The organism is Kingella sp. (in: b-proteobacteria) (assembly GCF_030527935.1).
Classification (GTDB): Bacteria; Pseudomonadota; Gammaproteobacteria; order Burkholderiales; family Neisseriaceae; genus Kingella_B.
On the sequence record NZ_JAUMZV010000005.1, the window covers coordinates 1 to 52,549 of the forward strand.

A 52,549-nucleotide genomic window follows, 5' to 3' on the forward strand; every position below is an offset into this window, starting at 1 on the left:
TCATAGGGGAAATTCTAACTTAATGTGAATTTCCTGAGTTATCTAGGACAGCCCCTAAAATTTTCAGGCTGCCTTTTACGCCCCAAAGGCAGCCTGAAAATCACTATAATCCCAACCCTTACCCCACAACCAAAAGGAAAACAGCATGACCACCCCCGCTAATCTCCCCGCATGGCAAGCCCTGCAACAAGACTACGAACAAACCAAAACCATCCAAATGCGCGACCAGTTTGCCCAAGACCCCGCGCGCGCCGACCGCTATTGGCTGGAAGTGGGCGGCTTGGCGGTGGATTTTTCCAAAAACCGCATCAACGACACCATCATCGCCCATCTGGTTGCCCTAGCCGAGCAAGCGGGGCTGCCCGAGCGCATGAAACAAATGTACAGCGGCGCAAAAATCAACGAAACCGAACACCGCGCCGTGCTACACGTCGCCCTGCGCAACCGCAGCAACACGCCGATTAAGGTGGACGGCAAAGACGTGATGCCCGAAGTGAACCACGTTTTGCGCCACATGGGCGACTTTGCCCGCGCCGTGCGCAGCGGCGAATGGCTGGGCTACACCAACCAAGTCATCACCGATGTAGTCAATATCGGCATCGGCGGCTCGGATTTAGGGCCTTTGATGATGTGCACCGCGCTGAAAAACTTTGGGCATCCGCGCCTGAATATGCACTTCGTTTCCAATGTGGACGGCACGCAAATGCGCGATGTGCTGGAAGTGGTGCACCCCGAAACCACGCTGTTCATCATCGCATCCAAAACGTTTACCACCCAAGAAACCATCACCAACGCCCACACCGCCCGCGAATGGTTCTTGCAAGAAGGCAGCGAAAAAGACATCGCCAAACACTTCGTTGCCATTTCCACCAACCAACACGCCGTCGCCGAATTTGGCATAGACACCGAGCATATGTTTGAATTTTGGGATTGGGTGGGCGGACGATACAGCCTGTGGTCAGCCATTGGCTTGCCCATCATGCTGTATTTGGGCGAAGAAAACTTTATTGAAATGCTCGCAGGCGCGCACCTGATGGACCAACACTTCATCAACGCCCCGCTCTCGCGCAACCTGCCCGCGCTGATGGGCTTGCTGGGCATTTGGTACATCAACTTCTACGGCGGTGGCAGCCATGTGATTGCGCCTTACGACCAACACCTGCACCGCCTGCCCAAATATGTGCAACAGCTAGACATGGAATCCAACGGCAAACAAGTGCAAATGGACGGCACGCCCGTCGCCACCGACACAGGTCCAATCATCTGGGGCGAAACAGGCATCAACGGGCAACACGCCTTTTTTCAACTGCTGCACCAAGGCACGCACATCACGCCCATTGACCTGATTGCCAGCCTAGAAAAACGCAGCAACCTACCGGGCCATCACGAAATCTTGTTAAGCAACGTGTTTGCCCAAGCCGAAGCCTTTATGCGCGGCAAAACGCCCGACGAAGCCCGCGCCGAGCTGCAAGCGCAAGGCTTGCCTGCTGATGAAATTGAAGCCCTTGTGCCACACAAAACATTCAGCGGCAACCGCCCCACCAACGTTATCCTGCTGGATAAAATCACCCCGCGCAACATGGGCAGCCTTATCGCTATGTATGAACACAAAGTCTTCACCCAAGGCGTGATTTGGGGCATCAACAGCTTTGACCAATGGGGCGTGGAGCTGGGCAAGCAATTAGCCAAAACCATTCTCGCCGAGCTCACAGGCGAAATCGCCCCGCAACAACACGATTCATCCACCAGCAAACTGGTGCGCCGCTATCGCCAAGCCAACTGCGAAACAGACGGCACTTGCGCGTTGTTTGAATAATGGGGTAGGGCGGTTGGGGGGATGAATAGGCAGCCTGAAACGGGGAATAGCGTTTCAGGCTGCCTTTGTATGGTTGGGCGGATGATGGTGTGTTGCGTAGTTTTCAGGCTGCCTTAAACGATGTGTTAAGGCAGCCTGAAAACAGTTTCAAACAAATTTAGCCCGTAAGCTGTTTGCTAATCAATTTTTTCAACGGCGGCAAATTATTGCTCACGCGCAACACCGCCCCGCGCAGCAACTTCGCGGGCGCGCTGTCGTTGGTAAAGAACGACACCATTGCATTCGTGCCGTGATACAGCGGGCGCGTGTGCAACTGATGCTTCACGTTATACATCTCTAACACATCCTTGGACGCAATATCCTTGCCCTTGGCATCCGCCTGCAACACCAATTTCGCCAAAATTTCCGTGCTTTCCAAGCCCAAATTCCAGCCATGCGCGGTAACAGGGTGCATCCCCACCGCCGCATCGCCCACCAACGCGCAGCGCGTGCCCACAAACGTGCTCGCGTGCGCCCCCACCAGCGGATAATGGTGCACCGTGCCCGCAATTTCCATCTCGCCCAAGCGGCCATTCAACATTTTTTGCGCTTCCGCCGTCAAATCTTCGGGCGACAAATCCAGCAATTCATGCGCCTTGGTGTTGGTAATCGTAATCACGCAGTTGGTCAAATGCTCTTCCAGCGGCAGCAACGCCAGCGTGCGCCCGTAAAAGAAACACTCGCTCGCCGTGTGCTGATTAGAAATCGTGTGCTTGGTGCGGAACACAATCACCGTGCGCCCAAAATCGTGCATATCCGCCGCAATGCCCAGCTGCCGCCGCGTTTGCGAAAAGCGACTGTCCGCCGCAATCAACAGCCGCGCCGTAATCGTATCGCCATTTTCCAGCTCAACCAGCGCACGGTTCTCGTTCGTCTCCACGCTTTTCACGCCCACGCCACAACGCAGTTCCACATTGGCACACTCCGCCACTTCTTCATACGCCGCGCGGCGAATATTGTGATTAGAAATTAAATTGCCCAAGCGGTCGGTCTCGCCGCCCCGCGCCTTGCTCGGCTGCGGAAAATGCAAAGTGTAATCGCTCGTGCCATTAAACACCTTCGCATCGCGCAAACGATAAATCTCATTTTCAGGAATCCGCTGCCACATCCCCAACCGCTGCATAATCTCGCGCGACAAATGCGTCAGCGCAATCTCCCGCCCGTCATACGGCGGATTTTGCAACGTCTCCAACGGTGCTTTCTCAATAATCGTTACCCGCAAACGGCTGTCTTTCAACTGCCGCGCAAACGCCAAACCAGCAGGGCCACCGCCCACAATCAAAATATCGGTATCCATGATGTTTCCTTAATATCAGAGAGAAGGGAATAGAGCAGGACAGGCTTATCCGCCCAGTAAAAGGCAGCCTGAAAACCTAGCCACCCAGTTTCAGGCTGCTTTTTACACTCACATTGAGCAGCAAGCAGCTCAAAGAAAACCTATTGTACTATTTAAAATAAACAATCGCTAACGAAACGCACACACAAATTGAAAACAGCCCTAATGCAGCCTGAAAAACCCATTGTCGTAACCAAAACCACCACCATCCAGCCAAACATTGTAACCAAAAAAAGCCCCAGCGCACGGCAAGGTAACCTGAAAACCAAATTTACGCTTGAAAAATATGAAGTTTTAATTGGAAAGCGCAAACAAATATGATATAGTACGCGACTTGGCATTCGTGCCAAGTAAATTTTTGTCCATTTAAGATTGCTCAATCGCAAGCAATCCCTTTGTTAAACAAGGAAATAATCATGGCTTTAGGTCTGGTTGGATGCAAAGTAGGCATGACCCGCGTGTTTACAGAACAAGGCGCATCTGTTCCTGTAACTGTGTTGGAAATGACTGCTAACCGCGTTACCCAAGTGAAATCCAAAGAAACGGATGGCTATACGGCCGTTCAGGTTACCTTTGGTGAGAAAAAAGCAAACCGTGTAAACAAAGCAGAAGCTGGGCACTTTGCAAAAGCAGGTGTTGAAGCAGGTTGCGGCTTGCACGAGTTTGTTGTTTCTGAAGAAAAAGCAGCCGAATTGAAAGCTGGCGATGTTATTACCGTATCCCTGTTTGAAGTAGGTCAATTGGTTGATGTAACAGGCACATCCAAAGGTAAAGGCTTCTCAGGTACGATTAAACGCCACAATTTCGGCGCACAACGCACTTCGCACGGTAACTCACGTTCGCACCGTGTTCCGGGTTCTATCGGTATGGCACAAGACCCTGGTCGCGTGTTCCCTGGTAAACGCATGGCTGGTCAGTATGGTAATACCAAATCAACTGTTCAGCATTTGGAAATTGTACGCGTTGATGCAGAACGCAATCTGCTGTTGGTTAAAGGTGCCGTTCCGGGTGCAGTAAACAGCAATGTTGTGGTTCGCCATAGCGTTAAGAAAGCAGGTGCGTAATGGAATTAAAATTGATTGATGCGAAGGGTCAAGTTTCAGGCAGCGTTGCTGCATCTGATGCTTTGTTTGCCCGCGAATACAATGAAGCATTGGTTCATCAGTTGGTAACAGCATTCTTAGCGAATGCTCGCTCTGGCAATCGCGCACAAAAAACACGCGCCGAAGTGAACCACTCCACCAAAAAACCATGGCGGCAAAAAGGTACAGGTCGTGCTCGTTCTGGTATGACTTCATCTCCATTGTGGCGTAAAGGTGGTCGTGCATTCCCTAACAAACCTGACGAAAACTTCACTCAAAAAGTAAACCGCAAAATGTATCGCGCTGGTATGGCGACTATTTTGTCGCAACTGGTTCGTGATGAGCGTTTATTTGTGATTGAGAGTTTGTCTGCTGCAACGCCTAAAACCAAAGAATTTGCTGAACAAGTAAAAAACTTGGGTATGGAGCAAGTGCTGTTTGTTACCAAGCAGCTAGACGAGAACGTATATTTGTCTTCACGCAATTTGCCTAATGTATTGGTGCTAGAAGCAACACAAATTGACCCATACAGCTTGTTGCGCTACAAAAAAGTAGTGATAACAAAAGAAGCAGTTGCACAGTTAGAGGAGCAATGGGTATGAATCAACAACGTTTGATGAAAGTAATTTTGGCTCCCGTTGTAACTGAAAAAAGCAACTTGGTTGCCGAAAAACGCGACCAAATGGTATTCAAAGTGTTAAAAGATGCAACCAAAACCGAAATTAAAGCAGCTGTTGAATTGCTGTTTAATGTAAAAGTTGCTTCTGTAACAACCACGACCACAAAAGGCAAAGTAAAACGCTTTGGTCGTACATTGGGTCGCCGCAGCGATGTAAAAAAAGCCTATATCAGCTTAGTGGCTGGTCAAGAGCTAGACTTAGAAGCCGCAGCCGCTGCTGCAGATAAGGAATAAGCATGGCTATCGTAAAAATGAAACCAACTTCTGCTGGTCGTCGCGGCATGGTTCGCGTGGTAGCAGAAAGTTTATACAAGGGTGCAGCTTATGCTCCTTTGCTAGAAAAACAAAGTTCTACTGCGGGTCGTAATAACAATGGTCATATCACTACTCGCCACAAAGGCGGTGGTCATAAGCACCATTACCGTGTTGTTGATTTTAAACGCAACAAAGATGGTATTCCTGCAAAAGTAGAACGCATTGAGTATGACCCTAACCGTACTGCACATATTGCATTGTTGTGCTACGCTGATGGTGAGCGTCGTTATATTATTGCTCCGCGTGGTGTTCAAGCTGGTGCAGTATTGGTATCGGGTTCGGAAGCAGCAATTAAAGCAGGTAATGCCTTGCCTATCCGCAATATCCCAGTAGGTACAACGATTCATTGTATTGAAATGAAACCAGGTAAAGGTGCGCAAATTGCACGTTCTGCGGGTGCTTCTGCGGTATTGTTAGCAAAAGAAGGTATTTACGCCCAAGTTCGTTTGCGTTCCGGTGAGGTTCGTCGCATTCATGTAGATTGCCGCGCTACTATCGGTGAAGTGGGTAACGAAGAACAAAGCCTGAAAAAAATCGGTAAAGCTGGTGCAAACCGTTGGCGTGGTATTCGCCCAACTGTACGCGGTGTAGTGATGAACCCAGTAGATCACCCACATGGTGGTGGTGAAGGTCGCACAGGCGAAGCTCGTGAACCTGTTAGCCCATGGGGTACACCTGCCAAAGGTTATCGTACTCGTAACAACAAACGTACAGACAACATGATTGTTCGTCGTCGTTATTCAAATAAAGGTTAATTGACATGGCTCGTTCATTAAAAAAAGGTCCATACGTTGACCTGCATTTATTGAAAAAAGTGGATACAGCTCGTGCCACTAACGACAAACGCCCAATTAAAACATGGTCTCGTCGTTCAACTATTTTACCTGATTTTATTGGTCTAACTATTGCTGTTCATAATGGTCGCACGCATGTACCTGTGTTCATCAGCGATAATATGGTTGGCCATAAATTAGGTGAGTTCTCATTGACTCGTACCTTTAAAGGTCATTTGGCTGATAAAAAAGCTAAGAAATAAGAAGGTGAAATATGAGAGTATCTGCACAACACAATAATGCCCGTATTTCTGCTCAAAAAGCTCGCTTAGTAGCAGACATGATTCGTGGCAAAGACGTTGCCCAAGCTCTGAATATCTTGGCATTTAGCCCTAAAAAAGGTGCTGAGTTGATTAAGAAAGTTTTGGAGTCTGCTATTGCCAATGCTGAGCATAATAATGATGCTGACATTGATGAATTGAAAGTAGTTACAATTTTTGTAGATAAAGGTCCTAGCCTAAAACGCTTTCAAGCTCGTGCAAAAGGTCGTGGCAACCGTATTGAAAAACAAACTTGTCATATCAATGTGACAGTAGGCAACTAAGGAACAACAATGGGACAAAAGATTCATCCAGTTGGCTTCCGTTTAGCCGTAAATAAAGACTGGTCTTCAAAGTGGTTTGCTAAAAGTACCGATTTTGCAACTGTTTTGAAACAAGATATTGATGTACGCGAATATTTAAGCAAACGTTTAGCTAATGCATCAGTTGGTCGCGTTGTAATCGAACGCCCTGCTAAGTCTGCTCGTATTACCATTCATTCAGCTCGTCCGGGTGTGGTAATTGGTCAAAAAGGTGCAGATATTGAAATCTTGAAAAAAGATTTGGAGAAACTGTTGGGTGTTGCGGTTCACGTTAATATTGAAGAAATTCGCAGACCTGAATTGGATGCACAAATTATTGCTGATGGCATTGCGCAACAGTTAGAAAAACGTGTTCAATTTCGTCGTGCGATGAAACGTGCCATGCAAAATGCAATGCGTGCTGGTGCCAAAGGCATCAAAATTATGACATCTGGTCGTTTGAATGGTGCTGATATTGCGCGTAGCGAATGGTATCGCGAAGGTCGTGTGCCATTGCATACGCTGCGTGCTGATGTAGATTATGCAACCAGTGAAGCTTTAACAACTTATGGCATTATTGGTTTAAAAGTATGGGTTTACAAAGGCGAAATGGGTCAGGCTCAAATGCAGCCTGAACGCGAAAATCGCCGCAGTAACAGAAAGGGTGGTAGAAATGCTACAACCAACTAGACTGAAATATCGCAAGCAACACAAAGGTCGTAATACAGGTATTGCTACTCGTGGCAATACGGTAAGTTTTGGCGATTTTGGCTTAAAAGCAGTTGGGCGTGGTCGTTTAACTGCTCGCCAAATTGAAGCAGCACGTCGCGCTATGACACGTCATATCAAACGTGGTGGGCGTATTTGGATTCGTGTATTTCCTGATAAACCGATTACTGAAAAACCAATTCAAGTTCGTATGGGTGGCGGTAAAGGTAATGTGGAGTATTATATTACTGAGATTCAACCTGGGAAAGTATTGTACGAAATGGATGGTGTGAATGAGACTTTGGCTCGTGAAGCATTCGCTTTGGCTGCTGCTAAATTGCCAATTTCAACCACGTTTGTAGCGAGACAGGTGGGTAAATAATGAAAACCAATGAATTAAAAGAAAAATCAGTAGAACAACTAAATGAGACTTTGGTTGATTTATTGAAACAGCAGTTCGGTTTACGTATGCAACATGCTACTGGTCAGCTGGGTCAAACTAGTGAAATAAAACGAATGCGTCGTGATATTGCTCGTGTAAAAACCATTATCTCTGAAAAAGGTGTCCAATCATGAGTGCTGAAAAAAATATTCGTACTTTGCAGGGCAAAGTAGTAAGTGATAAGATGGATAAAACTGTAACGGTGTTGATTGAGCGCAAAGTGAAGCATCCGTTGTATGGTAAAATTATTCGTCGTTCTACCAAAATCCACGCTCATGATGAGCAAAACCAATATGGAATTGGTGATGTTGTAGTGATTCAAGAGTCTCGTCCATTATCTAAAACCAAATCTTGGGTGGTTAAAGAGCTGGTTGAAAAAGCACGTACCGTATGATATGAAAATGAGACTTAATTAAGTGAAATTTGCTAAAAATAGCAAATTTCACTTTTATTGATATGGGGGATATATTTAATTTTTAAGAATAAAATATTTACCTTAAAGTTACTGCATAAATTAGGATAATTCGAAGATTTTGTTTTTGATTCGCTAATGGGCGAGCAAAATAATTATTGTACCATGGTGTGCTTGCGAAAATCAAAAAACGTGGTATAATTGTATCTTTCTTATTGTCCTTTCTGGATATTCCTCTTTGAGGGCCAAAACTGATTTGCTTAAAATTTAATAGCAGTTAAATTTTATTTTGTGTTTCTTTATTTAGGGTGCAGCAAATTAAGTTGGATTTTTAAAGGTTATTTAACATGATTCAAATGCAAACTATTCTAGATGTTGCTGATAATTCTGGTGCGCGTCGAGTAATGTGTATTAAGGTGGTTGGTGGTTCTAAGCGTCGCTATGCTAACGTTGGCGACATTATTAAAGTGGCAGTGAGGGATGCTACTCCTCGGGGGCGTGTAAAAAAAGGCGATGTTTATAATGCTGTTGTGGTTCGTACGGCGAAGGGTATTCGTCGTTCTGATGGTGCGTTAATTAAATTTGATAATAATGCGGCTGTGCTGCTGAATAATAAACTTGAGCCTATGAGTACTCGGATATTTGGTCCTGTAACGCGCGAGTTGCGCACAGAGCGCTTTATGAAAATTGTTTCGTTGGCGCCCGAGGTGTTGTGATAATTTGAGGGTTTGTAATGAATAAGATTATTAAAAATGATCAAGTTGTTATTATTGCTGGTAAAGATAATGGCAAGCAAGGACGAGTAATTCGTGTATTGGGTAACAAGGTAGTTGTTGAAGGTGTTAATGTTGTTAAACGTCATCAAAAACCCAATCTTATGCGTAATATTGAGGGTGGTGTTGTTGTTAAAGAAATGCCGATTTCAATTTCAAATGTTGCTATCTTAAATCCGGATACGAAAAAAGCGGATCGCGTGGGTGTTAAAGTAGTCGTTGTTAATAATCAGGTAAGACGCGTCCGTGTATTTAAGTCTAGTGGTGTAGAGATTCCTGCTATAATTATGGAGCGTAATTAATATGGCGCGTTTACAAGAGTTTTATAGAAATATAGTTGTACCAGAGTTGGTAAAGCAATTTGGTTATAAATCAATCATGGAAGTTCCGCGTATTGAAAAAATAACTCTGAATATGGGTGTGGGTGAGGCAGTTGCTGATAAAAAAGTAATGGAGCATGCGGTTGGTGATTTGCAAAAGATCTCTGGACAAAAACCAGTAGTAACTGTTGCGCGTAAATCTATCGCTGGTTTTAAAATTAGAGATAACTATCCAATAGGTTGTAAAGTTACTTTGCGTCGTGAAAGGATGTTTGAGTTTTTAGATCGATTGGTTAGCATTGCATTGCCTCGTGTTCGTGATTTTCGTGGTGTGAATGGCAAATCATTCGATGGAAGCGGAAATTATAATATGGGCATTCGGGAACAAATTATTTTCCCGGAGATTGAGTACGATAAAATTGATGCGTTGCGTGGATTGAATATTACAGTCACAACTACAGCAAAAACCGATGAAGAGGCTAAAGCCTTGCTATCATTATTTAGATTTCCATTTAAAGGTTAATTATGGCTAAGAAAGCACTTGTTAATCGTGAAATAAAGCGTGTTGCGCTAGCTAAAAAATATGCTGCAAAACGTGCTGCTATTTTTAAAATTATTAATAATGCGAACGTAACAAATGAAGAGCGCTTTGAAGCTCGGTTAAAGCTTCAATCAATTCCTCGTAATGCTGCTCCTGTTCGGCAGCGTCGACGTTGTGCTATTACTGGTCGCCCTCGTGGAGTGTTCCGAAAGTTTGGTTTGGGGCGTATCAAAATTCGGGAAATTGCTATGCGTGGTGCAATTCCTGGTGTTATTAAAGCCTCTTGGTAATGGAAGTATAAAATATGAGTATGCATGATCCTATTTCTGATATGTTAACCCGCATCCGTAATGCTCAGCGCTCAAGTAAAGTTTCTGTAAGCATGCCTTCTTCAAGATTAAAATGTGCTATTGCGAGCGTATTAAAAGAAGAGGGGTATATTGATGATTTTTCTATATCTACTACTGGGAAGCCTGAATTATCTATTGTTTTAAAATATTATTTGGGTAATCCCGTTATTGAGCAAATTAAACGTATTTCGCGCCCAGGTCTTCGTATTTATAAAGGAGTGAACGACATTCCTTTTGTAATGAATGGATTGGGGATAGCTATTATTAGTACTTCGCAAGGTATCATGACGGATCGTAAGGCACGCAGTTTGGGTGTTGGTGGCGAATTGTTGTGTACTGTTGCTTAAAGTTAGGAGGAGATTTAAAAATGTCTCGAGTGGCAAAAAATCCCATAGCAATCCCTGCTGGGGTTGAAGTAAACTTTGAAAGTGATGTGCTAGTTGTTAAAGGCAAAAATGGCGCGCTATCTCTCAATTTAATTGATGATGTTAGAATCGAGTTGGATAATGGGCAGCTAACTTTTGTACCTAGTAATAATAGTAAGCAAGCAAATGCAATGTCTGGTACTATGCGTGCATTGGTTGCTAATAGTGTTAAAGGAGTATCGGAAGGTTTTGAGAAGAAATTGCAATTGGTTGGTGTAGGATATCGAGCTCAAGCTCAAGGGAAAATACTAAATTTATCTTTAGGTTTTTCTCATCCTGTTACGCATGAAATGCCAGAAGGTGTTTCAGTATCAACCCCATCTCAAACTGAAATTATATTAACTGGTGCAGATAAGCAAATTGTTGGGCAGGTTGCTGCAGATATACGTGCGTATCGGCTACCAGAACCCTATAAAGGTAAAGGGGTACGCTATTCTAACGAAATTGTAGTTATGAAAGAAGCTAAGAAAAAATAATAAATTGAGGTCATTGGTATGAATAAAAAAAATGCAAGATTACGCCGTGCTAGTAAAACACGTGCAAAAATTTCAGACTTAAAAATGATGCGATTATGTGTATTTCGTACTAATAATCACATCTATGCACAAATTATTGATGCAAATGGAGCTAATGTATTGGCATCCGCATCTACCGTAGATAAAGAGATTCGGTCTCATATCAAGTTTGGTGGCAATGTTGAGTCTGCTTCTGTTGTAGGTAAATATATTGCAGAAAGGGCTAAATTAGTAGGCATTGAAGAGGTTGCTTTTGATCGGTCTGGCTTTCAATATCATGGTCGAATAAAGGCATTAGCAGAATCTGCTCGTAATAATGGCTTGAAATTCTAGAAATTTAGGGATTAAAACAATGGCAAAACATGAAACAGAAGAACGTAATGACGGCCTAATTGAAAAAATGGTTGCTGTGAATCGTGTAACAAAAGTTGTTAAGGGTGGTCGTATTATGGCGTTTTCAGCTTTGACCGTAGTAGGAAATGGAGATGGGCAAATTGGGATGGGGAAGGGCAAATCTCGCGAAGTACCAGTTGCTGTTCAGAAAGCAATGGATCAAGCGAGACGTAATATGATTAAAATTCCATTAAAAAATGGAACGATATATCATGAAGTGCTTGGTCAACATGGCGCAACAAAAGTTTTTATTCAGCCTGCAAAAGAGGGCAGTGGAATTAAAGCTGGGGGACCGATGAGATTGGTGTTTGAAGCTATGGGGATTCATAATATCTCTGCCAAAGTACATGGTTCAACTAATCCATATAATATTGTTCGTGCTACTTTAAATGGACTGGCACAGCTGTATACACCATCTGAGATTGCTGCTAAACGTGGTTTATCAGTAGAAGAAATTTTAGGGATTAAATAATGGTAGAGAAAAGAGTTATTAAGGTTACTTTAGCGAAGAGTTTAATTGGAACTATTAATGCGCACAAAGCATGTGTACGTGGTTTGGGTTTGCGTCGCGTGGGACACACAGTAACGATTCTAGATACGCCCGAAAATAAAGGGATGATTAATAAAGTTAGCTATTTATTAAATGTGGAGTTGTAAAATATGTTTTTAAATACAATTCAAGGTGTTTCAAGTAACCATGCGAAACGTCGAGTAGGTCGTGGTATTGGTAGTGGATTAGGTAAGACTTGCGGGCGAGGGCATAAAGGGCAAAAAAGTCGTGCAGGTGGATACCACAAAGTTGGTTTCGAAGGTGGGCAGATGCCATTACAACGGCGTTTGCCTAAAAGAGGTTTTAATTCATTAACTGCTAAATCTAATGTACAAATTACATTAAGCGAGTTAGATTCCATAAAAGCTGATGTTATTGATTTAATCGTTTTGAAACAATTAGGATTAGTATCAGAAAATGTTAAGTCAATTAAGGTGATTTTTTCTGGAAATATAAAAAAACCAATTATATTAAAGGGTTTTCGAGTGACCCAGGGGGCAAAAAAAGAAATTGAAGCGGCTGGTGGGAAGGTTGAATAGGGTTTTATAAAAGTGGCAGCAAAACTATTTCTTTCTAAACAATCAACACTATGGTTTAACCAAGAATTTAGAAGTAGGGTGCTATTCTTGTTGGGAGCGTTGGTTGTATTTCGTATTGGCTCACATATACCAGTACCTGGTGTAGATGCTAATGCCTTAGCTCGAGTTTATCAGCAAGGGGCAAGTGGTAATATATTAAATATGTTTAATATATTTTCTGGTGGCGCATTGGAGCGATTTAGTATTTTTGCTATCGGCATTATGCCTTATATATCTTCATCAATTATTATGCAATTGGCAAGTGAAATAATTCCCACGCTTAAAAGTATGAAAAAAGAAGGTAATACGGGGCGCAAATTTATTACCAAATATACAAGATTAGGAACAGTTTTATTAGCTGCTATGCAGAGTATTGGTGTAGCGACCTTTGTGCTGGGGCAAAAAGTAGTTGTAATTAACCCATTTGAATTTTATATTTCCACAATAACTTGTTTAGTTGGCGGGACAATGTTTTTAATGTGGTTGGGTGAGCAAATTACAGAAAGAGGAATAGGGAATGGTATTTCACTACTTATAACGGCGGGGATTATTTCTGGAATACCATCAGCAATAGCCTTGCTTAATAATTTAGCTCAAGAACGCCCGCTATTTGCTATATCACTTTTGTTTGTAGTCGTGTTGCTAGTTTTGGGAATTGTTTTTATTGAGGGTGCACTTAGAAAAGTACCCATCCAATATGCGAAGCAACAGAATGCAGGTGGTTATTTTTTGAATGGTAGTGCAGCACATCTTCCATTTAAGTTAAATATGGCAGGTGTTATACCACCTATTTTTGCATCTAGTATCATTATGCTTCCATCAATGCTATTAAATTGGATAGGCTCTGAGAATATTAAAATTAGTGGTATTTTATCTGCGTTGCAACATGGACATATAGCATATATGATAATATTTGCTGCTGCTATCATATTTTTTTGTTATTTTTATACGGCACTTGCGTTTAGTCCACGCGAAATAGCAGAAAATTTGAAAAAAAGTGGTGCTTTTGTCCCAGGTGTTAGGCCAGGAGAGCAAACATCAAAATATTTAGAGAATGTTGTCCTGAGATTAACTTTTTTTGGTGCACTATATATTGCTTTTGTTTGTCTGTTGCCTGAAATCTTAACTTCTTTTGTAGGAGTGCCATTTTATTTGGGAGGTACTTCACTATTAATTTTAATAGTTGTTGTAATGGATTTTAATACTCAGGTCGCATCATATCGAGTTACTCAGCGATATGAGGGTCTTGTTCCGAGTAAGAGTGGATTGAGGTAGTATGGCGAAAGAAGATGTAATACAAATGCAGGGAGAGGTCATTGAAACTTTGCCTAATGCAACTTTTAGAGTAAAACTGGAAAGTGGTCATGAAGTAATCGGTCATATATCTGGGAAAATGAGAATGCACTATATTCGGATATTACCAGGTGATAAAGTTACTGTTGAAATGACTCCATACGATTTAACACGAGCTAGAATCGTTTTTAGATCTAAGTAAATATTTGAAATAAGGATAGAGTGATGCGTGTGCAACCATCTGTAAAACCAATTTGTCGAAATTGTAAGGTGATACGGCGTAATCGAGTGGTACGTGTAATTTGCACGGATCCACGACATAAACAACGTCAGGGTTAGTCTTGCAACAATATGCTAATTTTCTTAATTAAATAATAAGGAACAAATTATGGCTCGTATAGCAGGGGTTAATATCCCAAATAATGCTCATATCATAATTGGTCTTCAGGCTATTTATGGTATTGGAGCAACCCGTGCCAAAATGATTTGTGAAGCTGCTGGTGTTTTAGGTAGTCACAAAGTTAAAGATTTGGACGAAAAGCAATTAGAAGCACTCCGTGAAGAAGTTGCCAAATATGAAGTTGAAGGTGATTTGCGTCGCGAAGTAACAATGAACATTAAACGGCTTATTGATATGGGTTGTTATCGAGGTTTCCGTCACCGTCGTGGACTTCCTTGTCGTGGACAGCGTACACGTACAAATGCCCGTACTCGTAAAGGGCCTCGTAAAGCAATTGCAGGTAAAAAATAAGGGAAATAAATAATGGCTAAAGCAAACACAGCTTCGCGTGTACGAAAAAAGGTACGTAAAACCGTAAGTGAAGGTATTGTTCATGTTCATGCATCATTTAACAATACGATTATCACAATTACAGATCGTCAAGGAAATGCGTTATCTTGGGCTACCTCTGGCGGTGCAGGTTTTAAAGGCTCACGTAAAAGTACACCATTCGCTGCTCAGGTAGCAGCAGAATCTGCTGGTAAAGTTGCCCAAGAGTATGGTGTAAAAAATTTAGAAGTTCGCATAAAGGGTCCTGGTCCTGGACGTGAATCTTCTGTTCGTGCGCTTAATGCTCTTGGTTTTAAAATTACCAGTATCACAGATGTTACTCCGTTACCTCATAACGGATGTCGTCCATCAAAAAAACGTCGTATTTAATGGAGTAATTTAAGCATGGCACGTTATATTGGTCCTAAATGTAAATTATCTCGTCGTGAGGGCACTGATTTATATTTAAAAAGTGCGCGTCGCTCTTTGGATTCTAAATGCAAAATGGAATCTGCACCTGGGCAGCATGGTGCAAAAAAACCTCGTCTTTCAGGCTACGGTCTTCAATTACGCGAAAAGCAAAAAATCCGTCGCATCTATGGTGTATTGGAACGTCAATTTAGACGTTATTTTGCAGAAGCTGATAGACGAAAAGGTTCAACAGGCGAATTGTTGTTACAACTATTAGAATCTCGATTGGATAATGTGGTTTATCGTATGGGATTCGCTTCAACACGCGCGGAAGCTCGTCAACTTGTTTCTCATAAGGCTTTGATGGTAAATGGGCAGGTTGTAAATATCCCTTCTTTTCAAGTAAAAGCTGGTGATGTGGTTTCTATTCGAGAAAAGGCGAAGAAACAAGTTCGTATTCAAGAAGCAATGAACTTAGCCACTCAAATTGGTTTGCCAAGTTGGATTTCTGTTGATGCAACAAAATTAGAAGGTACTTTTAAAAATGTACCTGATCGTGCTGAATTGTACAGTGATATTAATGAACAGCTTGTGGTAGAGTTCTACTCTAAATAAAACTTGCACAGTAAGGGGTAATTAAATGCAAAATAGCACTTCCGAAATTTTGAGACCTCGCCAAATTGATGTTGATGCTTTATCGCCAACACACGCAAAAGTTTCTATGCAGCCATTTGAGCGTGGTTTCGGACATACTTTGGGTAATGCTTTGCGCCGTATCTTACTGTCATCAATGAATGGTTTTGCGCCAACTGAAGTAACAATTGCAGGTGTTTTACACGAATACTCTACCTTAGATGGTGTTCAAGAAGATGTTGTTGATATTTTATTGAATATCAAAGGTGTTGTATTTAAGCTTCATGGTGGTAGCACAGAGGCTGTTATTACATTAAAAAAAGAAGGTTTAGGTGTAGTAACAGCTGCTGATTTTGAATTGCCTCACGACGTTGAAATTATCAATCCAGAGCAAATTATTTGTCATTTGGCTGCAAATGGGAATATTGATATGGAGGTTAAGGTAGAGCAGGGTCGTGGTTATCAATCAGTTGCTGGTAGAAAAGCCATCAAAGAGCAAACTAAAATTGGCTCTATTCAATTGGATTCAAGTTTTTCACCTATTAGCCGTGTTAGTTTTGAAGTTGAGGCGGCTCGTGTTGAGCAGAGGACAGATTTAGATAGTTTGGTCTTGGATATTGAAACAAATGGTTCAATTGAGCCTGAAGAGGCAGTTCGTGCTGCCGCGCGAATTTTGATTGATCAAATGTCAATATTTGCTGATTTGGAAGGCACGCCCATCGAAGTTGAAGAAGAGAAAGCACCGCCAATTGACCCTGTTCTGTTGCGTCCTGTGGATGATTTGGAATTAACCGTTCGTTCAGCAAATTGCTTGAAGGCAGAAGATATTTATTATATCGGTGATTTGATTCAACGTACTGAAACTGAGTTGTTGAAAACGCCTAATTTGGGTCGTAAATCCTTGAATGAGATTAAGGAAGTTTTGGCATCCAAAGGTTTAACTTTGGGTTCTAAACTGGAATCTTGGCCTCCTGTTGGATTAGAAAAACCCTAGGCTTTAAAGTTTAAAGGATAATGATATGCGCCATCGTAATGGTAATCGCAAATTAAATCGTACCAGTAGCCACCGCGCAGCCATGCTGCGTAATATGGCAAACTCTTTATTAACGCATGAAACGATTGTAACAACTTTGCCCAAAGCAAAAGAGTTGCGCCGTGTGGTTGAGCCTTTGATTACTTTGGGCAAAAAACCATCGTTAGCTAATCGTCGTTTGGCGTTTGACCGCACACGCGACCGTGATGTTGTGGTTAAACTATTTGGCGATTTGGGCACACGTTTTGCTTCTCGCAATGGCGGCTATGTTCGTATTTTGAAATATGGCTTCCGCAATGGCGACAATGCACCTTTGGCATTGGTTGAGCTAGTGGATAAAGCTGCTGAGTAAGATAGAAATAAATTATTATTATTTAAGTAAAGCCGAGCTATTTTTAGTTCGGCTTTTTCTCAAACCAAAGCATTTTTATTAGGAATGGATATGGTTAATTTGTATCAAATATTAGGTTTGTCTTATTCAGCAACCAGTGATGAGATTCAGGCTGCTCTTGAAAGAAAGCAATCCAATCTTGATGCTAAAACGGTAAAAGCGGTTACTGAGTGGTTGTTGGTGGAGAGTGTGCGGACACGCTATGATGCGAAGTTGCGCCAAGAGCAGCCTGAATTTTTTCAGGCTGCAATGGTTGAAGGAACAACGCCCGCAACGACCGTAAGCCTGCAAAAAAATGAAACGCAGGAAACGCGACAACCGCAAACGGCAGAAGAATATTACGTCCCCGAGCTATGGAATCCTACCGCTGCCGTAATTTGGGCGATATTGTTCTCTCCTGTATTCGGTGCTTGGCTGCATGCGATTAACTGGCGAGAATTGGGCGAAGAAAAATTAGCCAAACAGAATATGTATTTTGTTTGGGGCGTAGTAGCATTAGATTTAGCTGTCTTTTTTGTCTTGATGTTTACTGATATTCAACTTCCGCGCTTTGGGCCTGCTGCGGCAATTTGGGCAGCATGGTTTGCTGTACTAGGTAAAAAGCAAATTGATTTTGTTCGCAATGAAGTGAACAATGATTATGACAAGAAAAAATGGGGCAAACCCATCGGGCTGGCCATCTTGGCTGTGCTTGCTTATGGCGCGATGATTCTTGGTTTGACTTATTTGCTGGTTATCGCGGGTATGATTCAACTGCCCACTGAATAAAAAAAACGGTGTGATGATTCACACCGTTTTGCGTTTTCAGGCTGCCTTAAATCAATCATGCACGCGCAGCAGTTCCACTTCAAAAACCAAGGTAGCGTGTGGTGGAATCACGCCGCCTGCGCCATGTGCGCCGTAGCCCATTTCTGGCGGGATGGTCAGTTTGCGTTTGCCGCCTTCTTTCATGCCATCAAAGCCTTCATCCCAGCCTTTGATGACTTGCCCCATGCCTAGCGTAATGGTTAAAGGCTGGTGGCGGTCTAGGCTGGAATCAAATTTTGTGCCATCGGTGAGCCAGCCCGTGTAATGCACGGTAATTTTTTTGCCTTTCTGCGCTGATTTGCCTTCGCCCATTTGTAAGTCTTCAATGATTAAACTCATGCTTTGCCTTTCTGATTGCGTTGAAAAGCCGCAAGCCTATCACAAAACTGCTTTTCAGGCTGCCTACATTTGTTTACAATCAAAAAACGATTATTTCACAACAAGATAACCTTTTTCAGGCTGTCTATTCCGCTCCGCAAAGACAGCCTGAAAACCCCAAAGGAAACCATGATGATGAACTGGCAACAACTCATGTCGTCCACCCGTTTTCAGATTGACGAACACGGCAATATCTCCGCCGCGCCGCCCAAAGCGCACACGCCTTACCGCACGCCCTTTCACACCGACTACGACCGCGTGGTTTTTTCCAACGCTTTTCGCCGCTTGGGGCGCAAAACCCAAGTGCATCCGCTAGCCAAAAATGACCACACCCACAACCGCTTAACCCACAGCGTTGAAGTCGCCAGCGTGGGGCGCAGCTTGGGTAACCTTGTGGGCGAACAATTACGCGCCGAGCAAAAATTGCCCGCCCCGCTCTCGCCCAACGACCTTGCCACCACCGTGCAAACCGCCTGCCTTGCCCACGACATCGGCAATCCCCCATTTGGGCACACGGGCGAAGATGCCCTGCGCGATTGGTTTAGGCAGCCTGAAAACGCGGTTTACACCGCCCCGCTTACCCACGCGCAACGCCGCGACATCCAAACCTACGAAGGCAACGCCCACAGCCTGCGCCAAACCGCCAGCATTGAAATGTACCGCAATCGCGGCGGAATGCGCCTTACCGCCGCCAGCTACGGCGCGTTGCTCAAATACCCGTGGACAAGCAGCAGCCCGCAAGGGCAACGCAAATTCAATATTTATCAAACCGAATTGCCGCTTATCACCCACATCGCCCGCGAGCTGGAGCTGCCTGAAATTGCCGCCAACCATTGGGCGCGCCATCCCTTGTCCTACCTGATGGAAGCCGCCGACGACATCTGTTACGCGCTGATGGATTTGGAAGATGCCGTGAGCCTAGATTTGCTGAACCACAACGAAATCGCCGAAATTCTCGCCCCGCTCGTTGCACCCGAAGCCACGCAACACGCTACCAGCCCGCGCGAACGCACCGCCATGATGCGCGGCATTGGCATCGGCGCGGCGATTGGCGGCATCGCGCAAACGTTTATCGCCCATCACACCGCCTTGCTTAACGGCGATTTTCAAGGCAAAGATTTGATTGAACAAAGCCCCGCCGCCGTGCGCGAAGCATTGCAAAACGCCAAAATACTCGCCCGCGAGCGCATTTTCCGCCACCGCGTGAAAGTGGAGCTGGCGGCGTTTTCCTGCATTGCGTCCATGCTGGATTTGCTGGTGCCCGCCGCGTACGCGCTGATTATCTCGGGCCACTGCAAAAAGCAGCACAAACTGGCATTGAGCCTGCTGGAAAACGACCCGATTACCGAGCGCGACAGCTTGTATTTGGCATATATGAAAATTTTGGATTTTATCGGCGGCATGACCGATAACTACGCCGCCACCATCGCGCAAGAAATATCAGGTATCAGCATGGTGTAATAATCCTCAATGAAAACAAACCATTGCTGGCTTTGTGTTAAATTGTGCTTTACAAAACGCGGCTGCGCCTGTATTATCGCGCTTTCTTGATTTGCAAGCGCAATTAAATTGAATGTGCAAATACGCACCCGTAGCTCAGTTGGATAGAGTATCTGGCTACGAACCAGAGGGTCGGGCGTTCGAATCGCTCCGGGTGCGCCAAGAAACACTATTTTTTTAGACGCGCCCATCGTCTAGCGGTTAGGACATCGCCCTTTCACGGCGGTAACGGGGGTTCGATTCCCCCTGGGCGTGCCAAGTTTTTAAAGCCTGCTTCGTTTGAAGCAGGCTTTTGTTTTGCGTGTGATTTGTGTGAATTGGGGAGGCTAGGTTAGATAAACCGCTTAAATTTTGATAACATTTTCAGGCTGCCCATTGTCCCATAAGTTGTATCCATAATAGGCAGCCTGAAAAACATTGCTCCAAAGGACAATCATGCCATCTCGTTTTGATTTTCTCACGCCGCTCACCCATCTGCCCGCCGAAGCGCAAAAATCCGCGCAAGAAGCCGAAAGCCATGCCCGCAACGGGCATTACGATGCCGCGCTCAATGCCGTTCGCCGCGCACTGGAATACATGGTGGCGGTTTATTGGCAAAAAATGCAGCTTCCCGCCATCCAAAAGGGCGCGGAAGTCGCCAATCCTTTTTACAACAGCCGTGCCACAGGCAGCAGCAATCCTAATGCGTGGCAAACGCTGAAGCTGGATAGCTTGTTCTCGCAAATTTATATTTTGGAAAAAGAGAACGTGTGGCAGCGCGAACAAGCCGAACGCGCCCATTTTATCCGCAAAAATGGCAACAAAGGCTCGCACAGCGGCGAAGCCCCGCCACCGCCAGCGAGGTAAACGAGGCGTTGCAAGATTTGGAAAAAATCGCGCAGCAATGGGCGGCGGATTTTCCCCGTGCCGACAGCCCGTTTCGCCCAGCGCAAGCCTTTGGCAGCGCGATGGTTGCACCCAGCAGCACCGCTTCGCGCCATCGCCCAAAAGGTCAGTCGCGCAACGTAACAATGGGCGTGGTGGCGGCGGTGGTGGGGTTGATTGTGTTTCGCGGTTTGTCTGCGCTGCTCAGTTCCAATTCGTCTGGTAAAAGCGAAATCGCGCCGCCCGCCGCATCCGCCCCAATGCAGCCTGAAAACGTTTTGCGCTATGCCAATGGCGACATCTTCGAGGGCAACATCATAAACGGCAAAGCCAACGACCCCAATGGAAAAATCACCCGCGCCAACGGCATGGTTTGCATCGGCAACGTGATTGCCGACAAGCTCAACGGCATCGCCACTTGCACCGCGCCCAACGGCGACACCTACCAAGGCGATTATCAAGACGATTTGCGCCACGGCAAAGGCAGCCAAACCTTGAATGGCAACCGCTACGAGGGCGCGTTTGAACACGACCTGATGCAAGGCGAGGGCGTGCTGACCGCGCAAACAGGCAATCGCTATCAAGGCGCGTTCCGCAACAACGCGATGGCGGGCAACGGCAAAATCATCTTTGCCGACCAAAGCGAGTGCGTCGGCACGTTTGACGCGCAAACCGCCCATTGCGATTTTGCCAACGGCAACCATTATGCAGGCGCATACAACCCCGCCACGCTGTATTTGGAGGGCAAAGGCGTGCTCACCGACAGCGAGGGCAATGTGTTGTTTGACGGCGCGTTTGTGGAAAACCAGCCGCAGGGCAAGGTGTTGGATGCTGCCCAAGCGCAAGCCGAAGCGTTGCAAAAACGCGCCGAGCAAGGCGATGTCGCTGCGCAAACCGCGCTGGGCGTGGAAGAAGCCGAGCAGGGCAATTATGGCAACGCGTTCAAATGGCTCGCCCGTGCTGCCGCAGCCAACCACGCCGAAGCGCAATACTATCTTGCCATCATGTATGAGCGCGGGCTGGGCATGGACAAAAATGTGGACGAGGCGCACCGCTGGTATCAACGCGCTGCCGACAATGGCTTTGTCAAAGCGCAAAAACGCATCGCCGATATTAAACAAGCGGATGAGGCGCTGGCTAATCCAAGCGACAACGGCGGCGGCAAGGGCAAAGGTGGCAGCGATGATGCCATCAATGCGCTGTTTGATTGAGTGGTGATGTGGGATGGGGTGGGATTTTGCGAATGGTGTGACGGGTAGAGCGGGGGATTTTGTTTTTTCAGGCTGCCTATGGAGCATCGGCGGCTCGCCGACATGGTTAGCCTGTTAAAGCCCTGTTTAACGTGATATTGGGCGATGAGCTGTTGCCGTGCTATTTTTTGTTTTCAGGCTGTCTTGGGTGTGTGCATTTGAGGCAGCCTGAAACTTGGTGCTACGCCTGTTGGCAAGCAAAGCAATATGTTGGCGAGCCATCGATGCTCCATAATAGGCAGCCTGAAAATGAAATCTGTGGCGAAGTCAAAACGAGATTGGAAAACAGGCATATAGGACAAAAAAACTGCTAAAAATCCCCACAAGCCTTATAGGGTAAGGCTTGCGGGGGGAGCAGTAAATTTGTCCATTATGCCTGTTTTACTTAAAAAACTGCCCGCAGCACGCTTTAAACTTTTTCCCGCTGCCGCAAATGCACGGCGATTTCATGCTGGGGAGCGCGACTGTTGGGTCTATAAAATACCATGCGCCGTTAATCTGCACGAAAGCCGATTGTTCGTGATGCGCGTGCGTTGCGCCGTGTTGGGCAAGCTGGGCGGTGAACGAGACTACTTGCGCGTGGTGCTTGCCGATGCGCGGGGTGTGTTGATGCACGGTGAGCCCGAGAAATTGCGTTTCGTGCACCCATTGGGCGAGTTCGTTGCGGTTGAGCTGCGGCTGCTGGGCGGGTACGGTGGTGCGGATAATTAATCCACTTGCTGCAAGGCGTAGGCGGTGTAGCGTGAGCGCATCAGCTGTTCGGCGGTTTCAGGCTGCCTTTCGCCTGTGTGAAAGGGTTGGCAGCAATCGGCGTAAGGCTGGTTGGATTGGCAGGGGCAAAGCATGGTGATCTCCCAAGAAAAAAGGATTTTGCGGTTTCAGACAGCCTGAAACCTTTGCAAAACCTAAACTGCAACAAGAAATAGTCAATTCTCCGTCATTCCCGCGTAGGTGGGAATCTTGGTTTAACTTAGTCAATGGTTTGTTTTTAAACGGGTTTTTAATATCAAATAAGATTCCCGCCTACGCGGGAATGACGGCATTTCTTATTTTTCAGGCTGCCTTAGGGGTTTTGCAAAGGTTTCAAATTGCCAACCGCGTGCGTGGCAAAGCCAAACACCCTACGCGCTGTGTTAAATGGAATTGGGTTGCTTGCCCGCTAACGTGCTATCAGTTTGGTTAAACAAAATAGGCAGCCTGAAAACGAGAAATAGCGTTTTCAGGCTGCCTTTGGCTGTTTTGGCTTTAATCGCTACATCTACACGCGCGAACGGTTGGCGGTTGCCAGCAAGTCCAACAGTTTTTCGGTGTCGTCCCAGCCGATGCAGGCATCGGTGATGCTTTGTCCGTAAACGATGGGGTCGTTTTGTCGCCCTTCAACCAGATGGCTTTCCACCATCACGCCCATGATGTTTTGCTCGCCGTTTTGGATTTGCGTGGCGATGTCTTGGGCAACTTCCATTTGGCGTTTGAAGTCTTTGCGGCTGTTGGCGTGGCTGCAATCCACCATTAGCTTGGGCGTTAAGCCTGCTTGGGTTAGCTGTTCTGCCGCGCTTTTAACGTGTTCGCTGCTGTAATTGGGCCCGCCGTTGCCGCCACGCAGGATAACATGGCAATCGGCGTTGCCTGTGGTGTGCACGATGGCGGAATGCCCTGTTTTGGTTACGGATAGGAAGTGGTGCGGGCGGGCGGCTGCGCCAAGGGCATCAATGGCGATTTTCAGGCTGCCATCGGTGCCGTTTTTGAAGCCCACGGGGCAGGATAGGCCGCTGGCAAGCTCGCGGTGCACTTGGCTTTCGGTGGTGCGCGCGCCGATGGCGCCCCATGAAATCAAGTCGGCGTAGTATTGCGGGGTAATCATGTCCAAAAACTCGGCGGACGCGGGCATGCCGATGTTGCCCAGTTCTAACAGCAATTTACGCGCTTGGCGCAAGCCGAAGTTGATGTCGTGCGTGCCGTTTAGGTGCGGGTCGTTAATCAGTCCTTTCCAGCCCACGGTGGTGCGCGGTTTTTCAAAATAGGCGCGCATTACAATCAGCAATTCTTTGGCGTATTTTTGCCGCAGCGGCAGCAGGCGTTGCGCGTATTCCAGCGCGGCTTTGGGGTCGTGGATGGAGCAAGGTCCAATGATAACCAGCAGGCGGTTGTCGCCGCCGTGCAGCAGTTGGGCGATTTCTTGGCGCGTTTGCGCCACCAGCTCGGCGGCTTGTTCGCTGATGGGCAGTTCGTATAAATGCGCGATGGGCGGCAAAAGCTCGTCGATTTGTTTCACGCGCAGGTCGTCTGTTTGGTGTAGTGGCATGATGTTCTGGGTTGGGATTTGTAAAGCGCGTAGGATAGCTTTGTTTACATTTTTTGACAAGAAAAGGGTATAGAACGTTTAGAACTTAATTTTATTCCTTTCCGTTTTTTGCCGATGGTTTTGGTTAAAATTGCTTATATTTTATTATTTTTGGTATTTTGTTGCTTGAAATGGCTTTCAGACTGCCTATTTGCCAACGCAATAGGCAGCCTGAAAATTATTGCGTTGCCAAGCGATTAAACTGCTTCAAAAGCCCAAGCCATCCCGTCCATATTAAGAACCTGTATTCACTATTTCCATAGGCATCTTTTATGACATAAAAGATGCCTATGGAAATAGTGAATACAGGTTCTTAATGCAAGGGCACGGCTTGCAAGCAAGCCGTAGGGGCGCGGGTGGCGGTTTCAGGCTGCCGAAGATTGCGCCCGCGTTTGGGCAGGCTGAAATGTTGGTGAAGTCTAAAACACAACAAAAAATAGTAACTTCCGTCATTCCCGCCTGCGCGGGAATGGCGGCATTTCTTACTTTCAGGCTGCTGTTAGGATTTTGCAAAGGTTTCAGATTGTGGCGATTGCGTGTTTGTCGGGCATCAATGCCCGACCTACGGGGATGGCAAAACGCGGGCGCGGATGTTGGGCAGCCTGAAACGTTTACGCGCGTTCCCTACGGCTTGCTTGCAAGCCGTGCACTGGCTGGAATAATGGCTGCCTGAAATTTTTGCAATATGACGGCGTGGGTAATTTTCAGGCTGCCTACTCGCAGCGAATAAGGCAGCCTGAAAACGGGGTAAACGGCGCAAGCGCGTCAATTAAACCGCACGACGCAGCTTTCGTCCACGGCGACGCGGCAATCGTCTGCGCTCACGGGGTGGTCGTGGAAAAAGGTGATGGTGCCCCATTGCGGGTGGGTGGCTTCTATGCGGTAGCCGATGGGCAGCCTGAAACTGTGTTGCAGCGTGCAGGATGTGCCGCCGCTGGGCGCGAGTCGGATGGCTTCGGGCGGGATGTAGTGCGCGGGGGAGACGTTTAGACAGCCGAGTAGCCGCGCGGCTTGGGCGTTGGCGGGGCGGCGCAGGATGGCTTCGGGGCTGTCGTGTTGCAGCAGTTCGCCGCCTGCGAGCAGGGCGATGTTGTCTGCCATAAAGCAGGCTTCGGCGGGGTCGTGCGTTACCAGCACGGCGGGGATTTGGCGGCGGCGCACCAGCTCGCGCGTTTGGCTTTGCAACTGGCTGCGCAGCGTGGTGTCTAGGCTGGAAAAGGGTTCGTCCAGCAGCAGCACTTTGGGTGTGCCTGCTAGGGCGCGGGCCAGGGCGACGCGCTGTTTTTCGCCGCCTGATAACGCGCTGATGTGGCGTTCTGCCATGTTGCCCATGCCGACTTCGTTGAGCAGCTCTTGCGCTTGCTCGCGGGCGGCGGCTTTGTTTACCCCGCGCATTCGCAGCCCAAAGGCGGCGTTTTGCCATACGTTGAGATGCGGCAGCAGGGCGAAATCTTGGAACATCATGGCAACGTGGCGGTGTTCGGGTGGGATGGTGTTTTGCGCTGCGCCGTTGATATAGACTTCGCCGCTGTCGGGCGGCACCAGCCCTGCGATGATGTTGAGCAGGGTGGATTTGCCGCTGCCGCTTGCGCCGAGTATGGCGGTGATGCTGCCTGCGCTGACGCTGAAACTGATGTTGCGGGCGGTGGTTTTTTGTTGGAAGGATTTGTTGATTTGGGTTAGGGTGAGCATTTTCAGGCTGTTTTGGGTGGATGTTAAAAGGGCGTTTCAGGCTGCCTATGTTGCGCATAATAAGGCAGCCTGAAAAGCGTGGCAGCTACACTAAAACAACTGCTGCCGTATGCGGTTGATATGGAAACCGTGACCGCTGCGGTTTTTGCATAACACGCCGTCTTGGCGGCTGGTGCATTGCCAGCCTTTGCCGTAAACGGTTTTGCCATACGCCAGCTTGGGGCTATTTTCTATAGAATCAGTATCGCCGCGACAATCCACGACGGTGCGCCCTGTGGGTTCAAGCGAGAAGCTGCCACCCCAGTCCAATGGGCATTCTTCTTCGCTGGGGTGTTTTTGCGGTGGCTGGATGTTTTCTCGGTAGTCACTGATTTCGCAGGTAACACCCCACCAGCCGTCGTTGCCGTATTCAAGGCGCGAATCGCCTAGGCAAAAAATATTGTCGCTGGGGCTGGTGAAATAAATGCTTTTGTTGGCAGAGGCAACGGCAGGCAGGGCGAGCAGTGCGGTAAGCAAGAGTAAACGCATGGTTTTATCCTTTGGGGTTGGGTTGAATGGTTTTTAGCTACGCTGAACTTTGTTTCAGACTGCCTATTGATGCACAGATAGGCAGTCTGAAAACAAACTACGGGCAAGGATTGCTGATTTCGGCGTGCACCGCGTCAATCGCGTCCAACACGTCGGGCGACAGGGTTACGGCTGCGCTGGCGATGTTTTCGGCAAGCTGTTCCAGCGTGGTCGCGCCGATGATGTTGCTGGCAACAAACGGGCGGTCGTTCACAAACGCCAGCGACAGCGTGGTCAGGCTCAACCCCGCTTCATCGGCGATGTGCGCGTAGCGTTCCACCGCCGCGAAGCCTTGCGGTTTGCTGTACCGCTTAAAGCGTTCAAACAACGCCAAGCGGCTGCCTGCGGGCATCGCGCCGTGGCGGTATTTGCCTGTTAGCACGCCAAACGCCAGTGGCGAATACGCCAACAGCGGCAGGTTTTCGCGCAGCGAGACTTCGCTTAACCCGACTTCGTAGCTGCGGTTGAGCAGGCTGTATGGGTTTTGGATGGTGGCGACGCGGGCGGTTTCAGGCTGCCTTTCGTGCGCGGCAAGGTAGCGCATCGCGCCCCACGGCGTTTCGTTGGATAAACCATAAGCGCGGATTTTGCCTTGTTTCACCAGCTCACTGAGCGCGTCGATGATTTCTTCAAACGGCGTAAACGTTTCGCTTTCGGGCAGTTTATCAATGCCCAATTTGCCGAAATAATTGGCTTGGCGTTCGGGCCAATGCAGTTGGTACAAATCCAAATAATCGGTGTTGAGCCGCTTTAAGCTCGCTTCGCAGGCTGCAAAGATTTGCGCGCGGGAAAAATCGTTGCCGTTGCGGATATAGGGTTCCAGCCCGTTGGCGTTGTTGCCCGTTGGGCCGGCGATTTTGCTGGCGAGCGCAAAATCATCGCGCTTGCTCCGCGCCGCTATCCACGCGCCGATGATTTGCTCGGTGCGGGTGTAGGTTTCTTTGCACGGCGGCACGGGATACATTTCGGCGGTGTCAATAAAGTTCACGCCGTGGGCAAGAGCGTAATCCAACTGGGCATGGGCTTGGGCAGCGGTGTTTTGCTCGCCCCAAGTCATCGTGCCAAGGCAGATTTTGCTCACTTGGATGCCGCTTGCGCCTAAGGGTTTTTGTTGCATGGGGGTGTCCTTTCTTGTGTGGAGTGGGGAGAATAGGGTTTCAGGATGCCTTAGGATGGTAACGATTAGGCAGCCTGAAACGTCTGTTGCTTCGTTTTCAGGCTGCCTTTGGGGGATAAACAAGGCAGCCTGAAAATAGGTTTTACAGCATCGCTTGCACCGCTGCATACACGCTCAATACAGCAATCATGCTGTCCACGCGGTCAAACACGCCGCCATGCCCAGGCAACAGATTGCTGCTGTCTTTGATGCCTGCCGCGCGTTTGAGCCAGCTTTCCAGCAAGTCGCCGCCAATGCTCACCAGCGTGAGCAGGATGGCAACCAGCATGGTGGTGAACCATGAAGCGTCAAAGCCCAGCCAGCCTGCGCTGCGGGCAAACGTCATATAAATGCACACGGCAAGCACGCCGCCTGCCGCGCCTTCCCAGCTTTTTTTGGGGCTTAACACGGGGGCGAGCTGGTGTTTGCCAAAGGCGCGCCCAACAAAATAAGCCGCCGAATCCGCCAGCCATACCAGCACCATAATCGCCAGCAGTTGCCCCGCTTCTTGCGGGCTGGGGCGCAGGGCGGTGAGCGCAAACCAAAACGGCAGCATCAGCAGCCAGCCGATTGCCATGCCTCGCGCGTTGGCGTGGATTTTCCATTTTTGGTTGAGCCACGCGGGCATCGCCAGTAGCCAAAAGGCGAATACGATTGCCCATACAAATGGCGGCAACTGCCAGCCGCCCGCGTGGGCAGTCAGCATAAAAAACGCCGTGCCCGCCAAATAAGGCGTTTGCTGCGCGGGGCTAAACCCTGCTAGGCGGCTGTATTCCCACAGCGCGAGCAGAGCAATCAGCGCGGCGAATATTGCCCACAGCGTGCTGCCTGCAAAAAACAGCATGGCGAGCATCAGCGGCAGGAGAACAAGGGCGGTGAGAATGCGTTGTTTGAGCATGGTGGTGGCTTTCTTGTGGATAGTGGTTGTGGCAGCGCGAGATGGCTTTCAGGCTGCCATTGTAAACATTTATTGTGGTTTAGGCAGCCTGAAAACGAGCGAAGCGCGTTTCAGCGAAACTAAAACGGGTATCTAGTAAAGTTTTCAGGCTGCCTAAATTATTGTTGGTGTATTGAATATTGCTTGCCATCTTGGGCAGTTATTAAGAAATCTTTAATAACTGAATTTGCGTCTAACTCTTTGTCTGCCAGTATGTTTTTGATGTGTGTGGCGATGTTGGGAATGCTGGTGGCAAAAAGTTCGGCAAGCTGGCTTTGGGTGGGCCATGCTTGTTGGTCGGATACGAGCAGCGAGACGTGGCTTTTGCCGTCTTCGGTGTTGTAGATGATGATGTTATCCATGATTTTGGTTTTTCAGGCTGCCTAACGGCTATTTTTCAACGCGGGCGCAACGGCAAAGGCAGCCTGAAACGCTTGCCCCGCGCTCCTACGGCTTGCTTGCAAGCCGTGCACTGGCAAATAGTTGATTAAAATTGCAATGATACGGCGTTGCCAACGCCCTTATGTACCATTTCACGGCGGGCGTTGTCGCCTTGTCTCATTTTTATTTTAATCAACTATAAAATCTATGGGCGTTGCTGCTCGCTGGGCAGTTGCTCGGAAGTGCGTCCGAAGCGGCGTTCGCGTTGGGTAAACGATGCGAAGGCTTTTTGCATTTCGGCTTGGTTGAAGTCGGGCCACAGCACGGGGGTGAAATAAAATTCGGCGTATGCCATTTGCCAGAGCATAAAGTTGCTGATGCGGGTTTCGCCGCCTGTGCGGATGAATAAATCGGGCTCGGGGGCTTCGGCGAGCATCAGGCGGCTGGCTAAATCGGCTTCGCTGATGTGGGTTTTGCCTTCGGCAATCAGGGCGTTGGCGGCTTGCAGGATGTCCCAGCGTCCGCCGTAGTCGGCGGCGATGGTGAGCGTTAGGCCTGTGTTGTGGGCGGTTAGGGCTTCGGCTTCAACTATGCTTTGTTGGATTTCGGCGGAGAAGCGGCTGCGGTCGCCGATGACTTTAAGGCGCACGCCTTTTTCGTTCATTTGGATGACTTTTTTTTGCAGGGCGATGAGAAATAGCCCCATGAGAAACGAGACTTCATCGGCCGGTCTGCGCCAGTTTTCGGTGGAAAAGGCGAATACGGTGAGATAGCGCACGCCTGTGTCGTTGCAGATGTGGCAGATGTTTTCCAGCACGTCTAGCCCTTTTTTGTGTCCCATCACGCGCGGGAGCAGGCGTTTTTTTGCCCAGCGTCCGTTGCCGTCCATGATGATGGCAACATGGCGGGGGACTTGGCTGTGCTCGGGGATGCTTTGGGTGCTGCTGATGTGGCTCATGGGGTTGCCTTGTTGGGGAGATGGGAATGGGGGGATTATAGGGGATGATTGTAAAGATTGTATGAAGATTGTGTGAAGGATTTGTGGGGGGCGTATAAGAACCTGTATTCACTATTTTCATAGGCAGATTTGATGGCATAAAAGCGTGGATACAAGGCAAAAAGCACAGCAAGGTTGTACACCTTGCGAGCATTTTTAACGTGGTAGCCGCGTTTTTAGGGCATGAAAGATGCCTATGAAAATAGTGAATGCAGGTTCTAAATAGGCAGCCTGAAAAGCGGTTTAACTCGTTTTCAGGCTGCCTATTTTGGTTGGGCTGAGTTTACTGGTTAGCGGCTTGGTCGGTTTGCGGCTGGCGGCGTGCCATGCGTTCGGCGAAGCGTTGTTTCTGCTGTTTTTGCATGGCTATATATTTTTGCTGCTGCGCGGGGGTGAGCACTTGGAAGGTGGCGTGGCGGGCTTTGAGCATTTGCAGTTCGTGTTCGGCGTGTTGGCGTTCTAGCTCGGCGCGTTCTTGTTGGCGTTCGGCAATCAGCTTGCGGGCAGCTTGTTCGTCAAAATTTTTGCCGCCGATAAGCTGTTGCTCTTGGGCTTGGCGTTGCGCTATTTTTTGTTGGAACTCGGCGCGGCGGGCGGCATGGTTTTCAGGCTGCTGCGGGCGGTATTGCGCCATGATGCTGCGGATTTTGCTTTTTTGCGCGTCGCTTAAATCCAGCTCGTCAAAGCCGCGTGGCAAGCCGTCGCGTTGGAATTTATTGCCCATTGGGTTGGGATGGCGATGGTTTTTGGAGTGGTCGCCGTGGGGTGGCGGGGGCATATCGTTGGCAGCTTGTTGTTTAACCGCTTCGCCTGCGGCAACGGCAACGCCTGCGCTTAGCAATAGGGCGGCGGTGGAAGCGAGTAGTGTGGAGCGTTTCATGATTTTTCCTTGTGAATAAATGGTTGATTGAATTGCAAAGATGCGGTGAGACGCGCAGGGCGGATGATACGCGGGAGCAGTGTTAAGTTGGGTGGACGCGATGTTAAATTGGTTTAGGCAGCCTGAAACGGTGTTGGGCGCATTTCAGGCTGCCTATGGCTTTTTATTGCTTACTGCGTTTTGTTTACCCCGCTGCGCAACACAAAATCGCGCGTTTTTGCCAAAAAACATTTTATTCTGCCAATTTTGCCAACATCGTTAGCGTTATCGTTTTGCTTGTGCGATTTCAGGCTGCCTTGGGCGAAAGGCGGTCGGCAAACGGCTATAATGATTGCTGGTTTACTTGTTTTAACATTGCTTAATGAAAGGAAAAAGCATGAATGTTTTGGTGATTAACGGTGTGAATTTGAACCTGCTGGGCACGCGCGAGCCGCATATCTACGGTGCGGAAACGCTGGCGGATGTGTCTGCCGATTTGGACAAAACCGCCGCCGAGCTGGGCGTGAGTGTGCGCCATTTTCAAAGCAACCACGAAGGCGCGATTGTTGACACCATCCAAGCGGCGCGCGGCAACACCGACTGGATTATCATCAACGCGGGCGCGTTCACCCACACCAGCGTGGCGATTCGTGATGCGCTGGCGGGTGTGGGCATTCCGTTTGTGGAAGTGCATATTTCTAATGTGCACGCGCGCGAAACGTTCCGCCATCATTCGTATTTGTCGGATAAGGCGGTGGGCGTGATTGTGGGGCTGGGCACGTTTGGCTATCAGGCGGCGTTGCAGTTTGTGGCGCGTAAGGGGAAGGCAGCCTGAAACGGTTTTCAGGCTGCCTACTGTGCTTAATTAAGCAAAATAACCCCAAGGAAATCCCATGATAAACGGCTTAACCCAAATCATCGCCCACATCGGCTACCCTACGCACACTTTCAAATCGCCGATGATTTACAACCCCTATTTCCAATCGCGCAGCATCAACGCCGTGGTCGTGCCGTTTGCCTGCCAAGCGGATAACTACGCCGATTTCTTGCGCGCCGTGTTCCGCAACGAAAACACGCTGGGCGCGTTGATTACCATGCCGCACAAAGTAACCACCATCGCCTTGTTAGACGAAATCTCGCCCGCCGCGCAGATTGCGGGTGCGTGCAATGCCGTGCGCCACCGCGCGGATGGCAAATTGCAAGGCGATATGTTTGACGGCGAAGGCTTTGTGCGCGGCATGGTGCGCAAAGGCTTTGCGCCGCAGGGCAAATCGGCTTTGCTGGCGGGCGCAGGCGGCGTGGGCAGCGCGATAGCAGCGAGCTTGGCGGCGGCGGGCGTGGCGCGATTGGCGTTGTTTGACCCCAACACCGCGCAGGCAGAAGCCTTGGCGGCGCGGTTGCGCCAGCATTACCCCGATTTGGTGGTAGAAACGGGCAGCAACGACCCGCAAGGCTTTGGTTTGGTGGCGAATGCGTCGCCTTTGGGAATGTATGACGACGATGCGCTGCCGTTGGACGTGGCGCGGATTGCCCCCGATGCGTTTGTGGGCGAAGTGGTGTTGAGCCGCCCGATTACGCCGTTTTTGGCGGCAGCGCAGGCGCGGGGCTGTATCATCCAAGTGGCCACCGATATGCTGTTTGAGCAAATTCCCGCCTATTTGGAATACTTTGGCTTGGAGACGACCACGCCCGAAGTGTTGCGGCAAGTGGCGCAGTTGTAATGCTGCGCAGAACGACCCTAGCAAGATAGATTTCAGGCTGCCTTGGCATCAATAGGCAGCCTGAAACGCCCCATCGCCCAGCTATTTTTGTTTTGCCAGCGCACGGCTTGCAAGCAAGCCGCAGGGAGCGAGGGGTAAGCGTTTCAGGCTGCCTATTATTGCGCCCGCGTTCAATCATTGCATCCATATTGGTTTTCCCAAACTGCGTTTCAGGCTGCCTTGCGCCGTAAACATAGGCAGCCTGAAACCTTTGCCAAACCCGCAAGCAATGGAGTGTCGGCAGCTCGCCGATGTTGCCAATCAAGCTTTGTTGAAAACCCCATTTGGCGACGGGCCGTTGCCGCTCCATTTTAGAACCTGTATTCACTATTTGCATAGGCATCTTTTATGCCCTAAAAACGCGGCTACCGCGTTAAAAATGCTCGCAAGGTGTCCAACCTTGCTGCGCTTTTTGCCTTGTATCCGCGCTTTTATGTCATCAAATCTGCCTATGCAAATAGTGAATACTGAATACAGGTTCTTAATTTTCAGGCTGCCAAATAACCCCCAATCCTATCGCATAGACCAAAACAGTCTTACCCGCCCGCCCAAATTTGATACATTCCCCCACTTTACAAACACTAACAAAAACAGGTTTTCCATGAGCCAGCCCCAAGAAATCAACATCCGCCAGCTGCTAGACCGCAGCCCCATCAGCTTTTATCAAAAACTCATCATCGCCCTATGCTTCTTTGTGGTGGTAGCAGACGGCTTTGACGTTGCCATCATGGGCTTTGTCGCCCCCTATATCAAAGCCGATTGGCAGCTTTCCAACAACGCGCTCGCCCCCGTACTCAGCGCGGCATTAGCAGGCTTGGCAGTGGGCGCAATGATTACCGGCCCGCTCGCCGACAAATTTGGGCGGCGCAAAGTGCTGCTGGGCAACGTGCTGTGCTTCGGGCTTGCCACGCTGTTTGTTGCCCATGCCAACAGCATCTGGCAAATGGTGCTGTTCCGCTTTATCGCAGGCTGCGCCATGGGCGGCATCATGCCCAACGCCGCCACGCTGGTAACCGAGTTTTCCCCATCGCGCAAACGCGCCTTTTTGATTACCGTGGTGTTCGCAGGCTTCACCGTGGGCGCGGCAGGCGGCGGCTTCTTGGCAGCATGGCTTATCCCGCATTACGGCTGGCACAGCGTGTTTTATGTAGGTGGGATTACCCCGTTGATTTTAAGCGTGATTATGTTTTTCAGGCTGCCTGAAAGCATCGGTTTTCTGATTCACAAACGCGGCGACAAAGCACAAATCCGCGCCCTTGTGGAACGCTGCGTGCCCAACAGCACCACCGAACACAGCGTATTTGTGTTGCCCAACACCAAGCTCCCCAGCGCAACCGAAGCCGCGCAAAGCAACGAAACCCCCGTGCAAACCGTGCTCAACGCCCACTACCGCGCAGGCAGCTTTTTGCTGTGGTCCGCCTATTTTTCGCACCTATTCTTGGTGTACCTACTCGGAAGCTGGATGCCCACCATGATTAAAGAAAGCGGCATGACTGCCGAACAAGCCAGCATCATCTCCGCCATGTTTCAGCTTGGCGGGCCGCTCGGCTCGGTTGCCGTTGGCTGGCTGATGGATAGATTTAACGCCGACAAAACCATGTCGCTGTGGTACGCATCGGGCGCATTGGTATTGATTGGGCTTAGCGGCGTGATGGGCAGCTACGCGCTGATGTGCCTGCTGGCGTTCTTGCTCGGCGTGTCGCTCAACGGCGGCGGCACAGGCATGAACGCGCTATCCAGTATGTTCTTCCCGCTCAAAGCCCGCGCCACAGGCAACGGCTGGATGCACGGCATCGGGCGCATCGGCGCATTCGTTTCCGCCTTTGTGGGCGCATGGTTTTTAAACTGGGGCTGGGATTTCAAAACCGTCGCCATCGTGCTGACCATTCCCGCGCTGCTGGTGGGCATTGCCTTGTGGACAAAAGGCGCGGTTTATCGCCAACGCAGTTAGTTGCGCATCCGCTGGGTGGTGGTTGTACAGCCAAAGGCAGCCTGAAAACAAACATGACGCAAAGTTCACTTTTAACCCTTAACTTGGAGACAACACCATGAACAAAATCATCGCAATCGCACTATTTCAAGCAACGCCATGGCAGCCAAAATCATTGACCGTCCTGTGCCACCACAACCCAGCCATCAAGAAATCCCTGCCTTGCAAGCAGTAAACACCGACTACGTTTCTTACCGCAACGACGACCGCGTGAAATTTATCTACGTTGGCGAGCAAATTCGCGCCACCAACACCGAACCCGAACGCATGGGCAGCGACCGATAATTTTCAGGCAGCCTGAAACACAAAACAGCGTGGGCAACCAAAACAGCGTGGGCAACCCTTTCTTCCCTTGGGTTGCCCACGCTGTTTTATATCCGTCCCATTTGCGCAAAACCACCACCATCCCGCAAGGCGCGCAACGGTTTCAGGCTGCCTGTCGCAATCTGCTATACTCGCCCCCTTTTCCCTAAGGCAGCCTGAAAATGTATCTTTGGCTCAAATTGTTCCACATCTTCTTCATCATCGCATGGTTCGCAGGGCTTTTTTATCTCCCCCGCATCTACGTCAATCTCACGCTCGCCCAAACTGCCGAAGAATACAACCGCCTGCTCATCATGGCGCAAAAACTCTACGCATTTATGACCCCGTGGGGCATCGGCGCACTCATCCTTGGCGTGCTGATGCTCATCCAACTCCCCGCCGCAGGCTGGGCATACGGCAAACTCACCATCGGCATCCTGCTCACCGCCTACCACATCGCCTGCCGTCAGCTGCTTCTCGCCTTCGCGCAACACCGCAACACGCACAGCCACAAATGGTATCGCCTATTCAACGAACTGCCCGTTTTCGCCCTACTCGCCGCGCTATACCTTGTATTATTCAAACCCTTTTAATCCATAAGGCAGCCTGAAAATATACTTTCCCGTTTTCAGGCTGCCTATCCACAAAGGCAATCCCCATGACCACCCCCAACCTAGAAATAGAACGCCGCTTCCTGCTCGCCAACGACACATGGCGACAACACGCCACCGCCCCGCAACGCCTACACCAAGGCTATCTCACCGTCGCCAAAGAATGCAGCATCCGCGTGCGCATCATCGGCGATAACGCATGGCTCACCATCAAAGGCTACATCAGCGACACCACCCGCAGCGAATACGAATACCCCATCCCGCTCGCCGAAGCCCAACAAATGCTCGCCACGCTCTGTCCATTCAAAGTAGAAAAAAACCGCTACGTTATTGAATATGATGGGCATCGTTTTGAAATCGACGAATTTCTCGGCGACAACGCCCCGCTCATTCTCGCCGAGCTAGAACTCCCCAGCGAAACCACCGCCTACCCCCGCCCAAGCTGGCTAGGCAAAGAAATCACCAGCGATGGACGCTACACCAACGCCTATCTCAGCACCCATCCCTACCCCACATGGCAAAACCCCGATTAAGCAAAACCACGCCCATAAATCCTTTGCAATACAACAACAAACCCAGTATAATCGCCCGTTTTTCAGGCAAATCTTATTTGCTACACGCAATAATTGAACGGGCAATCCACACACAAAATGTAGATAACCCACTGTAAAGATTGCCCAAATTAGCGGTTTACCCCATAAACCAATTCCACCATTTTTAAAATCACAGTTTGGAGACCCATCATGGCAAAAGTTTGCAAAGTAACGGGCAAGCGTCCAATGTCTGGCAACAACGTATCACACGCCAACAACAAAACCAAACGTCGTTTTTTGCCTAACTTGCAATCACGTCGTTTTTGGGTAGAGAGCGAAAACCGTTGGATTCGCATCCGAGTAACCAACGCAGCATTGCGCACCATCGACAAAAACGGCATTGACGCTGTTTTGGCTGATTTGCGCGCACGCGGCGAAGCCATCTAAAAGGAATGAATCATGCGCGATAAAATCAAACTAGAATCTTCTGCTGGTACAGGTCATTTCTACACCACTACCAAAAACAAACGTACCATGCCGGGTAAATTGGAAATCAAAAAATTTGACCCTATTGCCCGCAAACACGTTATCTACAAAGAAACCAAATTGAAATAATGGTTTCGCCAAAATCTCTACAATTCGCGTTGTAGAGATTTTTTATGCTAACCATTTAAGGCAGCCTGAAAACGTTGCCGCAACGGAATAAAATCATGCCCCGCCCCATCACCCACACCCCCTCCACCCACCGTTTTGAATACAGCGAAAACGGCGAAACATCTTACGTTGCCTATCGCCCGCTGGATAACGGCATTTGGCTGTTGGAACACACCGAAGCCCAGCCCACGCCACAAGGACGCACCATTGCGGCGGATTTGGTGCACGCCGCTTTAACCGAAGCGCAACGGCAAGGCGTGAAAGTGCGCACCGAATGCTCGTTTACCATTCACTATTTGGCGCGCCATCCCGAGTTTGCCGATTTGGAAGACATCGCGTTGTAAACCAACAAAGGCAGCCTGAAACTTGCTTTGCTCGTTTTAGCTTCGCTGAAACTTGCTTCGCTCGTTTTCAGGCTGCCTTTGGCGCAAAACAAAACCGCGCTATTCCCGATTGCGCCCATGCCAAAAATACCGCCACACAAACGCGGGAAACGCGGCAACCAAATACAAACACACCACGGTGGCGTAGAACTCCCAATCTTGGCGATGCACGCTGCCCGAGCGGCTTTCCAGCACATACGCAATCGCGGCAATCAACACAAAGCCCAGCGCAAGCTCAGCGATGTGATGCAGAATGGTTTTGCGTTTGAGCGGGATGATGCCCAAGCCGCGCTGAGTGAGAAAAGGGAAGTTGGCGATGATGAGCGTGAGCAGCAGCAGGGTGTACATGGGGGCGGTCATGGGGGGCTTTCTATAAAATAATTTTCAGGCTGCCTGTGAACCAAGCAGCCGTTTTTAATTGACAAGATGGCGGCATAAAACCGCCGCGTTACGATTTTTCAGGCTGCCTATCGCTGGCATCCAGCACCATAAACACCAGCAAGCTCAATCCCATCAACACCGCCGTCAGCACCAAGGCTTTGTCGTGGTTGGCTGCGCCGACTTTGCCTAGATAGCGGTAAATCAGCGTGGTCAGCGTTGTCCACTCGGGGCGCGACAGGAACAGCGTGGCGGCAAATTCGCCGATGCAGGTGGCGGCGGCAAGCGTTAAGCCACGGCGCAGCGCGGGCAGCAGCAGCGGCAGCGTAACCGCGTAGGCAGTCTGAAAACGGCTTGCGCCTGCCACCCGCGCGGCGGCGATGTAGTTGGCGGGCAGCGCGTCCCAAGCGGATAAAATATCTTTGGTAACAAAGGGATAGGCAAGCAAGGCATACAGCGCAATCAGCATGGGCAAGCTCGCCGAAAAGCTGGGATACAGTAGCAACACGCCAAACGACAAACACACGGGCGACACCATAAACGGCAAAAACGTGAGCGCGCGAATTGCCGCCCATTGACGCGCCGCCGCCGCGTGCAACGCGCCCAACACCGCCGCGCCCGCCACCGCGCAGCCTGAAAACCGCGCCGTGTTCCACAACGCCGATAGCGTGTCTTCATCCCACAACACGCGCCACGCCGCGCCCGCTTGGGCAGCCTGAAACGCAATCGCCAGCAAGGGCAAGGCGCAGCACGCGGCAAGCGTAAACAAGGCAAACGCCAGCAACGCGCGTTCCGCCCACGTTTTCGGCTTTTCAGGCTGCCGCCAGCGCACTTCGGCGGCATCGGCGCGGCGGCTAATTGCGGCATACAACAGCCCTGCCAGCGCGGTTACGCCCAACACCAGCCACACCAACACCGCCGCGTGCGCCATGTCCAGCTCATACGCAATCAGTTGATACACTTCCACTTCCACCGTGGCAAACCGCTGCCCGCCCAGCAGCAACGCCAAGCCAAATCCCGAAAAGCAATACAAAAACACCAAACACGCGCCGCCCGCCAGCCACGCTTTGAGCACAGGCAACTCCACGCGCCAAAATCGTTGCCACGCATTCGCGCCCAGCGTTTGCGCCGCCGCCAAACGGTTGGCAGGCACAGTTGCCAAGCCTTGATACGCCGCGCGAATCATCACAGGCAAATTGAAAAACACATTGCCATACAACAGCAACGCCGCCGTGCCCGACCAGCCGCGCCACAACGCGCCATGCTCGCCAAACAACGCCAGCACGCCCATGCCCGCCACCAGCGTGGGCAAAATAAACGGCAGCATCAGCAACCGCAGCACCCACGCGCGCCCCGCAAACTGCAACCGCGCCAACGCCCACGCAATCGGCACGCCCAGCAGCCCAGTGAGCAGCACGGTGGCGGCAGCCTGAAACACCGTCCATCGGATGCGCTGTTGATAATAGGCATCGCCCAGCATCTCGCCCCACAGCGGCGCAGCGTCTTGATAACCCAGCATCGCCGCCAACGGTGCAACCACCAGCGCACCCAGAAAGGCGAGAATCGGCAGGGCAAGCAAAATGGAAACGATAAAGCGGCGCATGATGGCAAGGGCGGAAACAAATGGGCGAATTGTAGCCTAATTCCTGTTTTCAGGCTGCCTTGGGGGCTGTTGATATTCAATTTTTAGGGCGCGCAAGCTGCCAAAATGTTGATTGTCAATAGCCCATGAGACACAGTATAATGCGCGACTTCGCGGGTGTCGTCTAATGGTAAGACATTAGCTTCCCAAGCTACTGACGTGGGTTCGATTCCCATCACCCGCTTTGTTGATATATTTAAGGCAGCCTGAAACGGGTTTATCTCGTTTTCAGGCTGCCTTTGTTTGGGTGGGCTGCTGTTCAATCCACCTACCACCCCCATCCTAGCCTTCCCCCGCCAGCGGAGGAAGGAACAGATTGCAGAATTTCTAACCAATACTGCTTTCTATCAACAATAATTAAGCCAGCATACTTTTTAGGACACCACCCATACTTTTTAGAGCACCGCCAAGGCTTTTGCAGAAAACCAAAGGCAGCCTGAAAACCAATCTATCCAGTAAACCCGCTTGGCAGAATACCGAGCGGTTTGTTTTTTTCAGGCTGCCTTGATGGTTTAAGGCAGCCTGAAAACCTATTCAATCATTGAACGCGGGCGCGGATGTTGGGCAACCTGAAATGCTCGCCCCGCGCTCCTACGGCTTGCTTGCAAGCCGTGCGCTGGAGAAAGTAGGGTTGAATGCGCGGTGGGTTTGGGGGCGACAACGTTGTCATGTCGTCATAAAAGGCAGCCTGAAAACGTATTTACCCACATTTTCAGGCTGCCTTTTTGTTCACAATGCTTAACGCTCCACTTGGCTCACATCGCGCACCGCGCCTTTATCGGCAGACGTTGCCATGGCGGCATAGGCGCGTAGGGCGGAGGAAACGTATCGCTCGCGGCTTTCGGGCTTCCATGCGCGGCTGCCGCGTGCTTCCATTTCGGCGCGGCGGCGGGCGAGTTCTTCGTCTGACACGGCAAGGTGGATGCGGCGGTTGGGGATGTCTATTTCAATGGTGTCGCCTTCGTGCACCAAGCCGATTGCGCCGCCTTCTGCGGCTTCGGGCGATGCGTGTCCGATGGATAGGCCTGATGTGCCGCCTGAAAAACGCCCGTCGGTGAGCAGGGCGCAGGCTTTGCCCAAGCCTTTGGATTTTAGGTAAGACGTGGGGTACAGCATTTCTTGCATCCCCGGCCCGCCTTTGGGGCCTTCGTAGCGGATGATAACGATGTCGCCCGCCACGATTTGGTTGCCCAAAATGCCGTCCACGGCGGCTTCTTGGCTTTCAAACACGCGGGCGCGTCCTGTGAACTGCCAGATGCTTTCGTCCACGCCTGCGGTTTTCACCACGCAGCCGCGCTCGGCGATGTTGCCAAACAAAACCGCCAAGCCGCCGTCTTGCGAATAGGCGTGTTCGGCATCGCGGATGCAGCCGTTTGCGCGGTCTAAATCCAGCGTTTTCCATAGGCGGCTTTGCGAGAAGGCTTGGGTGCTGCGCACGCCACCTGGGGCGGCTTTGAAGCGTTCTATCGCGGCGGTGTTTTCGGGGTTGGCGATGTCCCATTTGGCGATGGCTTCTTTCAGGCTGCCTGAATGGATGGTCAGCGCATCGGTGTGCAATTTGCCTGCTTTGTCTAGCTCTTTTAGGATGCCGATGATGCCGCCTGCGCGGTGCACGTCTTCCATGTAGTAGTCATGATTATTCGGCGCGGTTTTGCACAGGCAGGGCACGATGCGGCTTAGGCGGTCAATATCCGCCATTTTGAAGTCCACGCCTGCTTCTTGGGCAACGGCGAGCAAGTGCAAAATGGTGTTGGTGCTGCCGCCCATGGCGATGTCCATGGTCATGGCGTTTTCAAAGGCTTGCTTGGTGGCGATGCTGCGCGGCAGCACGGAATAGTCGTTTTGCCCGTAATGGCGTTTGGTGATGTCTACAATCAGCCGTCCTGCTTCTAAAAACAGTTCTTTGCGAAAGGCGTGGGTGGCGAGCAGCGAGCCGTTGCCCGGTAGCGACAAGCCTAGGGCTTCGGTTAGGCAGTTCATGGAGTTGGCGGTGAACATTCCTGAACACGAGCCGCAAGTGGGGCAGGCGTTTTGTTCAATTTCGGAGATGGCGGCATCGGAAACGTTGTCGTCTGCCGCGTCAATCATCGCGTCCACCAAGTCCAAGCGGCGGCTGCCGGCAATGTTAATCGCGCCGACCACTTTGCCCGCTTCCATCGGCCCGCCCGATACGAAAATGGTGGGGATATTCAGGCGCATCGCCGCCATCAGCATCCCTGGCGTGATTTTGTCGCAGTTGGAAATGCACACCAGCGCATCGGCGCAATGGGCGTTGACCATGTATTCCACGCTGTCGGCGATTAAATCGCGGCTGGGCAGGGAATACAGCATCCCGCTGTGTCCCATGGCGATGCCGTCGTCCACGGCGATAGTGTTAAATTCTTTGGCAATAGCTCCTGCTTTTTCAATTTCGCGGGCAACGAGCTGCCCCATGTTGTGCAGGTGCACATGACCCGGCACGAATTGGGTGAACGAGTTGGCAATGGCGATGATGGGTTTGCCAAAGTCGCTGTCGGCAACGCCTGTGGCACGCCAAAGCGCGCGCGCGCCTGCCATGTTGCGTCCGTGGGTGGATGTTTTGGAGCGGTAGTCGGGCATGGTTGTGTTCCTTGTTTGTGTAGTGTGGTTAAGGTGGGTTTTCAGGCTGCCTTATTGTTGGGAAAGGCAGCCTGAAAACTATGAATGGGCTGATTGGCAGAATATCAGCGAGCTGCCGATGCGCCATCGGTTGCGTATTGGGTTAAAGATGACAGCCTGAAAACAAGCGCAGCGCGTTTCGGCAAAGCCAAAACGAGTAAAACTAACCCGCTTTACTCGCCGCCCGGCTTGGGTATGGCTGCGCCTGCGTCCAGCTGCAACAAGCCTGTTTGCGCGTAAATGCTGAGTTTGGCGCGGCTGTCGGCGATGTCTAGGTTGCGCATGGTGAGCTGTCCGATGCGGTCGGCGGGAGTAAAGGCAGCGTTTTCTACTTTTTCCATGCTTAAATTTTCGGGCTGGTAGGTGAGATGGGGGCTTTCGGTGTTCAAGATGGAGTAGTCGTTGCCGCGCCGCAGTTCTAGGGTTACTTCGCCTGTGATGGCGCGGGCCACCCAGCGTTGGGCGGCTTCGCGCAGCATCAGGGCTTGGCTGTCAAACCAGCGTCCTTGATACAGCAATCTGCCCAAGCGCAAGCCATTGATGCGGTATTGTTCTATGGTGTCTTCGTTGTGGATGCCTGTGAGCAGGCGTTCGTAGGCGATGTGGAGCAATGCCATGGCGGGGGCTTCGTAGATGCCGCGCGATTTGGCTTCAATGATGCGGTTTTCAATTTGGTCGCTCATGCCCAGCCCGTGTCGCCCGCCGATGCGGTTGGCTTCTAAAAAGAGTTCCACCGCGTTGGCAAAGGTTTTGCCGTTAAGGGCTACGGGTTCGCCTGCTTCAAAGCGCACGGACACGGTTTCGGTTGCGATGGCAACGTTTTCATCCCAAAACGCTACGCCCATAATCGGCTGCACGATGTGGATGCCTGAATTAAGGAACTCTAAATCTTTGGCTTCGTGGGTTGCGCCGAGCATATTGCTGTCGGTGGAATAGGCTTTTTCTACCGACATTTTGTAGTCAAAGCCGTGGGCGATTAGGTATTTGGACATTTCTTCGCGCCCGCCCAACTCGTCGATAAAGGCTTGGTCTAGCCACGGTTTGTAGATTTTGAGCGCGGGGTTGGTGAGCAAGCCGTAGCGGTAGAAGCGTTCTATGTCGTTGCCTTTATAAGTGCTGCCGTCGCCCCAAATGTTGACATCGTCTTCTTTCATGGCGGCAACCAAAGCCGTGCCTGTTACCGCGCGCCCAAGCGGGGTGGTGTTGAAATAGGGCACGCCGCCTGTGGATACATGAAACGCGCCGCTTTGGATGGCGGTTATGCCTTCGTGGGCAAGCTGGGCGCGGCAGTCTATCAGGCGGGCAGATGCTGCGCCGTATTCCAAGGCTTTACGCGGGATGGCTTCGTAGTCGGATTCATCGGGCTGCCCTAGGTTGGCGGTGTAGGCGTGGGGCGTTGCGCCTTTGTGCTTCATCCACAGCAGGGCGGCGGAAGTGTCCAGTCCGCCCGAAAAGGCGATGCCGACTTTTTGGTTGATGGGGAGCGATTGGAGAATGATGTGGGTCATGGTGTGTTCCTTTGGTTGGGTGGGGGAAGGGGTGGTTTCAGGCTGCCTTGGGGCAACCGATTAGGCAGCCTGAAAAATCACTTCATCAAATTTTTCAACGCCAAGCGCACGCCTTCGCTTACGTCCACATCGGCAGCGATGCCTTTGGTGGCGGCGCGGGCTTCGCGTTCGTTGTAGCCCAGCGCAAGCAGGGTGCTGACAATGTCTTCGCTGGCATCGGGCGTGGCGGCGGGGGCGAATAAGCCTGTGGTATCGCCGCTGGCGGGGGCGAGTTTGCCGCGCAGCTCCAAAATCATGCGCTCGGCGGTTTTTTTGCCGATACCGGGGGCGGCGGATAGGCGTTTGATGTCTTCTTGCGCGATGGCGGCGGCGAGTTCATCGGCACTAAGCGCGGAGAGTATGCCCAGTGCGGTTTTCGCGCCAATGCCGCTGACTTTGAGCAGCTGGCGAAAGGTGGCGCGTTCGGCTTTGTTGGCAAAGCCAAACAGCAAATGGGCATCTTCGCGCACAATCAGCTGGGTGTGGATGTGGACGGTTTCGCCAACGTTGGGCAGTTGGTAAAAGGTTTGCATGGAGACTTCCAGCTCGTAGCCAATGCCGTTTACGTCTAGGGTGATTTGCGGGGGGTGTTTTTCGGTGAGTTTGCCTGTTAGGTGGGTAATCATGGGTGGGTTTTTGGGGGTGGTGTGCGATGTTGATAGGGGGTGGTGTCCTAAAAAATATGCTGTACCGCTGTTAGGGCGGGGGTGGTAGGTTAAACAGCCACCCCCATCCTAGCCTTCCCCCGCCAGCGGGAGAAGGAACAGATTGCATCATTTTTCATCTTTGCTGCGGGTCAGCATCAACTAACCAGCATACTTTTTAGAACACCACCGATTACTTTTCAGGCTGCCTTATCTGCGCACGATAGGCAGCCTGAAACGAATAACCACGATTAAATGCGCATCGGCATCACAATGTATTTGAACTCGGGGTTATTGGGGATGGTAAACAGCGTGGAGCGGTTGGCATCGCCAAAGGCGATTTGGATGTCGTCGCTGGTTACGCTGCGCAGCACGTCCATCAAGAATTGGATGTTGAAGCCCACTTCCAACGCTTCGCCCGCATAGGCGATTTCCAATTCTTCGCTGGCTTCTTCTTGCTCGCTGTTGCTGCACGTTATTTTCAGGCTGCCTGCGGCTAATTGCAGGCGCACGCCACGGAATTTTTCGTTTGCCAAAATGGCGGAGCGTTCCAGCGCGCCCAGCAGCGTGGTGCGGTTGATGACGAAGATTTTGTCGTTATCCAGCGGAATCACGCGGTTGTAGTCGGGGAATTTGCCGTCTATCACTTTGCTGATAATAGTCGTGTCGCCGCATTGGAAGCGCACTTGGTTGTCCAGCAGTTCAATGTGGATGGCTTCTTTGGGCTGGTTGAGCAGTTTCACCAGTTCCAACACGGTTTTGCGCGGCAAAATCACTTCTTGCTTGGCAAGCTCGGCTTCAATGCTGGTGCTGGCGTAGGCAAGGCGATGCCCATCGGTGGCGACAAGGCGAAGCTGGTTGCCTTCCACTTGCAGCAGCAATCCGTTGAGATAATAGCGAATATCTTGCACCGCCATGCTGGATTGCACTTTGCTAATCATGTTTTTCAGCGTTTCTTGCGGCAGGGCAAATTGGGTGCGGGTGGTTTCGCTGATGTTCATGGTGGGGAAATCAACGGGCGGCAGGGTTTGCAAATTAAAGCGCGATTTGCCTGCTTTGAGCGTGAGCTTGTGGTCTTCCAAATCCAGCTGCACATGGGCGTTTTCGGGCAGGGCGCGTAGGATGTCTTGCAGCTTTTTGGCGTTGGTGGTGAGCTGAAAATCGCCGCTGTCGTTGTCTGCGCCTTGGGTGTGGATTTGGATTTCTAGGTCGGTGGCGAGAATGTGCACTTTGCTGCCTTTGCTTTCCAGCAACACGTTGGCGAGAATGGGCAGCGTGTGCTTGCGCTCCACAATGCCTGTGGCGGTTTGCAAGGGTTTGAGCAGCGCGTCGCGTTCGGTTTGGAGAATTAACATGATGGGTTCCTTGTGTTGAGATGTTGAAAAAAGGGGGATTATGGGTTTCAGGCTGCCTATTCGGGCGGCGGGCGGTGTTTATCGGTTAGGCTTTGCAGCCATGTGAAAAAGGCGGCGTAAATCAGCGGGCTAATCAGCAGGTTGTCGATGGTGTGTTCGCGCAGCATATAGTTTGCGCCAAAAATGCCGATGAATGTGCCCAGCGCGTATAAAGGCAGCCTGAATTTGCCTGCGTGGCGGGTGTTGTTGTCCCACATTGTCCAAAAGGGCATCACCAGCAGGCAGATAACGCCGAGCGTGTACCATTCTTGGTTGGTGATTTCGCCGTCTAGCGCGGAAAAAATCAGCATAACGATGGCGATGATGATTAGGGGTTTGAGTTTTTTGGTAGGCATAAGGTTAAACAAATGAGATAACACGCAAATTGCAATCCAAAAATCCACATAAACTATTTTTTGTTAATTTCCACATATTCATCCCGCTTTCCTTTTTTAACTTTGGCGCATAGCTTATCGTTACCACATCGCACAACATCAGACTGCATAATTAACCGCGCAGTATCCGCTTCCACCTTATTTCGCGAAATCACCTGAGCATAATAGTAAGACAACAAACCACCACCAATTACAAAAAAGATTAACCCCAGCCCAGCCAATAAATACATCTTAAAAATAAATTTTTTGGTATCCGATTTAAGCTGCGTTACCTGTTTTTCTGCTTCATTAGCTGCATGAGTAATGGATTTTCTAGATTCTTCCAAGTCTTCCACATAAGAACGCGTTACACCCGATAACTCATTTTTAATAAAATCAGTAATAGATTTTTCCTGCCAATCTACTGCGCTGCGTAGATTTTGCTGAAATGAATCAGCTATTGCTTCGCTTTGTTGCTGAAAGTTCATTAACAAATTTGCTGTATCATCCACCAACTTGCCAGCACTATCCATCACTTCCTGAATATCATAAATATTTATTTTCTCGTTATACTCATCATCTTCATCAAAATCATCAGCAACGGCAGCATACGATTCGTCATATTCATCATAATTATCCATAAATCACACTCCTATCTGCGTTCTTATCATAGCAACATGCCGAGCTGGCTCATTATCCACCATCTCTTGCTGTTGTTTTGCTTGTTCAGCTTTGGCTTGCTCAGCTTTGGCTTGCTCTGCTTGCTGTTTTTCTCTTGCTGCGCGTTCCCCTGCCACTCTTTGTTCCGCCTCCACCAATCTTTGTTGCGCCGCTGGGCTGATAAGCTCATTAAGCATTTGGTCAATAGCCGCTTGGTCGCCAGAATTAAGCACTTCGGACGCATGGCGATACCGAGCCGCCTGCTCTTGCATCCGCGCCAAAATAGGATGGGGTTTAGAACGATGACGCGCCGTTTGCACGGTTGGCTCATCAGAATTTAAGCTGTGAGACTGAACCGCTTTATCTTTTTCCTGGATGGTTTTAATGGCAGTATTTGAATTAAAGAATAAAGATAAAATTTCATCATATTCTTTGCGTTCCTGCCCTTGTCGTTTCGTAGGCAGTTTTAGCGGATTTTCAAGAATATGCTCCCATTCTTTTCGCAACGGATTGTTAGGGCTGGATTTATTGAAGGCAATAATGATTTCAGCACCCTCCAAAGCACGCGGGCGGTCTCTTTCAAGATACCCACCAAGTGAATCTATATGCCGATAAACATCGTTTAAACTATGATGCCTTCCGTGTTTTATCGCACGAACAACGGCTCTCCCTGCAACTTCATTTTGATTAAATGCTTTGCTCGTAACAGCCAATAGCCGTATTTTGTCATCACGACTACTATTTTGATATAAGGGCGTTTGCGTTAGGGGTGTAAAAACATTTTTATTTATATTGGCAATTTGTTTTACATCTAATGAATGCGTAAACGCAATACCCGCATCCGATGCCAAAAAAGCATCTACCGCAGGGCGGATTTTGGGATGAAGCGGTTTGCCATTTTCTCTGTTAATTTCGTTTCCTTTTCGTGATAGCTCCTTGATAAACGATTCTATTTCATTTTCTTGGAATTTTAATTCAGGACGATGCTGAGTAGTCCAACTCTGTGTAGCACGGAGTAAATATCTAGCCGTCTCTTCATTTGGGAGACGGTGCTGTCCAAAATCATTTTGCAGCATACCGATGGTGTAGCCACTATTCCCAGCAGGTTTTATTTCTGTTACCACTCCATTTTTATCTTTTGTTTCATCACCCGCAATGGACAAATGATATGCTTTATGCTTTTTCCATGCTCCCAGCCTCTGTTGCTGCGCCAACACCAAAAAAGGCAATCGCAAAAAATTCATTGTCTGAAATTAAATTATTTGTAGCCATTTAAAACTTACTCCTTCAAGTATTTTGAGTTTGACTAATAAAAAATTATTCATTGACAGTGCATTTTTTGAACTGGCGGTATATAATTTTTTTTATATATTTTATATAATACAAATGGATTGTCTTTGGTTTCTTTCCTCTGCTCTTTTGTTAGAACTGAATATTTGGGGTTGTGATACCTTAATATAACTTTCCTTTTTTTTACCAAAAACTTAAATTCTGGACTATATTTCGGGCAAGCATAAATATCATTAGTCTCACTTGTGCTGCATTCTCTTATGAATAATTTACCATGCCGAATTTTGCCTTTAACACGCCCCCAATCGCCTCCTTGCCCCTTAGAGGCACCAGCATTAAAATATCCTGTAACAGTATCTTTTTTTTGTTTTAATTTATAGGAATGGTAGGCTCGGAATGAACAAAAATCCGCAATAGATTCCCATTCTCCTGAAAAATCAGGAATTTTCTCTTTCTGTTTCGCGCATACTTGCAAAGCAAATAACAGGCTTATCGTTACAAATACTATTTTCTTAAAATTTATCATATCTCCTCCACGCACCCAAAAAAGTAATTGCATAAAACTCATTTTCTGAAATTAAATTATTTGAAGCTATTTAATACTTACTCCTTCAATATTTAGAGGTATATATAATAAAAATCATCCAACACAACGCATTTTTTGAACAGGAGGGATAAATTTTTTTTCATTTTTAAAATTTTTATATAGCATATAAGGTTCTTCTTCATAATCCTCCACTTTTGATAAGTACTTTTTATTGTCATATTTTAACAAAATCGTCCCTTTCTTTACTAAAAAATTAAAAGTGGGACTGTATTTTGGGCAAGAAAAAATATCATCTGCACCCCGCATACTGCATATTTGTATAAATAATTTACCATGGCGAATTTTACCTTTAACACGCCCCCAGTCTGCTCCTTGTCCCAAAGATTCGCTACTCTCGAAGTATCCTGTAACGGTATCCTTTTTTTGTTTTAATTTATATGAATGATAGGATTGGAACGAACAAAAATCCGCAGCAGATTCCCAATGTCCCGAGAAATCAGGAATTTTCTCTTTCTGTTTTGCATATATTGGTGAAGCAAATAGCAAACCTATTGCAATTATCAATATATTTTTCAATCTCATGGCTTTCCTTTTTTCTCAACCTAATGCTGTATCACAATCAACAATTTCTCATAATCCTGCTTCAAATCAGGCTCTTCCTGCCGCAGTTTGGCGATGGTTTTCACCGCGTGCATTACGGTGGTGTGGTCGCGCCCGCCAAATGCGTCGCCAATGGCGGGCAGGCTTAGGTTGGTAAGCTCTTTGGTAATCGCCATGGCGATTTGGCGCGGGCGGGCAAGGTTGCGGCTGCGTTTTTTACCCAAAATATCGCGGATGCTGATGTGGTAATGGTCGGCAACGGCTTTCATAATCAGTTCAACGGTAATCGGCTTGTAGTTGCTGGCAACGATGTCTTGCAGCGCATCGGTGGCAAGGTCTATGTCAATGGTGCTGGCTTTGCTGAATCGGCAACGCGCAATCACGCGATTTAACGCGCCTTCTAGCTCGCGTACGTTTTGTTTGACGTTTTGCGCGATAAAGGTGGCGGCATCTTCTTCCAGCATGATGCCTGCGGCTTGGGCTTTGCGCTCCAAAATGTCCACGCGCATTTCCAGTTCGGGCGGTTCTAGGCGGATGGTCATGCCCCATGAAAAGCGGGATACAAGGCGTTTGTCCATCGCTTCTAGGCTGCTGGGCAATTGGTCGCAGGTTAGGATGATTTGCTGGTCGCGCGAGTGGAAGTGTTCAAACAAAAAGAAAAACTCTTCCATGGTGCGGTCTTTGCCTGAGATAAATTGAATATCGTCAATAATCAACAGGTTGTAGTGCAAATATTGTTGTTTGAATGTATCCCATGTTTTGTTGCGCACGGTCGCCATAAAGGTTTTTAGGTATTCGTCCGAGTGCATATAGCGCACTTTGGCTTTGGGGTTGAGCCGCAGCAATTCGTTGCCAATGGCTTGCACCAAGTGGGTTTTGCCCAAACCTGTGCTGCCATACACGAAAAACGGGTTATACATGCTGTCACCCGGTTTTTCGGCGATGCTTTTGGCTACGTTGGCGGCAAGCTGGTTGCCCTTGCCTTCCACCAGCGTGTCAAAGGTGTAATCTGGCGATAGGTTGGTTTGATGCAGGCGTTGCTCGGCGGCTTCGCGGGCTTGCTCGGCGGCGATGGCGGAAGGTTTGCCCGCTGCGGCGTTTTCAGGCTGCCTATTGTGCTCGGCAGGCTTGCTGGGGCGCAGGTTGCTCATGCGCTCGGCTAGGATATCTTGCGCGCTTTTGTTGCTGCGGGCGGGCGCGGAAGATGGCGCGGGCTGGGATGCGGGCGCGGTTGTGGTCTGCGCTGCGCTGAAATTGGCATCGTTGGTTTGGGCGGTGCGGGTTGTGGCTTCGTTGCCGCTCGCAGTTTTCAGGCTGCCTAATGCGGGCGCGGGGTTGTGCGCGGGACTGGCTGTGCCAATCGGCGCATCAACCAAGGCATCCGCAGGCACATCTGCCATCGCCACGCGCTCGCCTACGCCCGCTTGAAACAGCAATTCGGGCGCATCGGGCGCAATCAGCGCGGCGGCTTCGCGGATTTTGTTGGCGTATTGAGTGCGCAATAGATTTGCCGCAAATTGCGTTTTGGCAAACAGCACCCACGCGCCATTTTGCTCGCCCACGGTAATCGGCGCGATGTAGTTGGAAAATTGTTGTTCGGAAAGCTCGGATTGCAACAGAGCAAGGCATTGAGACCAAAATTCAGAAACACGCATGGGACGACTTTAATACGTTGTGGATATGTTGGTTATTATACCGCAAATTTTTGTTAAGACCGCGCCATTGTGGATAACATTATCCACAAGCAATAGGGCGCGAGTTTGCTGTTGCAGCAAGCCAGCAAAATCATAAAAATCCTTTAAAAATCAATCATTTTATATTATAATCTCGCCCATTTTCAACCGCTTTGAAGGAGCACGCACCATGGGGCAATCCAATAGCCAAAAATACACGATGCCATACCTAAACGGCTTTACCGCCGCCATCCTTTTGCTGGTCGCGTTTTTGTTTGTGGCGATGCTGGTGGTTGCCAGCGGCGGCAAAGCATTTGGCATTTTGCTGCTGCCCGTGGTGTATGGTTTTACGCGCTTTCGCGTGGTGCAGCCCAACACCGCTTTGGTGGGCACGCTGTTTGGGAAATATGCGGGGATTTTGCCCAAATCGGGCTTTTTTTGGCTGCCGCCGTTTTACAGCACCATCAGCGTGTCGCTCAAAACAGGCAACTACGTTACCGCCACGCTGAAAGTAAACGATGCTTCTGGCACGCCAATTGAGATAGCGGCGGCGATTGTGTACCACATTGACAACCCCGCCGCAGCGGTGCTGGATGTGGAAAACGCGCATGATTTTTTGCAAGTGCAAAGCGAAGGCGCGTTGCGGGCGTTGGCAACGCATCATCCTTATACCAACGATGGCTCGGCAGATAGCTTAACGGGGCATTCGGACAAAATTTTGGAGCAATTTCGCCGCATGGTGCAGGAGCGGGTGGAAATCGCGGGCATCAGCATTGATGAAACACGCTTCACCCATCTAGCCTACGCGCCCGAAATAGCCCAAGCCATGCTGCGCCGCCAGCAAGCCGAAGCGGTGATTTTAGCGCGACAAACGCTGGTGCGCGGGGCGATTGGCATGGTGGCGGGCACGGTGGTGGAATTGCAAAAACGCGGCATTGTGAACATGACCGAACCCGAAAAAGCCAAGCTCGTTACCAGTATGATGACGGTGCTGCTTTCCGAAGAGAATGCTTCGCCTGTGTTGAATGTGAGCGGGGATTAAAAATTAGAACCTGTATTCACTATTTTCATAGGTAGATTTGATGACATAAAAGCGCGGATACAAGGCAAAAAGCACAGCAAGGTTGGACACCTTGCGAGCATTTTTAACGCGGTAGCCGCGCTTTTAGGGCATAAAAGATGCTTATGAAGATAGTGAATACAGGCTCTTACTTTTTCAGGCTGCCTATCCCGCGCAAAAGGCAGCCTGAAAACAGAAAGAATGCCATGCCAGTAAACCCCAACCATTACGATGCCCTGCTCACCTACGCGCGATTATTGAGCGAATTGCAATCGGGCGAGCCTGAAATCTCGTGGCAAAAAATCACGCCGATTAGCCCAAAAAACCACCAGAAAACGTGGCAGCATTTGCTTCTCATTGTTTGGCTTGTGGTATTGACACCGTTGGTATTGTTTTTGGATTTTCAGTACAACCACACCCTTTCGTTTTCCATGTTATTTATGGCAGCAATGTTTTTCTTAATCATTTTGGTGTTCATAACAGAATTGCCTGATGTTATCTGCATTTTGCGCGCCCCAATCGGCGGTATGCAGCCTGAAAACTTTACGCTCTATTTCTGGCGCACACCCCAAGGCAAGTACAGCTATTATCCCAAAAACACATTAGGAACCCATTGCGACAAATACCTGCCCGATTGGGACAGCTTCACGCTGGCAGATTGGCAAGCCCTGCTTCCCGATGCGCCCAACCCCGAAGCATTGCAGCAGTTAATCCATGCCATTAAGCAGCGGTTAGCCGAAGATGAATAGCCATTTTCAGGCAGCCTGAAAACCATTTCGCTCTCACTTATAAGGAATAATCCCCATGCCCAGCCCGCTCACCCAAGACACCCCATTCGCCGAATTGCGCTACGCCGTGCAAGCAGGCGCAAACGAAATCACATGGCAAAAGCGCACACCCATTAGCAACAATGAACGCAACCACGCCATGCGCCTGAAAAA

General features: G+C 49.4%; 74 protein-coding genes and 3 tRNA genes (1 of these 77 cut by a window edge). 52 read left to right on the forward strand and 25 right to left on the reverse strand.

Going from position 1 to position 52,549, the window contains the following annotated elements; translation table 11 throughout:
• Positions 1–145: 145 nt before the first annotated feature.
• Positions 146–1,816, forward strand: a complete 1,671-nt coding sequence (pgi, locus tag Q4A85_RS02325) for a glucose-6-phosphate isomerase (protein WP_303107533.1) — start codon at positions 146–148, stop codon at positions 1,814–1,816.
• A gap of 157 nt (positions 1,817–1,973) precedes the next feature.
• Here the strand turns inward: pgi and ubiM are convergent, their stop codons facing one another.
• On the reverse strand, positions 1,974–3,152 hold the full coding sequence (gene ubiM / locus Q4A85_RS02330) for a 5-demethoxyubiquinol-8 5-hydroxylase UbiM (protein WP_303107535.1): 1,179 nt from the start codon (positions 3,150–3,152) through the stop codon (positions 1,974–1,976).
• Positions 3,153–3,341: 189 nt separating this feature from the next.
• Between ubiM and Q4A85_RS02335 the strand changes: the two genes are divergently transcribed.
• The 30 genes from Q4A85_RS02335 to Q4A85_RS02480 all read left to right on the forward strand — a co-directional run bounded on the left by Q4A85_RS02335 (position 3,342) and on the right by Q4A85_RS02480 (position 17,967).
• On the forward strand, positions 3,342–3,512 hold the full coding sequence (locus Q4A85_RS02335; protein ID WP_303107537.1) for a hypothetical protein: 171 nt from the start codon (positions 3,342–3,344) through the stop codon (positions 3,510–3,512).
• Between the two features lie 95 nt (positions 3,513–3,607).
• Entirely contained in the window at positions 3,608–4,255 is a 648-nt protein-coding gene (gene rplC, locus Q4A85_RS02340; protein WP_303107538.1) for a 50S ribosomal protein L3, read from the forward strand.
• On the forward strand, positions 4,255–4,875 hold the full coding sequence (gene rplD / locus Q4A85_RS02345; protein ID WP_303107541.1) for a 50S ribosomal protein L4: 621 nt from the start codon (positions 4,255–4,257) through the stop codon (positions 4,873–4,875). Before rplC ends, rplD begins: the two co-directional genes overlap by 1 nt.
• Positions 4,872–5,186 (forward strand): 50S ribosomal protein L23, encoded by a 315-nt coding sequence (gene rplW, locus Q4A85_RS02350; RefSeq protein ID WP_303107543.1) that lies wholly within the window; start codon positions 4,872–4,874, stop codon positions 5,184–5,186. Before rplD ends, rplW begins: the two co-directional genes overlap by 4 nt.
• A 2-nt stretch (positions 5,187–5,188) precedes the next feature.
• Positions 5,189–6,022 carry a 50S ribosomal protein L2 gene (gene rplB / locus Q4A85_RS02355; protein WP_303107544.1) on the forward strand — a complete coding sequence of 278 codons (834 nt, stop codon included), beginning with the start codon at positions 5,189–5,191 and terminating at the stop codon, positions 6,020–6,022.
• Between the two features lie 5 nt (positions 6,023–6,027).
• The gene (gene rpsS / locus Q4A85_RS02360) at positions 6,028–6,303 is read left to right on the forward strand and encodes a 30S ribosomal protein S19 (RefSeq protein ID WP_040558517.1); all 276 of its coding nucleotides are present in this window, start codon (positions 6,028–6,030) and stop codon (positions 6,301–6,303) included.
• 11 nt (positions 6,304–6,314) lie between these two features.
• The gene (rplV, locus tag Q4A85_RS02365) at positions 6,315–6,644 is read left to right on the forward strand and encodes a 50S ribosomal protein L22 (protein ID WP_303107546.1); all 330 of its coding nucleotides are present in this window, start codon (positions 6,315–6,317) and stop codon (positions 6,642–6,644) included.
• A gap of 9 nt (positions 6,645–6,653) precedes the next feature.
• On the forward strand, positions 6,654–7,352 hold the full coding sequence (rpsC, locus tag Q4A85_RS02370) for a 30S ribosomal protein S3 (protein WP_303107547.1): 699 nt from the start codon (positions 6,654–6,656) through the stop codon (positions 7,350–7,352).
• Positions 7,336–7,752 (forward strand): 50S ribosomal protein L16, encoded by a 417-nt coding sequence (rplP, locus tag Q4A85_RS02375; protein ID WP_303107548.1) that lies wholly within the window; start codon positions 7,336–7,338, stop codon positions 7,750–7,752. The genes rpsC and rplP overlap by 17 nt, the downstream gene beginning before the upstream one ends.
• A complete protein-coding gene (rpmC, locus tag Q4A85_RS02380) occupies positions 7,752–7,946 on the forward strand; it encodes a 50S ribosomal protein L29 (RefSeq protein WP_303107550.1) in 195 nt (64 codons plus the stop codon). The genes rplP and rpmC overlap by 1 nt, the downstream gene beginning before the upstream one ends.
• Positions 7,943–8,206: a 30S ribosomal protein S17 gene (gene rpsQ, locus Q4A85_RS02385; protein ID WP_303107551.1), complete on the forward strand. Its 264-nt coding sequence runs from the start codon at positions 7,943–7,945 to the stop codon at positions 8,204–8,206. Before rpmC ends, rpsQ begins: the two co-directional genes overlap by 4 nt.
• Positions 8,207–8,571: 365 nt before the next feature.
• Positions 8,572–8,940, forward strand: a complete 369-nt coding sequence (rplN, locus tag Q4A85_RS02390; protein WP_303107553.1) for a 50S ribosomal protein L14 — start codon at positions 8,572–8,574, stop codon at positions 8,938–8,940.
• Between the two features lie 17 nt (positions 8,941–8,957).
• The gene (rplX, locus tag Q4A85_RS02395; RefSeq protein WP_303107555.1) at positions 8,958–9,299 is read left to right on the forward strand and encodes a 50S ribosomal protein L24; all 342 of its coding nucleotides are present in this window, start codon (positions 8,958–8,960) and stop codon (positions 9,297–9,299) included.
• A 1-nt stretch (position 9,300) separates the two neighbouring features.
• The gene (rplE, locus tag Q4A85_RS02400; protein WP_303107557.1) at positions 9,301–9,840 is read left to right on the forward strand and encodes a 50S ribosomal protein L5; all 540 of its coding nucleotides are present in this window, start codon (positions 9,301–9,303) and stop codon (positions 9,838–9,840) included.
• 2 nt (positions 9,841–9,842) lie between these two features.
• Positions 9,843–10,148: a 30S ribosomal protein S14 gene (gene rpsN / locus Q4A85_RS02405; RefSeq protein ID WP_303107559.1), complete on the forward strand. Its 306-nt coding sequence runs from the start codon at positions 9,843–9,845 to the stop codon at positions 10,146–10,148.
• Between the two features lie 14 nt (positions 10,149–10,162).
• On the forward strand, positions 10,163–10,555 hold the full coding sequence (gene rpsH, locus Q4A85_RS02410) for a 30S ribosomal protein S8 (protein WP_303107561.1): 393 nt from the start codon (positions 10,163–10,165) through the stop codon (positions 10,553–10,555).
• A 20-nt stretch (positions 10,556–10,575) separates the two neighbouring features.
• A complete protein-coding gene (gene rplF, locus Q4A85_RS02415) occupies positions 10,576–11,109 on the forward strand; it encodes a 50S ribosomal protein L6 (protein ID WP_303107563.1) in 534 nt (177 codons plus the stop codon).
• Positions 11,110–11,127: 18 nt separating this feature from the next.
• A complete protein-coding gene (gene rplR / locus Q4A85_RS02420; RefSeq protein ID WP_303107564.1) occupies positions 11,128–11,481 on the forward strand; it encodes a 50S ribosomal protein L18 in 354 nt (117 codons plus the stop codon).
• 19 nt (positions 11,482–11,500) lie between these two features.
• Positions 11,501–12,013: a 30S ribosomal protein S5 gene (gene rpsE / locus Q4A85_RS02425; protein WP_303107566.1), complete on the forward strand. Its 513-nt coding sequence runs from the start codon at positions 11,501–11,503 to the stop codon at positions 12,011–12,013.
• Positions 12,013–12,198 carry a 50S ribosomal protein L30 gene (gene rpmD / locus Q4A85_RS02430; protein ID WP_303107567.1) on the forward strand — a complete coding sequence of 62 codons (186 nt, stop codon included), beginning with the start codon at positions 12,013–12,015 and terminating at the stop codon, positions 12,196–12,198. Before rpsE ends, rpmD begins: the two co-directional genes overlap by 1 nt.
• A gap of 3 nt (positions 12,199–12,201) precedes the next feature.
• On the forward strand, positions 12,202–12,630 hold the full coding sequence (gene rplO / locus Q4A85_RS02435; protein WP_303107568.1) for a 50S ribosomal protein L15: 429 nt from the start codon (positions 12,202–12,204) through the stop codon (positions 12,628–12,630).
• A 12-nt stretch (positions 12,631–12,642) separates the two neighbouring features.
• Complete coding sequence (gene secY, locus Q4A85_RS02440) at positions 12,643–13,944, forward strand: preprotein translocase subunit SecY (protein ID WP_303107570.1); 1,302 nt, start codon at positions 12,643–12,645, stop codon at positions 13,942–13,944.
• A 1-nt stretch (position 13,945) separates the two neighbouring features.
• The gene (infA, locus tag Q4A85_RS02445; protein WP_303107572.1) at positions 13,946–14,164 is read left to right on the forward strand and encodes a translation initiation factor IF-1; all 219 of its coding nucleotides are present in this window, start codon (positions 13,946–13,948) and stop codon (positions 14,162–14,164) included.
• A 23-nt stretch (positions 14,165–14,187) separates the two neighbouring features.
• Positions 14,188–14,301 carry a 50S ribosomal protein L36 gene (gene rpmJ, locus Q4A85_RS02450; RefSeq protein ID WP_002642304.1) on the forward strand — a complete coding sequence of 38 codons (114 nt, stop codon included), beginning with the start codon at positions 14,188–14,190 and terminating at the stop codon, positions 14,299–14,301.
• 49 nt (positions 14,302–14,350) lie between these two features.
• Positions 14,351–14,713, forward strand: a complete 363-nt coding sequence (gene rpsM / locus Q4A85_RS02455; protein ID WP_303107575.1) for a 30S ribosomal protein S13 — start codon at positions 14,351–14,353, stop codon at positions 14,711–14,713.
• A gap of 12 nt (positions 14,714–14,725) precedes the next feature.
• Positions 14,726–15,121, forward strand: coding sequence for a 30S ribosomal protein S11 (gene rpsK, locus Q4A85_RS02460; RefSeq protein ID WP_003795931.1), 396 nt, complete (start codon positions 14,726–14,728; stop codon positions 15,119–15,121).
• Positions 15,122–15,136: 15 nt separating this feature from the next.
• The gene (rpsD, locus tag Q4A85_RS02465; protein WP_303107579.1) at positions 15,137–15,757 is read left to right on the forward strand and encodes a 30S ribosomal protein S4; all 621 of its coding nucleotides are present in this window, start codon (positions 15,137–15,139) and stop codon (positions 15,755–15,757) included.
• Between the two features lie 25 nt (positions 15,758–15,782).
• Complete coding sequence (gene rpoA / locus Q4A85_RS02470) at positions 15,783–16,769, forward strand: DNA-directed RNA polymerase subunit alpha (RefSeq protein ID WP_303107580.1); 987 nt, start codon at positions 15,783–15,785, stop codon at positions 16,767–16,769.
• A 25-nt stretch (positions 16,770–16,794) separates the two neighbouring features.
• On the forward strand, positions 16,795–17,160 hold the full coding sequence (rplQ, locus tag Q4A85_RS02475; protein ID WP_303107581.1) for a 50S ribosomal protein L17: 366 nt from the start codon (positions 16,795–16,797) through the stop codon (positions 17,158–17,160).
• 90 nt (positions 17,161–17,250) lie between these two features.
• Positions 17,251–17,967 (forward strand): hypothetical protein, encoded by a 717-nt coding sequence (locus Q4A85_RS02480; protein ID WP_303107583.1) that lies wholly within the window; start codon positions 17,251–17,253, stop codon positions 17,965–17,967.
• Between the two features lie 51 nt (positions 17,968–18,018).
• Here the strand turns inward: Q4A85_RS02480 and Q4A85_RS02485 are convergent, their stop codons facing one another.
• Positions 18,019–18,345, reverse strand: a complete 327-nt coding sequence (locus tag Q4A85_RS02485; protein WP_303107584.1) for an FKBP-type peptidyl-prolyl cis-trans isomerase — start codon at positions 18,343–18,345, stop codon at positions 18,019–18,021.
• Positions 18,346–18,516: 171 nt separating this feature from the next.
• Here Q4A85_RS02485 and Q4A85_RS02490 point away from each other — a divergent pair, with 171 nt between their 5' ends.
• The 5 genes from Q4A85_RS02490 (at position 18,517) to Q4A85_RS02510 (ending at position 21,959) form a co-directional block, all read left to right on the forward strand.
• Positions 18,517–19,845, forward strand: a complete 1,329-nt coding sequence (locus Q4A85_RS02490; RefSeq protein ID WP_303107664.1) for a deoxyguanosinetriphosphate triphosphohydrolase — start codon at positions 18,517–18,519, stop codon at positions 19,843–19,845.
• A 124-nt stretch (positions 19,846–19,969) separates the two neighbouring features.
• A tRNA-Arg gene (locus Q4A85_RS02495) sits at positions 19,970–20,046 on the forward strand.
• 21 nt (positions 20,047–20,067) lie between these two features.
• Positions 20,068–20,142, forward strand: a tRNA-Glu gene (locus tag Q4A85_RS02500).
• A 177-nt stretch (positions 20,143–20,319) separates the two neighbouring features.
• Positions 20,320–20,730: a DUF4145 domain-containing protein gene (locus tag Q4A85_RS02505; protein WP_303107586.1), complete on the forward strand. Its 411-nt coding sequence runs from the start codon at positions 20,320–20,322 to the stop codon at positions 20,728–20,730.
• On the forward strand, positions 20,634–21,959 hold the full coding sequence (locus tag Q4A85_RS02510; RefSeq protein ID WP_303107587.1) for a hypothetical protein: 1,326 nt from the start codon (positions 20,634–20,636) through the stop codon (positions 21,957–21,959). Before Q4A85_RS02505 ends, Q4A85_RS02510 begins: the two co-directional genes overlap by 97 nt.
• A gap of 420 nt (positions 21,960–22,379) precedes the next feature.
• Here Q4A85_RS02510 and Q4A85_RS02515 read toward each other — a convergent pair whose 3' ends face one another.
• The gene (locus Q4A85_RS02515) at positions 22,380–22,706 is read right to left on the reverse strand and encodes a YchJ family protein (protein WP_368500167.1); all 327 of its coding nucleotides are present in this window, start codon (positions 22,704–22,706) and stop codon (positions 22,380–22,382) included.
• Positions 22,706–22,843: a YchJ family metal-binding protein gene (locus Q4A85_RS13210; protein WP_368500166.1), complete on the reverse strand. Its 138-nt coding sequence runs from the start codon at positions 22,841–22,843 to the stop codon at positions 22,706–22,708. Before Q4A85_RS13210 ends, Q4A85_RS02515 begins: the two co-directional genes overlap by 1 nt.
• A 188-nt stretch (positions 22,844–23,031) precedes the next feature.
• Here Q4A85_RS13210 and Q4A85_RS02520 point away from each other — a divergent pair, with 188 nt between their 5' ends.
• Entirely contained in the window at positions 23,032–23,181 is a 150-nt protein-coding gene (locus tag Q4A85_RS02520) for a hypothetical protein (RefSeq protein WP_303107588.1), read from the forward strand.
• 75 nt (positions 23,182–23,256) lie between these two features.
• On the opposite strand, the gene aroG is transcribed toward Q4A85_RS02520, so the two are convergent.
• The 6 genes from aroG to Q4A85_RS02550 form a co-directional block, all read right to left on the reverse strand.
• Positions 23,257–24,303 carry a 3-deoxy-7-phosphoheptulonate synthase AroG gene (gene aroG, locus Q4A85_RS02525; RefSeq protein WP_303107665.1) on the reverse strand — a complete coding sequence of 349 codons (1,047 nt, stop codon included), beginning with the start codon at positions 24,301–24,303 and terminating at the stop codon, positions 23,257–23,259.
• A gap of 598 nt (positions 24,304–24,901) precedes the next feature.
• Positions 24,902–25,099 carry a hypothetical protein gene (locus Q4A85_RS02530; protein WP_303107589.1) on the reverse strand — a complete coding sequence of 66 codons (198 nt, stop codon included), beginning with the start codon at positions 25,097–25,099 and terminating at the stop codon, positions 24,902–24,904.
• Between the two features lie 5 nt (positions 25,100–25,104).
• Positions 25,105–26,031: an ABC transporter ATP-binding protein gene (locus Q4A85_RS02535; RefSeq protein ID WP_303107590.1), complete on the reverse strand. Its 927-nt coding sequence runs from the start codon at positions 26,029–26,031 to the stop codon at positions 25,105–25,107.
• Between the two features lie 90 nt (positions 26,032–26,121).
• Complete coding sequence (locus Q4A85_RS02540) at positions 26,122–26,559, reverse strand: DUF6636 domain-containing protein (RefSeq protein ID WP_303107591.1); 438 nt, start codon at positions 26,557–26,559, stop codon at positions 26,122–26,124.
• 97 nt (positions 26,560–26,656) lie between these two features.
• Positions 26,657–27,715 carry an NADP(H)-dependent aldo-keto reductase gene (locus tag Q4A85_RS02545; protein ID WP_303107666.1) on the reverse strand — a complete coding sequence of 353 codons (1,059 nt, stop codon included), beginning with the start codon at positions 27,713–27,715 and terminating at the stop codon, positions 26,657–26,659.
• A 142-nt stretch (positions 27,716–27,857) separates the two neighbouring features.
• Positions 27,858–28,652, reverse strand: a complete 795-nt coding sequence (locus Q4A85_RS02550) for a phosphatidate cytidylyltransferase (RefSeq protein ID WP_303107592.1) — start codon at positions 28,650–28,652, stop codon at positions 27,858–27,860.
• Between Q4A85_RS02550 and Q4A85_RS02555 the strand changes: the two genes are divergently transcribed.
• Positions 28,636–28,788 carry a hypothetical protein gene (locus Q4A85_RS02555; RefSeq protein WP_303107593.1) on the forward strand — a complete coding sequence of 51 codons (153 nt, stop codon included), beginning with the start codon at positions 28,636–28,638 and terminating at the stop codon, positions 28,786–28,788. The two genes, Q4A85_RS02550 and Q4A85_RS02555, sit on opposite strands and share 17 nt — an antisense overlap.
• A 22-nt stretch (positions 28,789–28,810) precedes the next feature.
• On the opposite strand, the gene Q4A85_RS02560 is transcribed toward Q4A85_RS02555, so the two are convergent.
• The 3 genes from Q4A85_RS02560 to Q4A85_RS02570 all read right to left on the reverse strand — a co-directional run bounded on the left by Q4A85_RS02560 (position 28,811) and on the right by Q4A85_RS02570 (position 30,949).
• Positions 28,811–29,053, reverse strand: coding sequence for a hypothetical protein (locus Q4A85_RS02560; protein WP_303107595.1), 243 nt, complete (start codon positions 29,051–29,053; stop codon positions 28,811–28,813).
• Between the two features lie 224 nt (positions 29,054–29,277).
• On the reverse strand, positions 29,278–30,030 hold the full coding sequence (gene uppS, locus Q4A85_RS02565) for a polyprenyl diphosphate synthase (protein WP_303107596.1): 753 nt from the start codon (positions 30,028–30,030) through the stop codon (positions 29,278–29,280).
• 322 nt (positions 30,031–30,352) lie between these two features.
• On the reverse strand, positions 30,353–30,949 hold the full coding sequence (locus Q4A85_RS02570) for a Spy/CpxP family protein refolding chaperone (RefSeq protein WP_303107597.1): 597 nt from the start codon (positions 30,947–30,949) through the stop codon (positions 30,353–30,355).
• 376 nt (positions 30,950–31,325) lie between these two features.
• Between Q4A85_RS02570 and aroQ the strand changes: the two genes are divergently transcribed.
• From aroQ to Q4A85_RS02620, 10 genes are all read left to right on the forward strand, one after another.
• Positions 31,326–31,763, forward strand: a complete 438-nt coding sequence (gene aroQ, locus Q4A85_RS02575; protein WP_303107598.1) for a type II 3-dehydroquinate dehydratase — start codon at positions 31,326–31,328, stop codon at positions 31,761–31,763.
• 58 nt (positions 31,764–31,821) lie between these two features.
• Positions 31,822–32,649, forward strand: coding sequence for a shikimate dehydrogenase (locus tag Q4A85_RS02580; RefSeq protein WP_303107599.1), 828 nt, complete (start codon positions 31,822–31,824; stop codon positions 32,647–32,649).
• A 640-nt stretch (positions 32,650–33,289) separates the two neighbouring features.
• Positions 33,290–34,639 (forward strand): aromatic acid/H+ symport family MFS transporter, encoded by a 1,350-nt coding sequence (locus Q4A85_RS02585; RefSeq protein WP_303107601.1) that lies wholly within the window; start codon positions 33,290–33,292, stop codon positions 34,637–34,639.
• Between the two features lie 138 nt (positions 34,640–34,777).
• Positions 34,778–34,963 carry a hypothetical protein gene (locus Q4A85_RS02590; protein WP_303107603.1) on the forward strand — a complete coding sequence of 62 codons (186 nt, stop codon included), beginning with the start codon at positions 34,778–34,780 and terminating at the stop codon, positions 34,961–34,963.
• 29 nt (positions 34,964–34,992) lie between these two features.
• Positions 34,993–35,151, forward strand: a complete 159-nt coding sequence (locus Q4A85_RS02595) for a hypothetical protein (protein ID WP_303107604.1) — start codon at positions 34,993–34,995, stop codon at positions 35,149–35,151.
• 12 nt (positions 35,152–35,163) lie between these two features.
• Positions 35,164–35,574, forward strand: coding sequence for a CopD family protein (locus tag Q4A85_RS02600; RefSeq protein ID WP_303107605.1), 411 nt, complete (start codon positions 35,164–35,166; stop codon positions 35,572–35,574).
• Positions 35,575–35,639: 65 nt separating this feature from the next.
• Complete coding sequence (locus tag Q4A85_RS02605; RefSeq protein ID WP_303107607.1) at positions 35,640–36,125, forward strand: CYTH domain-containing protein; 486 nt, start codon at positions 35,640–35,642, stop codon at positions 36,123–36,125.
• 210 nt (positions 36,126–36,335) lie between these two features.
• Entirely contained in the window at positions 36,336–36,572 is a 237-nt protein-coding gene (rpmB, locus tag Q4A85_RS02610; RefSeq protein WP_040558560.1) for a 50S ribosomal protein L28, read from the forward strand.
• A gap of 12 nt (positions 36,573–36,584) precedes the next feature.
• A complete protein-coding gene (gene rpmG, locus Q4A85_RS02615; protein ID WP_303107609.1) occupies positions 36,585–36,740 on the forward strand; it encodes a 50S ribosomal protein L33 in 156 nt (51 codons plus the stop codon).
• Between the two features lie 95 nt (positions 36,741–36,835).
• Entirely contained in the window at positions 36,836–37,123 is a 288-nt protein-coding gene (locus Q4A85_RS02620) for a GNAT family N-acetyltransferase (protein ID WP_303107611.1), read from the forward strand.
• A 99-nt stretch (positions 37,124–37,222) separates the two neighbouring features.
• Here the strand turns inward: Q4A85_RS02620 and Q4A85_RS02625 are convergent, their stop codons facing one another.
• Both Q4A85_RS02625 and Q4A85_RS02630 read right to left on the reverse strand, forming a co-directional pair.
• Positions 37,223–37,522: a DUF2818 family protein gene (locus Q4A85_RS02625; protein ID WP_303107612.1), complete on the reverse strand. Its 300-nt coding sequence runs from the start codon at positions 37,520–37,522 to the stop codon at positions 37,223–37,225.
• 88 nt (positions 37,523–37,610) lie between these two features.
• Positions 37,611–39,143 carry an iron ABC transporter permease gene (locus tag Q4A85_RS02630; protein WP_303107614.1) on the reverse strand — a complete coding sequence of 511 codons (1,533 nt, stop codon included), beginning with the start codon at positions 39,141–39,143 and terminating at the stop codon, positions 37,611–37,613.
• 152 nt (positions 39,144–39,295) lie between these two features.
• Here Q4A85_RS02630 and Q4A85_RS02635 point away from each other — a divergent pair.
• Positions 39,296–39,366 (forward strand) — tRNA-Gly (locus Q4A85_RS02635).
• Between the two features lie 554 nt (positions 39,367–39,920).
• On the opposite strand, the gene ilvD is transcribed toward Q4A85_RS02635, so the two are convergent.
• The 10 genes from ilvD to dnaA all read right to left on the reverse strand — a co-directional run bounded on the left by ilvD (position 39,921) and on the right by dnaA (position 50,530).
• Entirely contained in the window at positions 39,921–41,780 is a 1,860-nt protein-coding gene (gene ilvD / locus Q4A85_RS02640) for a dihydroxy-acid dehydratase (protein WP_303107615.1), read from the reverse strand.
• Between the two features lie 212 nt (positions 41,781–41,992).
• Positions 41,993–43,327 carry an argininosuccinate synthase gene (gene argG, locus Q4A85_RS02645; RefSeq protein ID WP_303107617.1) on the reverse strand — a complete coding sequence of 445 codons (1,335 nt, stop codon included), beginning with the start codon at positions 43,325–43,327 and terminating at the stop codon, positions 41,993–41,995.
• Between the two features lie 77 nt (positions 43,328–43,404).
• Entirely contained in the window at positions 43,405–43,992 is a 588-nt protein-coding gene (gene ruvA / locus Q4A85_RS02650) for a Holliday junction branch migration protein RuvA (RefSeq protein ID WP_303107618.1), read from the reverse strand.
• A 269-nt stretch (positions 43,993–44,261) separates the two neighbouring features.
• Complete coding sequence (gene dnaN, locus Q4A85_RS02655; RefSeq protein ID WP_303107619.1) at positions 44,262–45,365, reverse strand: DNA polymerase III subunit beta; 1,104 nt, start codon at positions 45,363–45,365, stop codon at positions 44,262–44,264.
• A 56-nt stretch (positions 45,366–45,421) separates the two neighbouring features.
• The gene (locus Q4A85_RS02660) at positions 45,422–45,760 is read right to left on the reverse strand and encodes a hypothetical protein (RefSeq protein ID WP_303107620.1); all 339 of its coding nucleotides are present in this window, start codon (positions 45,758–45,760) and stop codon (positions 45,422–45,424) included.
• A 53-nt stretch (positions 45,761–45,813) separates the two neighbouring features.
• Positions 45,814–46,419, reverse strand: coding sequence for a hypothetical protein (locus Q4A85_RS02665; RefSeq protein ID WP_303107621.1), 606 nt, complete (start codon positions 46,417–46,419; stop codon positions 45,814–45,816).
• 3 nt (positions 46,420–46,422) lie between these two features.
• On the reverse strand, positions 46,423–47,601 hold the full coding sequence (locus Q4A85_RS02670) for a hypothetical protein (protein ID WP_303107622.1): 1,179 nt from the start codon (positions 47,599–47,601) through the stop codon (positions 46,423–46,425).
• Positions 47,602–47,759: 158 nt separating this feature from the next.
• Positions 47,760–48,287 carry a hypothetical protein gene (locus Q4A85_RS02675; protein ID WP_303107623.1) on the reverse strand — a complete coding sequence of 176 codons (528 nt, stop codon included), beginning with the start codon at positions 48,285–48,287 and terminating at the stop codon, positions 47,760–47,762.
• 81 nt (positions 48,288–48,368) lie between these two features.
• Positions 48,369–48,857, reverse strand: a complete 489-nt coding sequence (locus tag Q4A85_RS02680) for a hypothetical protein (protein WP_303107624.1) — start codon at positions 48,855–48,857, stop codon at positions 48,369–48,371.
• Between the two features lie 20 nt (positions 48,858–48,877).
• A complete protein-coding gene (dnaA, locus tag Q4A85_RS02685; protein WP_303107625.1) occupies positions 48,878–50,530 on the reverse strand; it encodes a chromosomal replication initiator protein DnaA in 1,653 nt (550 codons plus the stop codon).
• Positions 50,531–50,738: 208 nt separating this feature from the next.
• On the opposite strand from dnaA, the gene Q4A85_RS02690 reads away from it, so the two are divergent.
• The 3 genes from Q4A85_RS02690 to Q4A85_RS02700 all read left to right on the forward strand — a co-directional run.
• Entirely contained in the window at positions 50,739–51,590 is an 852-nt protein-coding gene (locus Q4A85_RS02690) for an SPFH domain-containing protein (RefSeq protein WP_303107626.1), read from the forward strand.
• A gap of 143 nt (positions 51,591–51,733) precedes the next feature.
• The gene (locus Q4A85_RS02695) at positions 51,734–52,357 is read left to right on the forward strand and encodes a hypothetical protein (protein ID WP_303107627.1); all 624 of its coding nucleotides are present in this window, start codon (positions 51,734–51,736) and stop codon (positions 52,355–52,357) included.
• A gap of 55 nt (positions 52,358–52,412) precedes the next feature.
• On the forward strand, positions 52,413–52,549 hold the start of the coding sequence (locus Q4A85_RS02700; RefSeq protein WP_303107628.1) for a hypothetical protein. The gene runs 400 nt beyond the window's last position; the window shows 137 of its 537 coding nt (coding positions 1–137); it begins with the start codon at positions 52,413–52,415; its stop codon lies beyond the right edge, outside the window.

Excerpts from the sequence above, each read along its gene's own strand:
- pgi (WP_303107533.1), top strand. The coding sequence starts at position 146 with ATGACCACCCCCGCTAATCTCCCCGCATGGCAAGCCCTGCAACAAGAC.
- ubiM (WP_303107535.1), bottom strand. The coding sequence starts at position 3,152 with ATGGATACCGATATTTTGATTGTGGGCGGTGGCCCTGCTGGTTTGGCG.
- rplC (WP_303107538.1), top strand. The coding sequence starts at position 3,608 with ATGGCTTTAGGTCTGGTTGGATGCAAAGTAGGCATGACCCGCGTGTTT.
- rplD (WP_303107541.1), top strand. The coding sequence starts at position 4,255 with ATGGAATTAAAATTGATTGATGCGAAGGGTCAAGTTTCAGGCAGCGTT.
- rplW (WP_303107543.1), top strand. The coding sequence starts at position 4,872 with ATGAATCAACAACGTTTGATGAAAGTAATTTTGGCTCCCGTTGTAACT.
- rplB (WP_303107544.1), top strand. The coding sequence starts at position 5,189 with ATGGCTATCGTAAAAATGAAACCAACTTCTGCTGGTCGTCGCGGCATG.
- rpsS (WP_040558517.1), top strand. The coding sequence starts at position 6,028 with ATGGCTCGTTCATTAAAAAAAGGTCCATACGTTGACCTGCATTTATTG.
- rplV (WP_303107546.1), top strand. The coding sequence starts at position 6,315 with ATGAGAGTATCTGCACAACACAATAATGCCCGTATTTCTGCTCAAAAA.
- rpsC (WP_303107547.1), top strand. The coding sequence starts at position 6,654 with ATGGGACAAAAGATTCATCCAGTTGGCTTCCGTTTAGCCGTAAATAAA.
- rplP (WP_303107548.1), top strand. The coding sequence starts at position 7,336 with ATGCTACAACCAACTAGACTGAAATATCGCAAGCAACACAAAGGTCGT.
- rpmC (WP_303107550.1), top strand. The coding sequence starts at position 7,752 with ATGAAAACCAATGAATTAAAAGAAAAATCAGTAGAACAACTAAATGAG.
- rpsQ (WP_303107551.1), top strand. The coding sequence starts at position 7,943 with ATGAGTGCTGAAAAAAATATTCGTACTTTGCAGGGCAAAGTAGTAAGT.
- rplN (WP_303107553.1), top strand. The coding sequence starts at position 8,572 with ATGATTCAAATGCAAACTATTCTAGATGTTGCTGATAATTCTGGTGCG.
- rplX (WP_303107555.1), top strand. The coding sequence starts at position 8,958 with ATGAATAAGATTATTAAAAATGATCAAGTTGTTATTATTGCTGGTAAA.
- rplE (WP_303107557.1), top strand. The coding sequence starts at position 9,301 with ATGGCGCGTTTACAAGAGTTTTATAGAAATATAGTTGTACCAGAGTTG.
- rpsN (WP_303107559.1), top strand. The coding sequence starts at position 9,843 with ATGGCTAAGAAAGCACTTGTTAATCGTGAAATAAAGCGTGTTGCGCTA.
- rpsH (WP_303107561.1), top strand. The coding sequence starts at position 10,163 with ATGAGTATGCATGATCCTATTTCTGATATGTTAACCCGCATCCGTAAT.
- rplF (WP_303107563.1), top strand. The coding sequence starts at position 10,576 with ATGTCTCGAGTGGCAAAAAATCCCATAGCAATCCCTGCTGGGGTTGAA.
- rplR (WP_303107564.1), top strand. The coding sequence starts at position 11,128 with ATGAATAAAAAAAATGCAAGATTACGCCGTGCTAGTAAAACACGTGCA.
- rpsE (WP_303107566.1), top strand. The coding sequence starts at position 11,501 with ATGGCAAAACATGAAACAGAAGAACGTAATGACGGCCTAATTGAAAAA.
- rpmD (WP_303107567.1), top strand. The coding sequence starts at position 12,013 with ATGGTAGAGAAAAGAGTTATTAAGGTTACTTTAGCGAAGAGTTTAATT.
- rplO (WP_303107568.1), top strand. The coding sequence starts at position 12,202 with ATGTTTTTAAATACAATTCAAGGTGTTTCAAGTAACCATGCGAAACGT.
- infA (WP_303107572.1), top strand. The coding sequence starts at position 13,946 with ATGGCGAAAGAAGATGTAATACAAATGCAGGGAGAGGTCATTGAAACT.
- rpmJ (WP_002642304.1), top strand. The coding sequence starts at position 14,188 with ATGCGTGTGCAACCATCTGTAAAACCAATTTGTCGAAATTGTAAGGTG.
- rpsM (WP_303107575.1), top strand. The coding sequence starts at position 14,351 with ATGGCTCGTATAGCAGGGGTTAATATCCCAAATAATGCTCATATCATA.
- rpsK (WP_003795931.1), top strand. The coding sequence starts at position 14,726 with ATGGCTAAAGCAAACACAGCTTCGCGTGTACGAAAAAAGGTACGTAAA.
- rpsD (WP_303107579.1), top strand. The coding sequence starts at position 15,137 with ATGGCACGTTATATTGGTCCTAAATGTAAATTATCTCGTCGTGAGGGC.
- rpoA (WP_303107580.1), top strand. The coding sequence starts at position 15,783 with ATGCAAAATAGCACTTCCGAAATTTTGAGACCTCGCCAAATTGATGTT.
- rplQ (WP_303107581.1), top strand. The coding sequence starts at position 16,795 with ATGCGCCATCGTAATGGTAATCGCAAATTAAATCGTACCAGTAGCCAC.
- Q4A85_RS02480 (WP_303107583.1), top strand. The coding sequence starts at position 17,251 with ATGGTTAATTTGTATCAAATATTAGGTTTGTCTTATTCAGCAACCAGT.
- Q4A85_RS02485 (WP_303107584.1), bottom strand. The coding sequence starts at position 18,345 with ATGAGTTTAATCATTGAAGACTTACAAATGGGCGAAGGCAAATCAGCG.
- Q4A85_RS02490 (WP_303107664.1), top strand. The coding sequence starts at position 18,517 with ATGATGAACTGGCAACAACTCATGTCGTCCACCCGTTTTCAGATTGAC.
- Q4A85_RS02505 (WP_303107586.1), top strand. The coding sequence starts at position 20,320 with ATGCCATCTCGTTTTGATTTTCTCACGCCGCTCACCCATCTGCCCGCC.
- Q4A85_RS13210 (WP_368500166.1), bottom strand. The coding sequence starts at position 22,843 with ATGCTTTGCCCCTGCCAATCCAACCAGCCTTACGCCGATTGCTGCCAA.
- Q4A85_RS02520 (WP_303107588.1), top strand. The coding sequence starts at position 23,032 with ATGACGGCATTTCTTATTTTTCAGGCTGCCTTAGGGGTTTTGCAAAGG.
- Q4A85_RS02535 (WP_303107590.1), bottom strand. The coding sequence starts at position 26,031 with ATGCTCACCCTAACCCAAATCAACAAATCCTTCCAACAAAAAACCACC.
- Q4A85_RS02540 (WP_303107591.1), bottom strand. The coding sequence starts at position 26,559 with ATGCGTTTACTCTTGCTTACCGCACTGCTCGCCCTGCCTGCCGTTGCC.
- Q4A85_RS02545 (WP_303107666.1), bottom strand. The coding sequence starts at position 27,715 with ATGCAACAAAAACCCTTAGGCGCAAGCGGCATCCAAGTGAGCAAAATC.
- Q4A85_RS02555 (WP_303107593.1), top strand. The coding sequence starts at position 28,636 with ATGCGTTGTTTGAGCATGGTGGTGGCTTTCTTGTGGATAGTGGTTGTG.
- Q4A85_RS02550 (WP_303107592.1), bottom strand. The coding sequence starts at position 28,652 with ATGCTCAAACAACGCATTCTCACCGCCCTTGTTCTCCTGCCGCTGATG.
- Q4A85_RS02560 (WP_303107595.1), bottom strand. The coding sequence starts at position 29,053 with ATGGATAACATCATCATCTACAACACCGAAGACGGCAAAAGCCACGTC.
- uppS (WP_303107596.1), bottom strand. The coding sequence starts at position 30,030 with ATGAGCCACATCAGCAGCACCCAAAGCATCCCCGAGCACAGCCAAGTC.
- Q4A85_RS02570 (WP_303107597.1), bottom strand. The coding sequence starts at position 30,949 with ATGAAACGCTCCACACTACTCGCTTCCACCGCCGCCCTATTGCTAAGC.
- aroQ (WP_303107598.1), top strand. The coding sequence starts at position 31,326 with ATGAATGTTTTGGTGATTAACGGTGTGAATTTGAACCTGCTGGGCACG.
- Q4A85_RS02580 (WP_303107599.1), top strand. The coding sequence starts at position 31,822 with ATGATAAACGGCTTAACCCAAATCATCGCCCACATCGGCTACCCTACG.
- Q4A85_RS02585 (WP_303107601.1), top strand. The coding sequence starts at position 33,290 with ATGAGCCAGCCCCAAGAAATCAACATCCGCCAGCTGCTAGACCGCAGC.
- Q4A85_RS02590 (WP_303107603.1), top strand. The coding sequence starts at position 34,778 with ATGGCAGCCAAAATCATTGACCGTCCTGTGCCACCACAACCCAGCCAT.
- Q4A85_RS02600 (WP_303107605.1), top strand. The coding sequence starts at position 35,164 with ATGTATCTTTGGCTCAAATTGTTCCACATCTTCTTCATCATCGCATGG.
- Q4A85_RS02605 (WP_303107607.1), top strand. The coding sequence starts at position 35,640 with ATGACCACCCCCAACCTAGAAATAGAACGCCGCTTCCTGCTCGCCAAC.
- rpmB (WP_040558560.1), top strand. The coding sequence starts at position 36,336 with ATGGCAAAAGTTTGCAAAGTAACGGGCAAGCGTCCAATGTCTGGCAAC.
- rpmG (WP_303107609.1), top strand. The coding sequence starts at position 36,585 with ATGCGCGATAAAATCAAACTAGAATCTTCTGCTGGTACAGGTCATTTC.
- Q4A85_RS02620 (WP_303107611.1), top strand. The coding sequence starts at position 36,836 with ATGCCCCGCCCCATCACCCACACCCCCTCCACCCACCGTTTTGAATAC.
- Q4A85_RS02625 (WP_303107612.1), bottom strand. The coding sequence starts at position 37,522 with ATGACCGCCCCCATGTACACCCTGCTGCTGCTCACGCTCATCATCGCC.
- Q4A85_RS02630 (WP_303107614.1), bottom strand. The coding sequence starts at position 39,143 with ATGCGCCGCTTTATCGTTTCCATTTTGCTTGCCCTGCCGATTCTCGCC.
- ilvD (WP_303107615.1), bottom strand. The coding sequence starts at position 41,780 with ATGCCCGACTACCGCTCCAAAACATCCACCCACGGACGCAACATGGCA.
- argG (WP_303107617.1), bottom strand. The coding sequence starts at position 43,327 with ATGACCCACATCATTCTCCAATCGCTCCCCATCAACCAAAAAGTCGGC.
- ruvA (WP_303107618.1), bottom strand. The coding sequence starts at position 43,992 with ATGATTACCCACCTAACAGGCAAACTCACCGAAAAACACCCCCCGCAA.
- dnaN (WP_303107619.1), bottom strand. The coding sequence starts at position 45,365 with ATGTTAATTCTCCAAACCGAACGCGACGCGCTGCTCAAACCCTTGCAA.
- Q4A85_RS02660 (WP_303107620.1), bottom strand. The coding sequence starts at position 45,760 with ATGCCTACCAAAAAACTCAAACCCCTAATCATCATCGCCATCGTTATG.
- Q4A85_RS02665 (WP_303107621.1), bottom strand. The coding sequence starts at position 46,419 with ATGGATAATTATGATGAATATGACGAATCGTATGCTGCCGTTGCTGAT.
- Q4A85_RS02675 (WP_303107623.1), bottom strand. The coding sequence starts at position 48,287 with ATGCAATTACTTTTTTGGGTGCGTGGAGGAGATATGATAAATTTTAAG.
- Q4A85_RS02680 (WP_303107624.1), bottom strand. The coding sequence starts at position 48,857 with ATGAGATTGAAAAATATATTGATAATTGCAATAGGTTTGCTATTTGCT.
- dnaA (WP_303107625.1), bottom strand. The coding sequence starts at position 50,530 with ATGCGTGTTTCTGAATTTTGGTCTCAATGCCTTGCTCTGTTGCAATCC.
- Q4A85_RS02690 (WP_303107626.1), top strand. The coding sequence starts at position 50,739 with ATGGGGCAATCCAATAGCCAAAAATACACGATGCCATACCTAAACGGC.
- Q4A85_RS02695 (WP_303107627.1), top strand. The coding sequence starts at position 51,734 with ATGAAGATAGTGAATACAGGCTCTTACTTTTTCAGGCTGCCTATCCCG.